This window comes from Thiosulfatihalobacter marinus, assembly GCF_016019955.1.
Taxonomy (GTDB): Bacteria; Pseudomonadota; Alphaproteobacteria; order Rhodobacterales; family Rhodobacteraceae; genus Shimia; species Shimia marinus_A.
In genome coordinates this window covers 398,716-456,386 of sequence record NZ_JAECRZ010000001.1, presented here as the reverse complement: position 1 = coordinate 456,386, position 57,671 = coordinate 398,716, and the positions used below count along the sequence as shown (strand labels likewise).

54 protein-coding genes (1 of these 54 running past the window's edge) are annotated in these 57,671 nt (G+C 63.4%); 26 read left to right on the top strand and 28 right to left on the bottom strand.

The window, feature by feature from the left end; all coding sequences use genetic code 11:
- From I3253_RS02185 to purC, 7 genes are all read right to left on the bottom strand, one after another.
- Positions 1-932: the 5' portion of a ribonuclease E/G gene (locus I3253_RS02185; protein ID WP_197915980.1), read on the bottom strand. 2,017 nt of this gene lie to the left of the window's left edge; 932 of the gene's 2,949 nt are visible here — the first part of the coding sequence; it begins with the start codon at positions 930-932; the stop codon falls past the left edge of the window.
- 599 nt (positions 933-1,531) lie between these two features.
- Positions 1,532-2,866 carry a sigma-54-dependent transcriptional regulator gene (locus I3253_RS02180; RefSeq protein WP_197915979.1) on the bottom strand — a complete coding sequence of 445 codons (1,335 nt, stop codon included), beginning with the start codon at positions 2,864-2,866 and terminating at the stop codon, positions 1,532-1,534.
- Positions 2,867-2,870: 4 nt separating this feature from the next.
- Positions 2,871-4,634, bottom strand: a complete 1,764-nt coding sequence (locus tag I3253_RS02175; protein ID WP_197916163.1) for a sensor histidine kinase — start codon at positions 4,632-4,634, stop codon at positions 2,871-2,873.
- A 37-nt stretch (positions 4,635-4,671) separates the two neighbouring features.
- Positions 4,672-5,340, bottom strand: a complete 669-nt coding sequence (purQ, locus tag I3253_RS02170) for a phosphoribosylformylglycinamidine synthase subunit PurQ (protein WP_197915978.1) — start codon at positions 5,338-5,340, stop codon at positions 4,672-4,674.
- Positions 5,341-5,350: 10 nt separating this feature from the next.
- On the bottom strand, positions 5,351-6,394 hold the full coding sequence (locus I3253_RS02165) for a zinc-dependent alcohol dehydrogenase family protein (RefSeq protein ID WP_197915977.1): 1,044 nt from the start codon (positions 6,392-6,394) through the stop codon (positions 5,351-5,353).
- 9 nt (positions 6,395-6,403) lie between these two features.
- Positions 6,404-6,634, bottom strand: a complete 231-nt coding sequence (gene purS / locus I3253_RS02160; protein ID WP_197915976.1) for a phosphoribosylformylglycinamidine synthase subunit PurS — start codon at positions 6,632-6,634, stop codon at positions 6,404-6,406.
- 74 nt (positions 6,635-6,708) lie between these two features.
- Complete coding sequence (gene purC, locus I3253_RS02155; protein ID WP_197915975.1) at positions 6,709-7,467, bottom strand: phosphoribosylaminoimidazolesuccinocarboxamide synthase; 759 nt, start codon at positions 7,465-7,467, stop codon at positions 6,709-6,711.
- Between the two features lie 154 nt (positions 7,468-7,621).
- Here purC and I3253_RS02150 point away from each other — a divergent pair, with 154 nt between their 5' ends.
- From I3253_RS02150 to bmt, 3 genes are all read left to right on the top strand, one after another.
- Positions 7,622-7,936: a DUF1476 domain-containing protein gene (locus I3253_RS02150; RefSeq protein WP_197915974.1), complete on the top strand. Its 315-nt coding sequence runs from the start codon at positions 7,622-7,624 to the stop codon at positions 7,934-7,936.
- 139 nt (positions 7,937-8,075) lie between these two features.
- Complete coding sequence (locus I3253_RS02145; protein WP_197915973.1) at positions 8,076-9,971, top strand: phosphatidylglycerol lysyltransferase domain-containing protein; 1,896 nt, start codon at positions 8,076-8,078, stop codon at positions 9,969-9,971.
- Between the two features lie 87 nt (positions 9,972-10,058).
- Complete coding sequence (bmt, locus tag I3253_RS02140; RefSeq protein WP_197915972.1) at positions 10,059-11,075, top strand: betaine--homocysteine S-methyltransferase; 1,017 nt, start codon at positions 10,059-10,061, stop codon at positions 11,073-11,075.
- Positions 11,076-11,341: 266 nt separating this feature from the next.
- Here bmt and I3253_RS02135 read toward each other — a convergent pair whose 3' ends face one another.
- A complete protein-coding gene (locus tag I3253_RS02135) occupies positions 11,342-12,436 on the bottom strand; it encodes a PA0069 family radical SAM protein (RefSeq protein WP_197915971.1) in 1,095 nt (364 codons plus the stop codon).
- A 205-nt stretch (positions 12,437-12,641) separates the two neighbouring features.
- Here I3253_RS02135 and I3253_RS02130 point away from each other — a divergent pair, with 205 nt between their 5' ends.
- The gene (locus I3253_RS02130) at positions 12,642-13,343 is read left to right on the top strand and encodes a corrinoid protein (RefSeq protein ID WP_197915970.1); all 702 of its coding nucleotides are present in this window, start codon (positions 12,642-12,644) and stop codon (positions 13,341-13,343) included.
- A 76-nt stretch (positions 13,344-13,419) separates the two neighbouring features.
- A complete protein-coding gene (locus I3253_RS02125) occupies positions 13,420-14,058 on the top strand; it encodes a DUF1638 domain-containing protein (RefSeq protein WP_197915969.1) in 639 nt (212 codons plus the stop codon).
- A gap of 76 nt (positions 14,059-14,134) precedes the next feature.
- Here I3253_RS02125 and I3253_RS02120 read toward each other — a convergent pair whose 3' ends face one another.
- Positions 14,135-14,761: a helix-turn-helix domain-containing protein gene (locus tag I3253_RS02120; protein ID WP_197915968.1), complete on the bottom strand. Its 627-nt coding sequence runs from the start codon at positions 14,759-14,761 to the stop codon at positions 14,135-14,137.
- A 65-nt stretch (positions 14,762-14,826) separates the two neighbouring features.
- Between I3253_RS02120 and I3253_RS02115 the strand changes: the two genes are divergently transcribed.
- The 5 genes from I3253_RS02115 to I3253_RS02095 all read left to right on the top strand — a co-directional run bounded on the left by I3253_RS02115 (position 14,827) and on the right by I3253_RS02095 (position 20,281).
- Positions 14,827-16,347, top strand: coding sequence for a class I adenylate-forming enzyme family protein (locus tag I3253_RS02115; RefSeq protein ID WP_197915967.1), 1,521 nt, complete (start codon positions 14,827-14,829; stop codon positions 16,345-16,347).
- The gene (locus I3253_RS02110; RefSeq protein WP_197915966.1) at positions 16,344-16,985 is read left to right on the top strand and encodes a DsbA family oxidoreductase; all 642 of its coding nucleotides are present in this window, start codon (positions 16,344-16,346) and stop codon (positions 16,983-16,985) included. Before I3253_RS02115 ends, I3253_RS02110 begins: the two co-directional genes overlap by 4 nt.
- Entirely contained in the window at positions 16,982-17,344 is a 363-nt protein-coding gene (locus tag I3253_RS02105) for a potassium channel family protein (RefSeq protein WP_197915965.1), read from the top strand. Before I3253_RS02110 ends, I3253_RS02105 begins: the two co-directional genes overlap by 4 nt.
- Complete coding sequence (locus I3253_RS02100) at positions 17,341-18,552, top strand: multidrug effflux MFS transporter (protein WP_232236851.1); 1,212 nt, start codon at positions 17,341-17,343, stop codon at positions 18,550-18,552. Before I3253_RS02105 ends, I3253_RS02100 begins: the two co-directional genes overlap by 4 nt.
- A gap of 61 nt (positions 18,553-18,613) precedes the next feature.
- The gene (locus I3253_RS02095) at positions 18,614-20,281 is read left to right on the top strand and encodes a hypothetical protein (RefSeq protein WP_197915964.1); all 1,668 of its coding nucleotides are present in this window, start codon (positions 18,614-18,616) and stop codon (positions 20,279-20,281) included.
- A gap of 85 nt (positions 20,282-20,366) precedes the next feature.
- On the opposite strand, the gene mfd is transcribed toward I3253_RS02095, so the two are convergent.
- A complete protein-coding gene (gene mfd / locus I3253_RS02090) occupies positions 20,367-23,864 on the bottom strand; it encodes a transcription-repair coupling factor (protein ID WP_197915963.1) in 3,498 nt (1,165 codons plus the stop codon).
- Between the two features lie 18 nt (positions 23,865-23,882).
- Positions 23,883-24,407, bottom strand: coding sequence for a component of SufBCD complex (locus tag I3253_RS02085; protein WP_197915962.1), 525 nt, complete (start codon positions 24,405-24,407; stop codon positions 23,883-23,885).
- Positions 24,408-24,520: 113 nt separating this feature from the next.
- On the opposite strand from I3253_RS02085, the gene hemB reads away from it, so the two are divergent.
- The 3 genes from hemB (at position 24,521) to I3253_RS02070 (ending at position 27,004) form a co-directional block, all read left to right on the top strand.
- Positions 24,521-25,522: a porphobilinogen synthase gene (gene hemB, locus I3253_RS02080; protein ID WP_197915961.1), complete on the top strand. Its 1,002-nt coding sequence runs from the start codon at positions 24,521-24,523 to the stop codon at positions 25,520-25,522.
- Positions 25,523-25,634: 112 nt separating this feature from the next.
- Positions 25,635-26,195, top strand: a complete 561-nt coding sequence (locus tag I3253_RS02075) for a lipid-binding SYLF domain-containing protein (protein ID WP_197915960.1) — start codon at positions 25,635-25,637, stop codon at positions 26,193-26,195.
- An 8-nt stretch (positions 26,196-26,203) separates the two neighbouring features.
- A complete protein-coding gene (locus tag I3253_RS02070) occupies positions 26,204-27,004 on the top strand; it encodes an alpha/beta hydrolase (RefSeq protein WP_197915959.1) in 801 nt (266 codons plus the stop codon).
- Here I3253_RS02070 and I3253_RS02065 read toward each other — a convergent pair.
- A complete protein-coding gene (locus I3253_RS02065; protein WP_332255668.1) occupies positions 26,979-27,869 on the bottom strand; it encodes an NAD(P)-dependent oxidoreductase in 891 nt (296 codons plus the stop codon). The genes I3253_RS02070 and I3253_RS02065 overlap by 26 nt on opposite strands.
- A 64-nt stretch (positions 27,870-27,933) precedes the next feature.
- Here I3253_RS02065 and I3253_RS02060 point away from each other — a divergent pair, with 64 nt between their 5' ends.
- A complete protein-coding gene (locus I3253_RS02060) occupies positions 27,934-30,405 on the top strand; it encodes a penicillin acylase family protein (RefSeq protein WP_197915957.1) in 2,472 nt (823 codons plus the stop codon).
- 9 nt (positions 30,406-30,414) lie between these two features.
- On the opposite strand, the gene hflX is transcribed toward I3253_RS02060, so the two are convergent.
- The 4 genes from hflX to trkA all read right to left on the bottom strand — a co-directional run bounded on the left by hflX (position 30,415) and on the right by trkA (position 34,955).
- Positions 30,415-31,686 carry a GTPase HflX gene (hflX, locus tag I3253_RS02055; protein ID WP_197915956.1) on the bottom strand — a complete coding sequence of 424 codons (1,272 nt, stop codon included), beginning with the start codon at positions 31,684-31,686 and terminating at the stop codon, positions 30,415-30,417.
- Entirely contained in the window at positions 31,686-31,925 is a 240-nt protein-coding gene (gene hfq / locus I3253_RS02050; protein ID WP_197915955.1) for an RNA chaperone Hfq, read from the bottom strand. The genes hflX and hfq overlap by 1 nt, the downstream gene beginning before the upstream one ends.
- 128 nt (positions 31,926-32,053) lie before the next feature.
- A complete protein-coding gene (locus tag I3253_RS02045; protein ID WP_197915954.1) occupies positions 32,054-33,574 on the bottom strand; it encodes a TrkH family potassium uptake protein in 1,521 nt (506 codons plus the stop codon).
- Between the two features lie 4 nt (positions 33,575-33,578).
- Positions 33,579-34,955: a Trk system potassium transporter TrkA gene (gene trkA, locus I3253_RS02040; protein ID WP_197915953.1), complete on the bottom strand. Its 1,377-nt coding sequence runs from the start codon at positions 34,953-34,955 to the stop codon at positions 33,579-33,581.
- 128 nt (positions 34,956-35,083) lie between these two features.
- Between trkA and I3253_RS02035 the strand changes: the two genes are divergently transcribed.
- Positions 35,084-35,554, top strand: coding sequence for a hypothetical protein (locus I3253_RS02035; RefSeq protein ID WP_197915952.1), 471 nt, complete (start codon positions 35,084-35,086; stop codon positions 35,552-35,554).
- A gap of 13 nt (positions 35,555-35,567) precedes the next feature.
- Positions 35,568-36,005 (top strand): hypothetical protein, encoded by a 438-nt coding sequence (locus tag I3253_RS02030; protein WP_197915951.1) that lies wholly within the window; start codon positions 35,568-35,570, stop codon positions 36,003-36,005.
- 11 nt (positions 36,006-36,016) lie between these two features.
- On the opposite strand, the gene ntrX is transcribed toward I3253_RS02030, so the two are convergent.
- From ntrX to dusB, 5 genes are all read right to left on the bottom strand, one after another.
- Positions 36,017-37,453, bottom strand: a complete 1,437-nt coding sequence (gene ntrX, locus I3253_RS02025) for a nitrogen assimilation response regulator NtrX (protein WP_197915950.1) — start codon at positions 37,451-37,453, stop codon at positions 36,017-36,019.
- 6 nt (positions 37,454-37,459) lie between these two features.
- Entirely contained in the window at positions 37,460-39,700 is a 2,241-nt protein-coding gene (locus I3253_RS02020; protein WP_197915949.1) for a sensor histidine kinase NtrY-like, read from the bottom strand.
- A gap of 101 nt (positions 39,701-39,801) precedes the next feature.
- A complete protein-coding gene (locus I3253_RS02015; RefSeq protein ID WP_197915948.1) occupies positions 39,802-41,166 on the bottom strand; it encodes a response regulator in 1,365 nt (454 codons plus the stop codon).
- Positions 41,166-42,251 carry a two-component system sensor histidine kinase NtrB gene (locus I3253_RS02010; RefSeq protein ID WP_197915947.1) on the bottom strand — a complete coding sequence of 362 codons (1,086 nt, stop codon included), beginning with the start codon at positions 42,249-42,251 and terminating at the stop codon, positions 41,166-41,168. Before I3253_RS02010 ends, I3253_RS02015 begins: the two co-directional genes overlap by 1 nt.
- Positions 42,248-43,249, bottom strand: coding sequence for a tRNA dihydrouridine synthase DusB (dusB, locus tag I3253_RS02005; protein WP_197915946.1), 1,002 nt, complete (start codon positions 43,247-43,249; stop codon positions 42,248-42,250). Before dusB ends, I3253_RS02010 begins: the two co-directional genes overlap by 4 nt.
- A gap of 159 nt (positions 43,250-43,408) precedes the next feature.
- On the opposite strand from dusB, the gene I3253_RS02000 reads away from it, so the two are divergent.
- From I3253_RS02000 to I3253_RS01985, 4 genes are all read left to right on the top strand, one after another.
- Positions 43,409-44,554 (top strand): bifunctional 2-C-methyl-D-erythritol 4-phosphate cytidylyltransferase/2-C-methyl-D-erythritol 2,4-cyclodiphosphate synthase, encoded by a 1,146-nt coding sequence (locus tag I3253_RS02000; protein WP_197915945.1) that lies wholly within the window; start codon positions 43,409-43,411, stop codon positions 44,552-44,554.
- The gene (locus I3253_RS01995) at positions 44,551-45,042 is read left to right on the top strand and encodes a phosphatidylglycerophosphatase A family protein (protein WP_197915944.1); all 492 of its coding nucleotides are present in this window, start codon (positions 44,551-44,553) and stop codon (positions 45,040-45,042) included. Before I3253_RS02000 ends, I3253_RS01995 begins: the two co-directional genes overlap by 4 nt.
- Positions 45,039-45,512 (top strand): CinA family protein, encoded by a 474-nt coding sequence (locus tag I3253_RS01990; protein ID WP_197915943.1) that lies wholly within the window; start codon positions 45,039-45,041, stop codon positions 45,510-45,512. Before I3253_RS01995 ends, I3253_RS01990 begins: the two co-directional genes overlap by 4 nt.
- Before the next feature lie 158 nt (positions 45,513-45,670).
- Entirely contained in the window at positions 45,671-46,852 is a 1,182-nt protein-coding gene (locus I3253_RS01985) for an ammonium transporter (RefSeq protein WP_197915942.1), read from the top strand.
- A 61-nt stretch (positions 46,853-46,913) separates the two neighbouring features.
- On the opposite strand, the gene I3253_RS01980 is transcribed toward I3253_RS01985, so the two are convergent.
- Positions 46,914-48,200 (bottom strand): MmgE/PrpD family protein, encoded by a 1,287-nt coding sequence (locus tag I3253_RS01980; protein ID WP_197915941.1) that lies wholly within the window; start codon positions 48,198-48,200, stop codon positions 46,914-46,916.
- On the bottom strand, positions 48,197-48,640 hold the full coding sequence (locus I3253_RS01975) for a type II toxin-antitoxin system RatA family toxin (RefSeq protein WP_197915940.1): 444 nt from the start codon (positions 48,638-48,640) through the stop codon (positions 48,197-48,199). Before I3253_RS01975 ends, I3253_RS01980 begins: the two co-directional genes overlap by 4 nt.
- 80 nt (positions 48,641-48,720) lie before the next feature.
- On the opposite strand from I3253_RS01975, the gene hpt reads away from it, so the two are divergent.
- On the top strand, positions 48,721-49,260 hold the full coding sequence (gene hpt, locus I3253_RS01970; RefSeq protein ID WP_197915939.1) for a hypoxanthine phosphoribosyltransferase: 540 nt from the start codon (positions 48,721-48,723) through the stop codon (positions 49,258-49,260).
- Positions 49,257-49,439, top strand: coding sequence for a hypothetical protein (locus tag I3253_RS01965; RefSeq protein WP_197916172.1), 183 nt, complete (start codon positions 49,257-49,259; stop codon positions 49,437-49,439). The genes hpt and I3253_RS01965 overlap by 4 nt, the downstream gene beginning before the upstream one ends.
- Here the strand turns inward: I3253_RS01965 and I3253_RS01960 are convergent, their stop codons facing one another.
- On the bottom strand, positions 49,440-50,306 hold the full coding sequence (locus I3253_RS01960) for a LysR family transcriptional regulator (RefSeq protein WP_197915938.1): 867 nt from the start codon (positions 50,304-50,306) through the stop codon (positions 49,440-49,442).
- Between the two features lie 93 nt (positions 50,307-50,399).
- On the opposite strand from I3253_RS01960, the gene I3253_RS01955 reads away from it, so the two are divergent.
- Positions 50,400-50,867: a c-type cytochrome gene (locus I3253_RS01955; protein WP_197915937.1), complete on the top strand. Its 468-nt coding sequence runs from the start codon at positions 50,400-50,402 to the stop codon at positions 50,865-50,867.
- Positions 50,868-50,940: 73 nt separating this feature from the next.
- A complete protein-coding gene (locus I3253_RS01950) occupies positions 50,941-51,828 on the top strand; it encodes a cytochrome c (RefSeq protein ID WP_197915936.1) in 888 nt (295 codons plus the stop codon).
- A gap of 17 nt (positions 51,829-51,845) precedes the next feature.
- Here I3253_RS01950 and lipA read toward each other — a convergent pair whose 3' ends face one another.
- Entirely contained in the window at positions 51,846-52,796 is a 951-nt protein-coding gene (gene lipA / locus I3253_RS01945; protein ID WP_197915935.1) for a lipoyl synthase, read from the bottom strand.
- 219 nt (positions 52,797-53,015) lie between these two features.
- Here lipA and I3253_RS01940 point away from each other — a divergent pair, with 219 nt between their 5' ends.
- Positions 53,016-53,564 carry a peroxiredoxin gene (locus I3253_RS01940; protein WP_197915934.1) on the top strand — a complete coding sequence of 183 codons (549 nt, stop codon included), beginning with the start codon at positions 53,016-53,018 and terminating at the stop codon, positions 53,562-53,564.
- 56 nt (positions 53,565-53,620) lie between these two features.
- Here the strand turns inward: I3253_RS01940 and I3253_RS01935 are convergent, their stop codons facing one another.
- Entirely contained in the window at positions 53,621-54,700 is a 1,080-nt protein-coding gene (locus I3253_RS01935) for a DUF6456 domain-containing protein (RefSeq protein WP_408647770.1), read from the bottom strand.
- Positions 54,701-54,942: 242 nt separating this feature from the next.
- On the opposite strand from I3253_RS01935, the gene I3253_RS01930 reads away from it, so the two are divergent.
- Complete coding sequence (locus I3253_RS01930) at positions 54,943-55,236, top strand: DUF6477 family protein (RefSeq protein ID WP_197915933.1); 294 nt, start codon at positions 54,943-54,945, stop codon at positions 55,234-55,236.
- A gap of 9 nt (positions 55,237-55,245) precedes the next feature.
- Here the strand turns inward: I3253_RS01930 and I3253_RS01925 are convergent, their stop codons facing one another.
- Both I3253_RS01925 and I3253_RS01920 read right to left on the bottom strand, forming a co-directional pair.
- Positions 55,246-56,790 (bottom strand): trimethylamine methyltransferase family protein, encoded by a 1,545-nt coding sequence (locus I3253_RS01925; RefSeq protein WP_197915932.1) that lies wholly within the window; start codon positions 56,788-56,790, stop codon positions 55,246-55,248.
- Positions 56,791-56,918: 128 nt separating this feature from the next.
- Positions 56,919-57,620 carry an MgtC/SapB family protein gene (locus I3253_RS01920; RefSeq protein ID WP_197915931.1) on the bottom strand — a complete coding sequence of 234 codons (702 nt, stop codon included), beginning with the start codon at positions 57,618-57,620 and terminating at the stop codon, positions 56,919-56,921.
- Positions 57,621-57,671: the final 51 nt, after the last annotated feature.

The following is a 57,671-nucleotide window of genomic DNA, read 5'->3' as shown; positions in this document are numbered from 1 at the left end:
GCGCCCCGGGCGTGCACGCGGTCCGTTTCACCGCCGGCCTCTGCGTCGGCGTCGGCGTCTTCCGTCGCGGTTGTCTCTGTCTCTTCGCCGGTATCGGGATCCTTTGTCGCCACCGCGTCATCGGACTCGGTATTGGCCGCGATGGTCTTGCCATCATCTGCGGGCTTTGCGTCCGCGTCCGCTTCTTCGGGCGCGGATGCCTCTTCAGCCGCCTCTTCAGCCTCGGATTCGGCCATCTCACCGGACACCGCCTCTTCCTGGGGCTCCTCTTGGGATGTCTCATCCGAGCGCGGCGTCTCCGCCCCGGCCTCGGGGGTCACTTCGCCTTCCGGCGCGGTGTCTTCCACCGCAAGCGCGTCGGTGTCTGCCGGTTCTTCCACCGGCGTCTCCGCAACCAGTTCCATCGGCGACAGGCCTTCGGTCTCGTCCGGCGCGTCATCGTTCAGATCGATGGTTTCCATACCCGTAATGTCGGCGGCTTTGCCGGAGTCCTGCGCCGCAACGGCGGCGGAACCGGTTTCCCTGGCCGAATCCGTCGGTGTGTCCTCGGTCTTCTTGGACCGCGAACGCGAACGCGAACGCGAACGGGACCGCGAGGATTTCGGTTTTTCGTCGTCCTCGTCGCGCGTCTTCAGCGACTCGGCATAGGCGCGTTCCTCTTCCAGCAGCGCCTCACGATCGGCCACCGGTATCTGATAGTAATCAGGATGGATTTCCGAAAAGGCCAGAAAACCATGCCGGTTTCCGCCATAGTCGACAAACGCCGCCTGAAGCGACGGCTCCACCCGTGTTACTTTCGCTAGATAGATATTGCCTGCAAGCTGGCGCTTGTTTTCGGATTCAAAGTCGAATTCCTCGACCTTGTTTCCGTCCACCACCACGACGCGGGTTTCTTCCGCGTGGGTGGCATCGATGAGCATTTTCTTAGCCATGTTATCCGTATGCACCGCCGCAATCGCGCGCGTCCCGGAAGGCCGGGATGGAGGGATTGCAGGGGGTGTCTTGTCTGAGCGAGGTACGGCGCGAGTCCACGAGGGCCGCTTGCGGCCTCTGCCCGGACAGTCAATTCATTCGCGCGCGTCATCGCGTTTCTTCTCCGACGCAGGGGCCAATTACCTTGGTCTTTACGCCTGTTACTTGCCTTGCGCAGTCGCGCGTCGGCGTCTCAGTGGCCCGGTTTGAGGGCCTAATCGGTCTGGTCATGGCGGCCGGCTTCTGGCCCTTTGCACGTCACGATCCAGCGAAACTCATGCGGCAGGGCGCGATACGCACCTGCCGTCTGACTACATAAGACCAGAGGCAGGGGAATTACAATGGTGAAACGTCTCCGCCCCGGGGCGCGCGGCCCCCTGCGCGCCGCGCATTTGCGCAACCAGGGCGCGGCACCACCCCCGCACCGGGCCAGCCCCCTTTTCCCTGCCGGTTGCCGCTCCGTTTTGTCGCCCCGATTTCCCGACCCGCCGGCACCAGGCCCGCGGCACGCATCTGCGGGGCCGACCGGGACGGCTGCGCCCGGGATCCGGACCTCCATCTACAGGTAGTCCGCCCGCTGCAATCCATATTTCGCCATCTTCTCGTTCAGGGTCCGGCGCGGCAGGCACAGCTCCTCCATCACCGACGCGATCGAGCCGCGATGCCGGCGCATGGTATTGTCGATCAGCATCCTCTCGAACGCCTCGACATACTCCTTCAGCGGTTTGCCCTCGGTGGTCATCACCGGCTGCATCTCGTCATGATCCGACATCAACAGCGACGCAATCGTTCCCCCGCCCCGGCGCGATTGCAGCACCGAGCGTTCGGCCAGGTTGATCAGCTGGCGCACATTGCCCGGCCAGGGCGCTTGCAACAGCTGTGCGGCCTCCTGGGCGCTGACCTTGGGCGCTTCGCAGCCATATTCCTCGGCATACTGCTCGCCCAGGCGGGTGAACAGCGTCAGGATGTCTTCGCCGCGCTGGCGCAGGGGCGGCACGGTAATGCGCAGCGCGGCGAGCCGGTAAAACAGATCCGCGCGCAGCGCGTCCTCGCTGGTACGGTCCTGCTCCTGCATGTTGCAGATCGCGATGATCCGGGTTTCGGCCGGCGTGCCCTGTTCGTTGATCACGTTCAACAGCTTGGCCTGCAACGTGTCGCTCAGGCTCTCGATATCCTCCAGCACCAGCGTGCCACCGCGCGCCTCTTCGATCGCGGGCAAATGGCTGTCCTCGGGCATCACCGGGCCGAACAGCCGCCGCGACAGCGCCTCTTCCGCAAAGGCGCCGCAACTGACCAGAACGAATTTCCGGCCCGCCCGGCTGCCCACCGCGTGCAGCGCGTGGGCCACCAGCGTCTTGCCGGTACCGGTTTCGCCATCGATCAGAACATGCCCATCCGCCTGCCCCAGATCCAGGATATCTTCCTTGAGGCGCTCCATCACCGGGCTGGAACCGATCAGCTTTTTCATGATCTGACTGCCATCGCTCAACTCGCGCCGCAGCGCACGGTTGTCCAGCGTCAGACGGCGCGCGTTGGCGGCCTTCTTGGCCAGTCGGGTCATGTTGTCAGGGTTGAACGGCTTTTCCAGGAAATCAAACGCCCCCACCCGCATCGCCTCGACGGCCATGGGAACATCCCCATGCCCGGTGATCATGATCACCGGCAAGGCACTGTCCGCCCCCATCAGCTTTTTCAGGAACTGCATCCCGTCCATGCCCGGCATCCTGATGTCGGTGATCACGATCCCCGGATATTCCGGCCCCAGCGCGCGCAGCGCCTCTTCGGCGCTGGCAAAGGTTTCCGTGTCATATCCCGACAAGGCCAGCCACTGACTGATGGATTGACGCATGTCCTGTTCGTCATCGACAATGGCGATCTTCATACCCTGTGCCACGCGTTTACTCCGCTGCTTCTATGTCTTCATTCAAGATAGGCAGTTGCACTTCAAATACAGCCCCCCGCACCTGACCGTTGCGCGCCGTCAGCCGTCCGCCCAGATCGTTCACGATCCCCGAGGAAATCGCCAGCCCAAGACCAACCCCGTCGCCCGGCTGTTTCGTGGTGAAGAACGGCTCGAACAGATCGTCGAGATTCTTGATGCCCGATCCGTTGTCGCGCACCGTCAATGTCGCCGTTTCCCCGGCCGCCAGGATAATGTCGATCTCGGGATCATCCGTGCCTTCGGTTGCGTCCAATGCATTGCGCAACAGGTTGATCATCACCTGTTCAATGCGCACCCGGTCCCCCATCACCCGCACCGGGGCATCGGGTATGATCCTGTTGATCTTCACCTTGCGCTGGCGCAGCTGCGGCTCCATCATCGACAGGGCCGACGCCAGCGCCTCGGCCATGTCGACCGGCACGAAATCGTCTCCGCCCTTGCGCGCATAGCTTTTCAGCTGCTTGGTGATCGTCCCCATGCGCTCGATCAGGTCATCGATCCGCTGGAACGACGACAGCGCCTCTTCGGCACGGTTGCGCCGCAACAAAAGCCGCGCGCCCGCCAGATAGGTTTTCATCGCTGCCAGCGGCTGGTTCAATTCGTGGCTCACCGCCGCCGACATTTCGCCCAGCGCCGCCAGTTTCGAACTTTGCGCCAGGGATTGCTCGGCCACCGCCAGACTCTCCTGCATCCGTTCGCGCTCGGCGATCTCGCGCTGCAAACGCAGGTTCAGCGCGCGCAGTTCCGCCGATTCCCTCTGGAACAGAGCCATGCGCAGCGCGCTCTTGCGGCTGAGTACATAAAACGCCAGCGCCAGCAGGATGGCAAAGCCCATGATCTCCAGCGCAAGAACCGCGTTCACCTTTTCGCGCACTCCGGCATAGGAGGTGAATGAAGTCATCCGCCAGCCGCGGAAGGGAATGCGCACATCCTTGCGCATGACCGCTTCGCCCTGCAAATAGGCATCCGCCGACACCTGCGCCCAATCGGCGGTCGCCTGGATGGCCCGCTCGATCGCGCCTTTCGCCGGCTGGCGCGCCATGGCCTCCGGCTCGGTCAAACCGCGCCATCGCGGCTCCGAGGCCAGGATGATCTTGCCATGAGTGTCGGTCACGTAAACGGCATCCGAAATCCCCGCCCAGGCGCGTTCGAATTTTTGCAGGTCCACTTCCACGACAATCACGCCAATTCCCTGGCCCTGACTGTCCAGGCGCCGCGAATAGGTGAACCTGTTCGCCCCGGCAGGATCCTCGGTGACGGAAAACAGCGTGGTGTTGGACCGCAGCGCGTTCACGAAAAACGGATCATTGCGATGATTGGCCCCCAACCGCGTGCGGTCCGTGGCCGCCACCGCGCGGCCGCTCTCATCCAGCAGCAACAGCGACGCCGCCCCGATTTCATCCACAAAGGAAATCAAACGGGCGGTCGATTGCGAAAAATCGTCCGAGTTCAACGCACCGATCAGCGCCGGGTCCTTGGCCAGAAGCTGCGGCACGATGGCATTGCGGCGCAACTCCGACAACAGGTTTCCCGAATACAACGCCAGGCGCAATTCGGCCCGGTTGTGGGTGTTCTGCGTGAAGCGATCGGTCAGCAGACTGTTGGTGATCCAGATCGTGACCCCGGCAATGACAAACAGCACCAGAACGGCCGCGCGCGCGCGCCAACTGGCGGCTTGCGGCCTTGACAGCGGCGGATCAATCGTTGCTGGCGGGCTCATGGAGCCCAGACTACGCGCCACCTGCCCGCGCCTCAAGTCAGGCCGTCGCCAACTGCTCCATCAACGAGCGGAACATTGCCACCCCATCGGTACCGCCGTGGCCTTCGTCCGCGGCACGTTCGGGATGGGGCATCATACCCAAAACCCGGCGGTTCCGGGAAATCACCCCGGCAATATCCGCAACCGACCCGTTGGGATTGTCGGTATAGGTAAATGCGATCCGCCCCTCGTCCCGCAGTTGCGCCAGCTTGTCGTCGGTGACGAAATAATTGCCGTCATGATGCGCGATCGGAACGTCGATCACCTGCCCCTTGTCATAGCCCCCGGTAAAGGCCGTTTCGTTGTTTTCCACGGTCAGCCCCACGCTGCGGCAAATGTATTTCAACCCGGCATTGCGGCGCAGCGCACCGGGCAGAATGCCGGTCTCGGTCAGGATCTGGAACCCGTTGCAGATGCCGATTGCATAGCCGCCGCGTTCCGTGTGGGCGATCAGCGACTTGCAGATCGGCGAATTGGCCGCGATTGCACCACAGCGCAGATAGTCTCCAAAGGAAAACCCGCCCGGGACACCCACGATATCCAGCCCTTCGGGCAATTGGGTATCCTTGTGCCAGACCATTTGCACATCCATGCCCGCGCGTTCGAACGCCACAGCAAGATCACGGTCGCAGTTGGATCCGGGGAAAACGATGACGGCAGCACGCATAGGGGCTCTCCTAGCTCAGAAAATCGGTGATCACGGCCACGCCCGGCGGCGCGGGGCGGTCAAAAGCGGCCAGTTCGTCGCTGGCCTGTGACAGGGAAATCGTGCGGGTGACAAGCGGGCTCAGATCCACATGCCCCCCGGCAATCAGGTTCAACAGCGACGGATAGCGCCAACTGGGCATTCCGCGCGTTCCATGCACGCTCAGCTGCCCGGAATACAGCACATCCATCGGCAAATGCATCCGGGCATGGTCGCCCGCCGGCATTCCGATCTGCACCATGCGCCCCAGCTTGCGCAGGGCCCGCAGCGCCGCAACGGTCGTGGTCTCGATCCCCAGCGCCTCGACAGACACATGCGCCCCGCCGCCGGTTATCTCGCGCACCGCATCAACCGAGCCTTCCTCGGCGGCGTTCACCACCGCGTCAGCCCCCAGCGCGCGCGGATAGTCCAGCTTTTCGGGCACCACATCGACAACGACAACCCGCGCGCCCAGCGCCCGGCCCAGCAACAAGGCGGAAATTCCAACGCCACCGCCGCCAAATACCGCAAGCCATTCGCCCGGCTTCAACCCGGCCCGCCCCACCAGCGCCTGCCAGGCGGTGGTCACACGACATCCCAGCCCGGCGGCCAGTTCCGGCGCCATGCCCTCGGGCAGCGCGGTCAGGTTGGCATCGGCATGGGCCACGGCGATCATCTCGGCAAAGGCGCCGTCACATGTGAAGCCCGGAACGACCTGCGTGGCACAGATGGTCTGGTTCCCGCTGGCGCAATCACCACAGCGCCCGCACGCCAGTATGAAAGGCGCGATCACCCGATCACCCGTCTTCCAGCGGGTCACTTGCGCGCCCACGGCGACCACCTCGCCACAATATTCATGCCCCGGCACCATCGGCAGCGCCACATCCGGGTCCGCGCCGCTCCAGGCGTGCCAGTCCGACCGGCACACCCCACAGGCCAGCACCCGCAAAACCACGCCATCCGCAGGTGGCGCCGGGTCCGGCAGCGTGGTCAGCGCCAATGGCTGGCGATAGGCGATCAGATGCGCGGCCCTCATGCGCTTTTCCTAATTCAGCTCGACGCGGTAGCTCTCGATCACCGTGTTGGCCAGCAGTTTTTCACACATGTCCCTGATCGTGTCCTCGGAGGTGCCGTCGGCCAGATCCAGCTCGATCACCTTGCCCTGGCGAACGCCCTCGACTCCATCAAAGCCCAGGGCCCCCAACGCGTGGCGCACGGCCTCGCCCTGCGGGTCCAGAACGCCGTTTTTCAGCATCACGTACACACGTGCTTTCATCGTCATAGTCTCCGGTCTGACAAAGCGCGGGGCCACCCGGCTTTCCTGTGGATCTTGTTTGCGTGCGGCGCGGTTCAGTTCACCAGCGTCGGTTTTTGCGGGCCGGTCCCCTTGGGCATCACGCCCAGTCGGCGCGCCACTTCGGCATAGGCATCCGTCAGGTTGCCCAGGTCCCGGCGAAACACATCCTTGTCCAGCTTGCGCCCGGTCTCCATGTCCCACAACCGGCAGCTGTCCGGACTGATCTCATCCGCCACGACAAGGCGCTGGAAATCGCCGTCATAAACCCGGCCGATCTCGATCTTGAAATCGACCAGCCGAATGCCGACCCCATACATCACGCCCGACATGAAATCGTTGACCCGCAGCGCAAGGCCCAGAATGTCGTCCATATCCTGCTGGCTGGCCCATCCGAAGGCGGCGATATGCTCTTCCGTCACCAGCGGATCGCCCAGCGAGTCGTCCTTGAAGCAATATTCCACGATCGGGCGCGGCAATTGCGTGCCCTCCTCGATGCCAAGACGCGTGCTCATCGATCCGGCGGCGAAATTGCGCACGATCACTTCGAGCGGGATGATTTCGCAGGCGCGCACCAGCTGTTCGCGCATGTTCATCCGTTTCAGGAAATGCGTCGGCACGCCGATCTGGTTCAGCCCGGTCATGAAATACTCGCTCAGGCGGTTGTTCAACACACCCTTGCCGTCGATCACGTCCTTCTTTTCGGCATTGAACGCGGTCGCATCGTCCTTGAAATACTGTACGATGGTGCCCGGCTCGGGCCCTTCGAACAATATCTTGGCCTTGCCCTCGTAGATCTTCTTGCCGCGCGCCATCGCATGTCACCCTTGCTGATCCGGGATGAGTCCCGGTTTCTGGCGCTCTCATACTGGATGGGCGGCATTGTCGCAAGCGCACCTCTCCCCTTGCAGCCTGTCCGTTCTGAGGGCATATCAGAAGGGAATTCAACGCATTCAGGGAACCGTTCCGATGACCACTTTCGACGATCGCGAAAACGCCTTTGAAAACAAGTTTGCCCATGACGAGGAGATGAAATTCAAGGCCGAGGCGCGCTGCAACAAGATGCTGGGCCTGTGGGCCGCAGAACAGATGGGCAAAACCGGCCAAGAGGCTGAGGATTATGCCAAAACCGTCGTCATCGCCGATTTCGAGGAGGCCGGCCACGAGGACGTGATCCGCAAGGTCGCCGGCGATCTCGACGGCCAGGTCGATGCCGAGACGATCCGCGCCAAACGCGCCGAACTGCTGGCCCTGGCCCAGGAACAGCTTGTCGCCGGGATCTGACCGCCCGCACATCACAGGACTGTGACAATGGCGCGCAGGCTGACGCTTGCGCGTTTTTTTTCGAGTCAATTTTCGCCATTAAGCGCCCTGAAACACCCATGCCCGCAAAATGCGGCGGGATGTATCGGGGAACCATGACATGGCGCTGCACTCTGTTCCGGGCATATTTGCACGCTCCCGCAGGATCATGCGGCACGGGATTCCGGTGGCGGTTGGTCTGGGCTTCACGATCCTTCTGGCGCGCCAGCTGGACTCGCTTGATTTCGCCGCCACATGGGTGCTGGTGGGGGGTGTATCTGCCTGGCAATGGCTGGCCGCGCTGATTTTCACCGGCCTCAGCTTTCTCGCGGTGGCGCGCTATGACGTGATCGCGCTGCGGCATTTCCAGATACAGCGCCCGTCCCGCCAAGCCACCAGAGCCGGCGCCGTGGCGATCGCGCTGGGCCAGACTCTCGGGGCCGGGGTCGTGGTCGGGGCCTTCGTGCGCTGGCGGATGGTCCCGGCACTGACCGTGGGAGACGCCGCGCGCCTGGCAGGATTCGTCGCCATCACCTTTCTTGCGTCACTGGCCGTGATGATCGCCTTTGCGGCCCTGCTATTGCCAAGTTCGCATATCCCGGCCGTCTTGCCGTTCCTGATCCTGCTGGCCGCCTGCGGGCTTGTTCTGCTTGGCTTTTTCTTTCCGGTTCTCGGACGCGGCGGGCGCAGGATATCGATGCCAACCCTGCCCGCCATGGCGGCGGTGTTGCTGTTGTGCGGGCTGGATACCCTGTTTGCCGGGCTGGCTTTCTACGTCCTGATGCCTGATATGCTTTCCATCGGGTTCATTACCCTGTGGCCGGTTTTCCTGATTGCGTTGGGGGCTGCGGTCTTTTCGGGCGCACCGGGCGGGGTCGGCCCGTTCGAACTGACCATGCTCGCCCTGTTGCCGTCGCAACCCGACACTGCGCTCATGGCCGCGATACTTGCCTTTCGTGCTGTCTATTACGCCGTACCGGCGGTACTGGGCGGGCTCGTCTTCCTGTCGGCCCTGCGCAAGGCGCCAACCTCCCCGCCACCGGGCGCGTTCGCCCGCCGGTTTCACGCATTTGATGCGCTGGACATCACGGGTGGCGCGCGGGCCGAGCTTGGCGTCATACGCCAGAATGGCGGGGCCATCCTCTCGTGCGAGGGCGGGCGCTGTGGCATCGTGCGCACCGGACAGACCCTGACGGCGCTGTTCGACCCACTGGAGGGGCATTCCGGCGCGCTGGCCGTACCGCTGCGCCGCGCCGCGCGCGCGCAAAACCGAATCGTGTGCAAATACAAGATCAGTTCCCGCCAGGCCGTCCATGCGCGCCGCGCCGGGTGGACGGTCATCCACATATCGGACGAAGCCATCCTTTGCCCGGCGGATCATGCTATTGCCGGGCCCGCCTTTCGCCAGCTGCGCCGCAAGCTGCGCCATGCCAGCGCCGCGGGCATTTGTGTATCCGACGCCGCGGCGCCGCTGCCGCTGACGGAAATGGCGCATGTGTCGCGGGCCTGGGAACACCGCCACGGTGCGGCGCGCGGTCTGACAATGGGGCGGTTCGACGGTCCCTATGTTGCCGGTCAACGGGTGTTTCTTGCCCATCTCGAAGGACAGCTTGCAGGATTTGTCACCTTCCACGCCTCCCCTCATGAATGGTGTCTCGATCTGATGCGCGTTCTGCCGGACGCGCCGGACGGCACGATGTACGCGCTGGTCGACCACGCCATCCGCGTTGCGGCCTCCCGGGACATAGCCCGCCTGTCGCTTGCGGCCGCCCCCGCGCATCCCGGTGGCGCAACCGCATTGGAACGCAACCTGCGCGCCCGCTTTTTCCGCCATGGCGGCGGTGCCGGGCTGCGCCAGTTCAAATCCTGCTTCGCACCTGACTGGCAGCCGCTATTCATGGCCGCGCCTGGCCGCGCTCAACTGACGCTGGCCGCGCTGGATCTTATCCGCGCGGTCCGCGCCCCGGCGACCCCTGTCATGACCCTGGCGCCGGTATCGGTTGCGCCCCCCTCATAATCATCCTGCAAAGAATGCATTTGCGCCCGCCCCGGCCCCGTGCGACACCGCGCGCGAACGGCCATGTCGACCACCAAGGAGCCTCTTATGACCAATGCCCTCTCCAGACTGTTGGAAGCCCGCGATTGGCTCATGGCCGACGGTGCCACCGGCACCAACCTGTTCAACATGGGCCTGGAATCGGGTGACGCGCCGGAGATGTGGAACGAACAGCACCCCGACCGCATCAAGAAACTTTACAAACTGGCGGTCGACAACGGGTCCGACATCTTCCTGACCAACTCTTTCGGAGGTAATTCCGCCCGCCTGAAACTGCACGATGCCGGCCATCGTGCCCGCGAAATCTCGCGCATCGCCGCCGAACTGGGGCGCGAAGTGGCCGATGCCGCCGGGCGCCCGGTGATCGTTGCCGGATCGGTTGGCCCTACCGGCGAAATCATGCAGCCGGTCGGCGCTCTCAGCCATGCCGATGCGGTCGAGATCTTTCACGAACAGGCCGAGGGGCTGAAACAGGGCGGCGCCGACGTGCTCTGGCTCGAAACCATTTCCGCGCCAGAGGAATACCGCGCGGCGGCCGAGGCCTTTGCCCTGGCCGACATGCCCTGGTGCGGCACGATGAGCTTTGACACCGCCGGTCGCACCATGATGGGCGTCACATCGGCCGATATGGTGCAGCTGGTGCAGGGCCTGCCAACCCCGCCCCTGGCCTTTGGGGCCAATTGCGGCACCGGCGCGGCCGATCTGCTGCGCACGGTGCTGGGTTTCTCCGCGCAGGGCACCGAAGTGCCGATCATCGCCAAGGGCAATGCCGGCATCCCGAAATATGTCGATGGACATATCCACTATGACGGCACGCCGGAACTGATGGCCGATTATGCCGTCATGGCCCGCGATTGCGGCGCCACTATCATCGGCGGCTGCTGCGGTACCATGCCCGAACACCTGTCCGCCATGCGCGACGCTCTTGAAAACCGCCCGCGCGGTCCGCGCCCCACGCTGGATCAGATCACCGACGCACTTGGCGCCTTCTCCTCGGCCGGGGATGGCACCGGCGACGATACCGCGCCCACGCGCGAACGCCGTGGCCGCCGCCGCCGCTCCTGAGCCTAGGGTCAGGACCCAATAATCCTGCACCACTGGCGCCAAATCCACGAAATATCGGGGGTTTGGCGCGCGCCGGACATAGTGGCTCTATTTCCAAGCGTGCCAAGCCGCTGAGATGAAGTGGATTTGGCGTCCTACGGATTTGACGGATTTGCCGCCTGACGTCCTTTCAATGCCTTGAAATAGAACCACTATTCCTGCGGCATTGTACGTAGTCAGACAGCAAATCTGTTAAACCAGTGGCGCAGGATTAATGGGTCCTGACCCTAGAACAATGCCATCTGATCGCCTTCGGCCAGAGGCACCTCGAAGAGATCACATCGCAAATCCGGCAGGTCGCGCGCCAGCCCATAGCGCCGCATTGCCGCGTCCACCCGCCGGGCGATCATCGCCGCATAAGGCCCCTCGCCGCGCATCCGCCGGCCCCAGCGCGCGTCATAATCCTGACCGCCATGCATCTCGCGCACACGCGCCATCACCCGTGCCGCCCGGTCCGGATAATGCGCCGCCAGCCATTCCCGGAACAATTCCGCCACCTCCAGGGGCAGGCGCAACATGATCCAGCTCGCCGCCGTGGCCCCGGCCTCCGCCGCCGCCTTCAGGATGGCTTCCACCTCGTGGTCGCTTAATCCCGGCACCACCGGCGCCAGCATCACGCGCACCGGAATGCCCGCCTCATGCAACCGTCGAATCGTCTGCAATCGCCGCTCTGGCGCAGGCACGCGCGGCTCCATCCGCCGCGACAGCGTCGGGTCCAGCGTTGTCACCGATACACCCACATGGACCAACCCCCGTGCCGCCATGTCCGCCAGAATATCGATATCCCGCTCAATCAGCGCGCCCTTGGTGACAATCGCCACGGGATGACGGAACTCCCCAAGCACCCCCAACACCCCGCGCATGATGTCATACTGCCGCTCAAGCGGTTGATACGGATCGGTATTTGTCCCGATCGCCAAAGGCGCCACCTGATAACCCCGTCGGCGCAACTGGCGCGCCAGCACCTTGGGCGCATCAGGCCGCGCCACCAGCCGCGTTTCAAAATCCAGTCCCGGCGAATAGCCCAGATAGGCATGGCTCGGGCGGGCGAAACAATAGATACAGCCATGTTCACACCCCCGATAGGGATTCAACGACCGGTCAAACGGCACATCGGGCGAGTTGTTCCGCGTCACCACGCTGCGCGGTGTTTCCTCCCGGACACTGGTTGGAAACAACGGTCGTGTCTCCTCGATCTCCCAGCCATCTTCATCTTCTTCGCGCGCCAACTCATAGCGCGACGCGCGGTTGCTCAGCGCCCCCCGGCCCGGCCGCCGCGCCCCCTCAATTCCCGCTCTGGGTCCGTTTTCACGCCACGTCATCGCAAAAAACTAGAACAAAACACGAACCCTTGCAACAAACCCCATGTTTGACATGAGAATCTTTCAAGCGGCCCATGCTTTTTCCGCCTTACAAGTCGGAACCGGCGTCGGCTATGTCGTTAATCAGACAGTCTGGCAGTCGCTTTCGGACAAAGTGGGGTCAGCAAGGAAACGGGCGCATGCGCCGGCAAATCGGGATATGACCATGTCGGAAGAAGAAGACGATATCATCCTCAGCGAACTGGATGACGAGGAGCTTGTCCAACAGATGTTCGACGACCTCTATGACGGTCTGCGCGAAGAGATCGAAGAAGGGGTCAACATCCTGCTCGAACGCGGCTGGGCGCCTTACAAGGTGCTGACCGAGGCGCTTGTGGGCGGCATGACGATCGTGGGCAACGATTTCCGCGACGGCATCCTGTTCGTCCCCGAGGTGCTGCTTGCCGCCAACGCGATGAAGGGCGGCATGGCCATCCTCAAGCCGCTTCTGGCAGAAACCGGCGCGCCGCGCGTCGGCAAGATGGTGATCGGCACGGTCAAGGGCGACATCCACGACATCGGCAAGAACCTCGTATCGATGATGATGGAAGGCGCCGGGTTCGAAGTGGTCGATCTGGGGATCAACAACCCGGTGGAAAGCTATCTGGAAGCGCTCGAAACCGAACAGCCCGATATTCTGGGCATGTCCGCCCTGCTGACCACCACCATGCCGTATATGAAGGTGGTGATCGACACGCTGATCGAACAGGGCCTGCGTGATGACTATATCGTGCTGGTGGGCGGCGCCCCCCTGAACGAGGAATTCGGCAAGGCGATCGGCGCCGATGCCTATTGCCGCGACGCGGCCGTGGCCGTGGAAACCGCCAAGGATTTCGTATCGCGCAAACACAACCGGATGAGCGCCTGACAAGGCGTTCGCCTGCACCCGGACCGGCCCGCCCTTCATCTTGCGGCGGGCCGGTTGCCGAAGACGGAGCCGCGCGATGGATCTGCCCGACGACACCGCTTTGACACAGGACGGGCTTGCCCCATCCGCCGGTTCCGGGCGCATCCTGTTGCTGGCCTGCGGCGCGCTGGCCCGCGAAATCCTTGACCTGAAACGCACCAATGGCTGGGACCACCTGGATCTCACCTGCCTCCCGGCGATCCTGCATATCCATCCACAAAGGATCCCCGCCGCGGTGCGGGACGCGGTTGAAAAACACCGCGCCAGCTATGACAGTATCTTCGTGGTTTATGCCGATTGCGGCACCGGCGGCCTCTTACAGCAAACCTGCGCCGATCTTGGCGTCCAGATGATCGAGGGGCCGCATTGCTATGCGTTCTTCGAAGGCAACGAGCGCTTCGCGGACCTGGCGCAAACCGAGATCACCGCCTTCTATCTCACCGATTTCCTGGTGCGTCAGTTCGAATCCTTCGTCTGGAAACCCATGGGGTTCGATCGCCACCCGGAACTGATCCCGATCATGTTCGGCAACTATACGAAACTGGTCTATCAGGCCCAGACCGACGATCGCGCGCTCACCGAAAAGGCCCGCGCCTGCGCCGACAGGCTCGGCCTCGCCTTCGAACGACGCCTTACCGGTTATGGCGACCTCGCAACAACCCTCGCCAAACTCTGATCCTCGCTTCGTAGGGACCGGGTGCCAAAACCCAACAAAACCTGCGTGCGCGCACGCGCACACAATTTGCTTACGCTCAAACCAAGGACGTGACCCACAGGATCATCGCGTCATCCTCGCTCACCGACACCACGTTATGCCCCATCGCGCCGTCGTAATAGGCGCTGTCGCCCCGGCGCATCTCGACCGGCTCGTAATACTCGGTATACAGCCGCACCACCCCGGTCAGCACATACAGAAATTCCTCACCGTCATGGCGCACCCAGCCGTCGAACTCCTCCATCGACCGCGCCCGCACCCGCGCCCGATAAGGCAGCATCGCCTTCTTGCGCAGCCCCTCGGCCAGCAGTTCATGCTCATAGGTTACGGTTGCCTGATGCACACCTTCACCCGATTTCACTACCGCCATCCGGCCCGTCACCTGGTCCTTCTTGGGTGGGGTGAAAAGCTGGGGCACTGAAATCTCCAGCCCTTCGGCCAGTTTCCTGAGCGCATCATAGGTGGGCGACATCTGCCCGTTCTCGATCTTGGACAGGGTCGAGCGCGCCAGCCCGGCCTGCCGGGCCGCCTGTTCCAGCGTCCAGCCATGCGCCTTGCGCAGCTCGCGCACCCGCGTTCCCAGGTTCAACGGCTCCACATGGTCTTGCCCGCCATTTTCGCGGGCAATCCGGATAAGCGATTTCGGGTCTTTGGAAACACTCATGGCCGGTGTCTTACGCAGCGGCGCAAAGACTTGCAACACTGCGCAGGGCGGCATAGCTACGCCCCATGACCTCCCTTTTTGACCAAGGCCCGCCCCCGCCCTGCCCGTCCCCGTTCAACATGGCCGCCCATGTGCTGGCCATGGCCGACACACAGCCCGACAAGATCGCCCTGTCGGTCCTGTCCCTGTCCGGCTCCGAACGCTTTAGCTTCGCACGCATGAAGGCCGCGGTGCTCGGCACCGGCACGGGCCTGTTGCAGGCCGGGCTGAAACCGGGCGACAGGGTGCTCATGCGGCTTGGCAACACCGTCGAGTTTCCCATCGCCTATCTGGGTGCCATCGCCGTTGGCCTGATCCCGGTCCCCACCTCCTCGCAGCTGACATCGGGCGAAACCGAAAGGATGATCGCCGACATCGCCCCCCGCGCCATTCTGCGCGACCCGGCCATTGCCTGTCCCGATACGCCCGGCATTCCCCAGATCCTGCCCCGCGAACTCGAAGCCATGCGCGATCTGCCGCCCGCCAAATACGATATGGGCGATCCGGACCGCATGGCCTATATCATCTACACATCCGGCACCTCGGGCGTGCCGCGCGCGGTGTGCCATGCGCATCGGGCGATCTGGGCGCGCCGGATGATGCATGACGGCTGGTACGGCCTGACCTCTGCCGACCGCCTGCTGCACGCCGGCGCCTTCAACTGGACCTATACGCTTGGCACCGGCCTGATGGATCCGTGGTCCGTGGGCGCCACCGCGCTGATCCCGGCACAGGGTGTCGGGATTTCCGCCCTGCCGCTATTGCTCAAGCGTCATCAGGCCACGATTTTTGCCGCCGCGCCCGGCGTCTACCGCAAGATGTTGTCGGACCATCCAGACATTCACCTGCCGGATCTGCGCCACGGGCTGACAGCGGGCGAAAAACTCTCGGAAACCATCCGCGAAGACTGGTTCGAGGCCACAGGCACCGCGCTATACGAGGCCTACGGCATGTCGGAATGCTCTACCTTCATCTCCGCCAGCCCCTTCAGCCCGGCCCGGCCCGGCACGCTGGGCCGGCCGCAAACCGGGCGCCGCGTCGCCATTGTCGATGAAACCGGCCCCGTTCCGCTGGGCACCGAAGGCACCATTGCCGTGCATCGCAGTGACCCCGGCCTGATGCTTGGCTACCTGAACGCGCCCGACGAAACCGCCGCGCGGTTTCAGGGCGACTGGTTCCTGACCGGCGATCAGGGCCGGATGGATGCGCAATCCTGCATCACCTATGCGGGGCGCGCCGACGACATGATGAATGCCGGCGGCTACCGCGTTTCCCCACTTGAAGTCGAATCCGCGCTGGCACGCTGCCCCGGCATCGTCGCGGTGGGTGTGACCGACGTGGAAATCAAGCAGGACGCCCGCATTATTGCCGCCTTCTACACCTCGGCTTCCGATCTGGACGAAGCGGCCCTGAAAGCGTATGCCGAACAGAACCTGGCCCGCTACAAGCAGCCCAAACTCTTTCACCGGCTCGACGCCCTGCCCACCAATCCCAACGGCAAGCTCAGCCGCCGCGCCCTGCGCGCCCAATTTAAGGCGAAGACATGATCAAGCTTGATATCCTTTCCGATCCCATCTGCCCGTGGTGCTATATCGGCAAGGCCCGGCTGGAAAAGGCGCTGGGGGCCGAGCCCGACCACCCCTTCGCCATCGAATGGCACCCGTTCCAGCTCAACCCCGACATGCCCTCCCAGGGCATGGACCGGCGCGAATATCTCGAAACCAAATTCGGCGGCAGGGAAAACGCCCTGCGCGTTTATGGCGAGATCGACAAACACGCGCGCGAAGAAGGGCTGGACATTGACTTTGCCGCCATTCAGCGCACACCCAACACGATCAATGCCCACCGCCTGATCCACTGGGCCGGGATCGAGGGCAAGCAAAACGCCATCGTCGATGCCCTGTTCAAGGCGTATTTCAGGGAAGGCCGCGATATCGGCAATACCGAAGTGCTCTGCGATCTGGCGGACAGCGCCGGGCTGGACGCGGCGGTGATCGGCAAGCTGCTTGCCTCGGATGCCGATATCGACAACATCCGCCAGCGTGACACCCATAGCCGCGAAATGGGGGTCAATTCCGTGCCCACCTTCATCATTGCCAACCAGCATGCCGTACCGGGCGCCCAGCCCGCAGACCTGTGGCGCAAGGTGATCGGCGAATTGCGGGATCAACAGGCCGCCGAATGACCAGGTTCGAGCGGCTGATAACCCTGCTCTTCCTGCTGGCCCCGGTTATTCTGGGCGGCACCGCCTTCTTTCACTATGTCGAAGGCTGGAGCTGGGTCGACAGCTATTTCTTTTCCGTGGTCACGCTGTCAACGGTCGGATACGGCTCGATTGTACCCGTTACCACGCTGGGCAAGATCGGAACGACCATCTACATTTTCCTGGGCTTGGGCATCTTTGCTTTCGTGATCCAACAGATCGGCCATATCGCGGCCGAGAAGCGTGCAGCACATACCGAATGGCTCATCGCGCGGCTTGGACATCACAAAGCCGGGCAAGAACCCCAGGCCGATAACAGGGACGACCGGCCCAGCCCATGACCAGCGCCTCCAACCCCATGAGCCGGGTCGAATTCATCGCCATGTGCGCGATGCTTTTTGCAACCGTGGCCTTTTCCATCGATGCCATGCTGCCTGCCCTGCCCGATATCGGGCGGCAACTCAGCCCCGACAATATCAACCGGGCACAGCTGATCCTGACATCCTATGTGCTGGGCATGGGGCTTGGCACCTTCTTCACCGGCCCGCTCTCGGATCGGTTCGGGCGCAAGCCGGTGCTGATCGGCGGTGCGGTCGTCTATTCGATCTGTGCCTTCGTGGCCTATATCGGCCAGACGCTGGAAGTCATCCTGATTGCCCGCGTCGTTCAGGGCATCGGCACCGCCGGGCCGCGCATCGTAACCCTGGCCATCGTGCGCGATCTCTATTCGGGGCGCGAAATGGCGCGCATTGTGTCCTTTGCCATGATGATCTTCACCCTGGTTCCCGCCATCGCCCCCGCCCTTGGCGCCGTGATCATCGATTTCTCCGGCTGGCGCGGTATCTTCATCGCCTTCATGCTGTTTTCCCTGATCACCGTGCTTTGGGTCAGCATCCGCCTGCCCGAGCCTCTGACGGTCGAAAACCGCCGCCCCTTCTCGTTTGCAAAGATCACCTCGGGCATGGGCGAAATGTGGCGTATCCCCGCCGTGCGCATCTCGATTCTGGTGCAATCTCTGATCTTTGGCTCGCTGTTCGGGATGATCAGCTCGGTTCAGCAGGTCTATGACCTGACCTATGATCGCGGCGACCAGTTCCCGCTGTGGTTTGCCGGGGTTGCGCTGATATCGGGCAGCGCCAGCCTGCTCAATGCCAGGCTCGTCATGCGCCTGGGAATGCGCTACCTGATCACGGCAGCCACCGGCGCGCAGATCGTTCTGGCCGCCAGCATGGCGCTGGCCGTCACCCTGCTGCCGGTGAGCGACATTCAGTTCTATGTATTCGCCCTGTGGCAAACCGCCGTGTTCTTTTCGGTCGGCATGACGCTTGGCAACCTGAACGCCCTCGCGATGGAGCCGCTGGGCCATATGGCCGGCACCGGGGCCAGCATCATGGGCGCCATCGCCACCATTCTGGGGGCCGCCATCGCCGCCCCAATCGGGCTGGCCTTTGACGGCACCGCCCTGCCGTTGGCGCTGGCGCTGCTCGTGCTGTCCACGCTCAGCTTCCTGCTGATGCTGCGGATGCGCGCCGTCGAGACCTTCGACTGAGCATTTCACCCTCCTTTTCCGAATGTGCTACGATGCCTGCGCACAACAGGGAGTGTCCGCTATGGCTGATTATGGCTACGACCTTGGAGAGCACAGCTTTCCCGTCACCACCTCCAGCCCCGAGGCCCAGCTCTGGTTCGATCGCGGCCTGAACTGGACCTACAATTACAACCACGAAGAGGCCGTTGTCTGTTTTCGCAACGCCGCGCTGGCCGATCCCGATTGCGCCATGGCCCATTGGGGCATCGCCTATGCCGCCGGGCCGAACTACAACATGTGGTGGGAACTGTTCGACGAGGCCGGCCGCGCCGTGGCGCTTGCCACGGCCCATTCCGCCACACAGGCCGCCATGGAACGCCTTGCCAGTGCAACCAGTGTTGAAATCGCCCTTATCCGCGCCCTGCCCCTGCGTTACCCACAGGCCACGATCACCGATATCGACACTATGGAAACATGGAACAACGCCTTTGCCGATGCCATGCGCAGCGCCCACGCCGCGCACCCGGACAATCTCGAAGTCACCACCATCTTTGCCGAATCCCTGCTCAACCTCTTTCCCTGGAACATGTGGAACCTGCCCGCGGCCGCCCCGACCAGGGGCGCCGATACCCTGGAATGTCAGGCCCTGCTTGAGAACGCGATGCGCGACGATCCGGCGGCCATGCGCCACCCCGGCCTGCTGCATCTCTACGTGCACCTCATGGAGATGTCGCCCGTCCCCGAAAGGGCGCTCAAGGCCGCCGATGCGCTGCGCACGCTGATGCCCGATGGCGGCCACCTGATCCATATGCCCACCCATATCGACGCGCTGTGCGGCCATTACGAAAACGTCGTGCGCTGGAACCGGGCCGCCAGCGTCGCCGACATGAAATTCTACGAACGCGAAGGCGCCTACAACATCTACACCGGCTATCGCATCCACAATTATCACTTCGTCATCTACGGCGCGCTGTTCCTTGGCCAGATGCAGCCCGCGCTTGAGGCCAACCAGGGCATTCTGGATACCTGCCCCGAAGACATGCTGCGCGTGCAATCCCCACCCATGGCCGACTATTTCGAATCCTACTGCGCCATGTACCCCCATATCCTGATCCGTTTCGGCAAATGGCAGGAACTGACCCAACTGGCCCCGCCCGACGATCCCGAACTTTACTGCACCCTGAACGCCTATACCTGTTATGCGCGCGGCGTCGCCCATGCGGCACTTGGCAATATTCCCGAAGCCGAAACCGCCGCCCGGGCCTTTGCCAAAGCCCGCGCCGCCGTCCCGGAAACGCGCCTGTTGCACACCAATACCGTGACAGATCTGCTCGCCGTTGCGCATCACATGCTGCATGGCGAACTGGAATACCGAAAGGCGAATTACGACATCGCCTTTGACCACCTGCGCACCGCGGTACATCTGGAAGACAACCTGAACTATGACGAGCCATGGGGCTGGATTCAGCCCGTGCGCCACGCGCTGGGGGCGCTGCTCTTTGAACAGGGCCACGTCGCCGAGGCGGAAACCGTCTACCGCGAGGATCTCGGGCTGGGCGGACAGCTGTCCCGCGCCACGGTGCATCCCGACAATATCTGGTCACTGCGCGGCCTGCACGATTGCCTCGCGGCGCGCGGCGACACCGCCGAACTGCCCCATGTCCGCCAACGTCTGGATCTGGCCGAAGCCCGCGCCGACGTTTCCGTCAAAGCCTCCTGCGCCTGCGCCCGCGCGGCCATGTCCGCCTGACAGCCTGCCCCGCGCGAGGAAGGCTCGCAGAGCCTGAAGAGCGCACCGACACCGCCGTGATACCGACGCAATACCGACGCCGTTTTCAGCCCTTCGTCCCGGCCCTTTTCCGTTCGTCCCGGACCTTCACAGCCAGGTCGCGGGCGATGGCAAACGCGCCCTTGATCTTGTCACTTTCCTTCTTCCAGTCCCGCCGCACCACGATCTTGTTGTCCCTGACCTTGGCCAGCCCCTTCTGGTTCTGGATGAACTCCACAAGCCCCTGCGGCGAGGCGAACTTGTCGTTGTGGAACTGGATCGTTGCCCCTTTCGGCCCGCCGTCCAGCTTGGAAATCCCGGCCTTCTTGCACATCTCCTTGATCCGCACCACCAGCAGCAAGGTATTGACTTCCCTTGGCAATTTCCCAAACCGGTCGATCAGTTCAGCGGCAAATCCCTCCAGCTCCACCTTGCCCTGCAACCCGCTCAGACGGCGATACAGCCCCAGACGCACATCCAGATCCGGCACATAGTTTTCCGGGATCAGCACCGGCACTCCCAGGTTGATCTGCGGCGCCCACTGGTCATCCGCTTCGCTCAACCCTTCCATTTCGCCGGCCCGGATCTTGGCAATCGCCTCCTCCAGCATCGACTGGTAGAGCTCATAGCCCACATCGCGCATCTGCCCCGACTGTTCCTCGCCCAGCAGGTTTCCCGCGCCGCGAATATCAAGGTCTTGAGATGCAAGGGTAAATCCGGCGCCCAGCGTGTCGAGAGAGCCCAGCACCCGCAGCCGTTTTTCCGCCGTTGGCGTCAGCTGCGCACGCGGCCGGGTCGTCAGATAGGCATAGGCCCGCGTCTTGGACCGGCCCACGCGCCCCCTGATCTGATAGAGCTGCGCCAGCCCGAACATATCGGCCCGATGCACCACCATCGTATTGGCCGTGGGAATATCCAGCCCGCTTTCCACGATCGTCGTGGCCAGCAAAACGTCATATTTTCCGTCGTAAAACGCGTTCATCCGGTCATCCAGTTCACCTGCCGCCATCTGGCCATGGGCAACGACAACCGTGACTTCCGGCACCTGCTCGCGCAAGAACGCTTCGATTTCAGGCAGATCGCTGATGCGCGGCACCACGTAAAAGCTTTGCCCGCCCCGGTAATGCTCTCTTAACAAAGCCTCGCGTATGGTGACGGCATCAAATTCGCTGACATATGTGCGGATCGCCAGACGGTCGACGGGCGGCGTGCCGATGATCGACAGGTCGCGCACCCCCGACAGGCTCAGTTGCAGCGTACGCGGAATCGGTGTCGCCGTCAGGGTCAGCACATGCACATCGCTGCGCATCTGCTTGAGCCGCTCCTTGTGGGCAACGCCGAAATGCTGTTCCTCGTCGATCACCAACAGGCCGAGATTCTTGAACCGCACGCTTTTGGCCAAAAGCGCATGGGTACCGATCACGATATCCACCGTGCCGCGCGCCATTCCGTCGCGCGTCTTGTCCGCTTCTCCTGCTGAGATGAAACGTGACAAGCTCCTGACATTTATGGGGAATCCCCGAAAACGTTCGGCAAAGCTCTTGTAATGCTGACGCGCCAAAAGCGTGGTTGGCGCGATCACCGCCACCTGCATGCCTGACATCGCCGCCACAAAGGCGGCGCGCATCGCCACCTCGGTCTTGCCAAATCCCACATCGCCGCAGATCAGCCGGTCCATCGGCTGGCCCGATGAAAGATCGCCCATCACGTCGCCAATCGCGCTCAGCTGGTCGTCGGTCTCTTCATAGGGGAAGCGCGCGCTGAACTCTTCCCAAGCATGATGCTGCGCCTCCATCACCGGCGCGCTCCGCAACGCCCGCTCTGCCGCCACCCGGATCAGCCGGTCCGCCATTTCGCGGATACGCTCCTTCAGCCGGGCTTTCTTGGCCTGCCACGCCCCCCCGCCCAGCCGATCCAGCAAGCCTTCCTCATGGCCGTATCTGGACAGCAGTTCGATATTCTCAACAGGCAGGTAAAGCTTTGCGTTCTCAGCATATTCCAGCGCGATACACTCATGCGCGGCCCCGGCTGCCGTGATCACCTCAAGCCCCAGATAACGCCCGATGCCGTGATCCACATGCACCACCAGATCGCCGGGAGAAAGCGATTGCGCCTCGGTCAGGAAATTCTCCGCCCGCCGTTTGCGGCGCGGCGCCCGGATCAGCCGGTCGCCCAGCACATCCTGTTCGGAAATCACCGTCAGCGTGCCTTGCGCACCCGCCGCGTCGCGACCTGTGCCAAGCGGGCCTTCGAACCCGTGTTCCAGCGCCCAGACAGCCAGGTACAGCCCGGCCTTGCCGATCCGCGAGGCATCAGTGACATGTACGGTTTCGACCAGCCCCTCATCCTCGATCAGCCCGCTCAGACGTTCGCGCGCGCCTTCGGAATAACTCGCCACCACCACCGGCCCGTCAGACAGTTTCTTGCGGATATGGTCGGCCAGCGCGGCGAAAAGGCTGATATGTTCCTGCTGCCGTTCTGGCGAAAAATTTCGCCCGATCCGCCCCCCGGCATCAATCACCCCCGGCCCGCCGGCACGTGGCAGGGGCGAGAATTTCAGCACCCGTCGCCCGTCCACACAGGCATCCCACGCCGCTTCGTCCAGATATAACAACCCTGCGGGAACCGGCTTGTAAACCGTATCGATCCGGGTCTTCTGCTGCATGGCGATGCGGCGCGTCTGGTATTGATCCTCGACCGTTTCCCAACGTGCAAGCCGCGCGGCATCTATTTGATCATCAATGGAAATCACCGCGTCCGGCAGGTAGTCGAACAGGGTCTCCAGCCGGTCATGGAAGAACGGCAGCCAATGTTCCACACCCTGATGCTTGCGCCCGGCGCTGATCGCTTCATAAAGCGGATCGTCTGTCCCGGCCGCCCCGAATTCGATCCGGTAATTCTGACGAAACCGGGTGATCGCGGCCTCGTCCAGAATGACCTCGCTCACCGGCGCCAGTTCGATCCGATCCAGCTTTTGCGTGGTGCGCTGTGTGGCCGGGTCAAACCGGCGCGCGCCGTCCAGCACGTCGCCAAACAGGTCCAGCCGCACCGGCCCGCTGTCTCCGGGTGGGTAGATATCGATGATACCGCCGCGAATGGCATAATCACCCGGCTCCATCACCGTGGGCGCCTGCGTGAACCCCATGCGCACCAGAAAGGCCCGCAAGGCTGCCTCGTCAATGCGATAGCCCACCTCGGCCTTGAACGCCGCATCGCGCAGCACCTCGCGCGCCGGCACACGCTGGCTTGCCGCGTTCAGCGTGGTCAGCAGCACAAAGTGTCGCGGCATTCCGTGCACCAGCCCGGCCAGCGTCGCCATGCGCGTGGCGGATATGTCGGCATTGGGCGACACCCGGTCATAAGGCAGGCAATCCCACCCCGGAAAGGTGACAACCGGCATGTCGGGCTGAAAGAAAGCCAACGCGGCGCGCATCGCCGCCAGCCGCTTGTCATCGCGCGCAACATGCAGCACCGGCCCGTCGCTGCGTGCCACTTCGCGCAGCACCAGCCGCGCGTCAAAGCCCTCGGGCGCCCCGCCCACCTGGATGTGTTGCGCGTCTTGCATCGGTCATCTCCGCTCCGGTCAGCCCAGCGGCGAAACCTGAAAATTCTGATACATGCCCCAAAGCGAGGTCACGAATATGGAAATCATGCCCACGAACTGCACCCAGAACCGGTGCCGCCCCAGACGTTTGCGCAAGGCGTCGCCCCGCGCCGCCTCGTCCTGGATGCGCCGGGAGGTATTGATGCTCATGACCCCGACCATCGACATCGGGAACATCAGCAGGAACACGGCCTGCGCGAATTCCACACCATACATGAACCCAAGTACCGCCAGCCCGGTCAGCAGGAAACAGGCCAGCGCCAAAAGCCACAGCCCCGAAACCCGCGCGATGAACAGGATGCGATTGGTGTTCACCCGAACGATATCGTGCAGATCGGTCTCTGACTGCCCGCCCGCACGCTTGGAGCGCAGCACCATGTCCCAGGGCACACCCAGCACCCAATGGCTGGCCGAAGACCAGAATACGGCCAACGCGATCCAGAACCAGAGGTTCGAGAAGCTGCGCATGTCGATAAGCTCGAAAACGGTCTGGTACCAGTTCAATTCCGCGGCCCTTTTGGATTTCTCACCCACATAGCCCGGCTCTGCGGTAATTCCTAGCCTTGAGCTGGCGGAAATTACGTGGCACCCCTGTGTCGCCAGGAACCGAGGATATCATGACCCAGACGCCCCCCGCCTTTCCCGCCTCCCGTCCCCGCCGTATTCGCCAGTCGGCGGCCATTCGCGGCCTGGTGCGCGAGAACACGCTTACCGTGGACGATCTGATATGGCCCGTCTTCGTGCGCGACGGCGACGGGGTCGAGGAACCGGTGCACTCGATGCCCGGCGTTGTGCGCCGGTCGGTCGACAAGGTGGTCGAGGCGGCACGCGAGGCGCGCGATCTGGGCATCCCGGTGATCTGCCTGTTTCCCTATACCGATCCCTCCCTGAAAACCGAGGATTGCGCCGAGGCGTGGAACCCCGACAACCTGTCCAACCGCGCCACCCGCGCCATCAAGGCGGCGGTGCCCGATATTGCCGTGATGACAGATGTGGCGCTGGATCCCTACAACATCAACGGGCATGACGGCTTTGTCGTGGGCGGTGAAATCCTGAATGACGAAACCGTCGCCGCGCTTGTCAAACAGGCGCTGTCGCAGGCCGAAGCCGGGGCCGACATCATCGGCCCAAGCGACATGATGGACGGGCGCATCGGCGCCCTGCGCAGCGCGCTTGAAAGCCACGGCCACCAGAATGTCATGCTGCTCAGCTATGCCGCCAAATATGCCAGCGCGTTCTATGGCCCGTTTCGCGATGCGGTGGGCGCCTCCGGTGCGCTCAAGGGCGACAAGACCACCTATCAGATGGACCCGGCCAACAGCGACGAAGCGTTGCGCATGGTCGCGCGGGACATTCAGGAAGGCGCGGATATGGTCATGGTCAAGCCCGGCATGCCCTATCTTGATGTCTGCCGGCGCGTAAAGGAAGCATTCGGTGTCCCGACCTATGCCTACCAGGTGTCGGGCGAATACGCGATGATCCAGGGCGCGGCACAAAACGGCTGGATCGATGGCGACAAGGCGATGATGGAAAGCCTGATGTGCTTCAAACGCGCCGGATGCGACGGCATTCTGACCTATTTCGCGCCCGCCGTGGCGCGCAAGCTGGCCGGGCAATAACCCGCCACAAGCCCTGCCTGTCCTAGTGACAGGCGCGGCGGCGCGGCGTATACTGCGCCCCACAATGCCGGACCAACCGGCACAGGTATAACAACAATACAGGCGGACCATCATGGACAGGATGACAAGACGCGGCTTTACGCTGACCGGGCTTGCGGCGGCGGGCTTGACCGCGGCCTGCGGTAATGGCGTGGGCAGCAACGGCGCAAACGAAATCGACGCGCGCGTCGACACGACCCTGAATTACCTTTACACGAACTACCCCAACACCACGGATCTGCGCGACAAGGCGTCTGGCATGCTTGTCATGCCCGTCATCACCGAGGCAGGATTTGGTTTTGGCGGCGGGTATGGGCGCGGCGCGCTTCGGGTGAACGACGTGACGGTTGATTATTATTCTGCCGCCAAGGGCAGCGTTGGCCTCCAGATCGGTGCAAACCAATATGCCCACGTCCTATTCTTCATGACCGATGGCGCCCTGACCGAGTTCCGCCGCTCCAGCGGCTGGGCCGCGGGGGCCGGCGTGGAATATGTTGTGGTCAACGAGGGCGGCGATATCAGCGCGGAAACCACCAACCTCCTGGCGCCGGTCATCGCGGTGATCTTCGGCCAGGCAGGTCTGAAGATCGGCGCCACGCTCGAAGGCATCAAATACACCCGCATAATCCCCTGATCCGCGCCATGCGCGTTGTTCAGGACGTTGCCTATGCCGAGCGTCAGGGCCAGCCCCTGGCGCTCGATCTTTTTCTGCCGACAGGACCGGCCCATGCCACCGTTCTGCTGGCCCATGGTGGCGGGTTTTTCCGAGGCAACCGTCACGCGCCCCGCGTTGGCGAGCTGGCCGAACGGTTTTGCACCGAAGGGCTGGCTGTCGCCTCGGTCAGCTATCGGCTGGCCACCCCCGCGGATGCCCTGCCGCCGCAGGTCCGAAAGGCGGTCAAGGCAAATCGGCACCGCGCGCTTGACGGCGGGCTGACGCTGGCGCGGCGCCTGCTTGGTCCCGCATTCGAGGCGGCCCGGCAGGATATCGGCGCGGCGACCGGTTTCCTGCGCGCCACGTCCGGCGAACACGGCGTCGCCAGCGACAAGATTGCCATCCTTGGCATTTCCGCCGGTGGTATCGCCGGGCTGGCGCTGGGGCATCCGCCTGCCGCCCTGCTCGGCCTGCCCCGGCCCGACGCGGTTCTGGCGCTTGGCGCGGCCTGTGCCCATCCCTGGGCGCTGCACGCCGCCGGACCGCCCTGCCTGATGCTGCACAGCGTACAGGATCGCATCATCGCCCCGTCAAATGCCCAACAGGCGCAACGGGCGGCCATGCGCGCCAATGCCCCGCTTGTTTTGCTGACGTGCCGGCGCAAAGGCCATAACGCGCCGGTCCTTGCCCTGTTACAGGACAGGGACAAGGACGGCGTGTACTATTGGGACCACATGCGCGCGCTGTTCCGGCGCGCGGGGATCACCCCATCGCGCGCAGGCGCCTGATCAGGCTGGACGTATCCCATCGCCCGCCACCCATCTTCTGGATGTCCTTGTAGAACTGATCCACCAGCGCCGTCATCGGCAGGCTGGCACCGTTTTCGTTGGCCGTGTCCAGACAGATGCCCAGATCCTTGCGCATCCAATCCACGGCGAAACCGTAATCGAAATGATCATCCGCCATGGTTTCGTGCCGGTTGGCCATCTGCCAGCTGCCCGCCGCGCCGCCCTGGATCACCGACACAACCTCGCGGATATCCAGCCCGGCCTTCTCGGCAAAATGCAGCCCCTCGCTCAGCCCCTGAACCAGACCGGCGATACAGATCTGGTTGACCATCTTGGTCAATTGCCCCGCACCGCTTTCACCCAACCGCCGGATCGTGCGCCCATAGGCCTGCATGACCGGTTCCGCCGCCTCATAGGCCGCGCCGTCCCCACCACACATGATCGACAGGATGCCATTCTCGGCCCCCGCCTGCCCGCCGGAAATCGGCGCATCGACAAAGCTGATGCCTTTGTCAGCACCCGCCGCATAAAGCTCGCGCGTTACCGCCGCCGACACCGTTGTGTGATCCACGAACACCGTGTCCGCGCCCATTCCGGCAAAAGCCCCGTCATCGCCCAGACAGACACCGCGCAGATCGTCGTCATTGCCCACACAACTCATCACAAAGGCGGCGCCCTGCGAGGCCGCGCGCGGCGTGGCCGCGAACCTGCCGCCATGCGCCTGTGCCCAGGCCTCGGCCCGCGCCGTGGTGCGGTTGTAAACCGTCACGTCATGTCCCACACTGGCCAGATGCCCGGCCATCGGATAGCCCATCACGCCCAGGCCCAGAAACGTCACTTTTGCCATCTGCTTTCCCCTCGCAATCTTTCGTCGTAATACTTGTCCTGCTTGCGCAGCAAGAACGCAAGCGACAATGCGGAGCAGGGATTTGGGCGCGATTATTCAATGGCTTCTGCGTATTGCCGGTGCTTTGGTGATTCTGGCGGTACTGGCCGTGGCCCTGATCTATTACCTGGCGTCCCGCTCGCTTCCGACCTATGACAAAACCCTTATCACACCGGCGGCAACAGCCCCTGTCGAGATCGTGCGCGACAATGCCAACGTGCCCCATATCTTTGGCGAGACGGATCAGGACGTGTTCTTTGCGCTGGGCTATGCCCATGCCCAGGATCGGCTCTGGCAGATGATCACGCTGCGGCGCACCGCTCAGGGACGGCTGTCCGAAGTGTTTGGCCCGCGCACGCTGGAAATCGACAAGCTGCTGCGCCGGCTCGATCTTTACGGGCTGGCCCAACAATCGGTCGCGGCACAGGACGAGCAGACAACCGTCGCACTGCGCGCCTATGCCAACGGCGTGAACACCCGCATCGACGAAATCAATGCCAGCGCGCTGGGACGCGGTGCGCCCGAGCTGTTTCTGTTTCCCCAGGCGATCGCGCCCTGGCAGCCCGCGGATTCCCTGGCCGTGCAAAAGCTCATGGCGCTGCAGCTTTCCGGCCAGCTCCAGGAAGAGGTGCTGCGCGCCCGCACCTCGCTGACGCTGCGCGATCCGGCGCGCCTGTCCGATATCCTGCCGGACGCACCCGGCAAGGGCGTGGCCGCGCTGCCTGAATACGCATCCCTGTTTCCCGAAGCGCCGCGTTTCGCCGCCGCGCGGCCAATGCCCGACGACCCCCTGTCGCCCTTCCCGCGCCGCGGGTTCGCGGGCGCCTCCAACGCCTGGGCCGCCGCCCCCAATCGCAGCGCCTCTGGCGGAACGCTTCTGGCCAATGACCCGCATCTTGGCCTGTCGGCGCCCGGCATCTGGTACCTTGCCCGCCTGGAACTGAGATCCGGCGGCGTCATCGGCGGAACCATCCCGGGCATCCCATCGGTGCTGGTCGGCCGCTCGGATGCGCTTGGCTGGGGGCTGACCTCGTCCTATCTCGACGATCAGGATGTCTTTATCGAACAGCTCAACCCCGACAATCCCGAAGAATACCGTACCCCGGACGGGTTCAGGAAATTCGACACCCGCAAGTCGATCATCCAGATCAAGGGAGAGGCCCCGGTCACGATCACCCTGCGCTGGACGGATAACGGCCCGGTTCTGCCCGGCACGCATTTCAACCTTGCCGCCATTACCCCGCCCGGCCATGTCACGTCCCTGTCCTGGACCGCCCTCAGCCCGGCCGACACATCGATGAGCGCCGCCATCGCCCTGATGGGCGCGCAATCCGTGGACCAGGGCCTGAAGGCCGCCGAACGGTATATCTCGCCCTCCCAGAACCTGACTCTGGCCGACCGCGAAACCATCGCGCTCAAGCTGATCGGCGCCATGCCCCGCCGCGATGCCCGCCACCAAAGCCAGGGCCGCCTGCCCTCGGCCGGCTGGCGCCCCGAAAACCGCTGGCAGGGCACCTTCCCCTATGCTTCCAATCCGGTGTTCCTGTCGCCGGTCGGTGGCATTGTCGGCAATACCAACAACAAGATGGTCGAGCGCCCGTTCCCGCTGCACGTGTCCTTTGACTGGGGCGACAGCCAGCGCATCCAGCGCTGGCAGCGGCTGATGCAGGGGCGCCAGGTGCATACCCGCGACAGTTTCGTCGAGGCCCAGCTTGACACAGTCAGCTTCTCGGCACGGGCGCTGTTGCCGCTGATCGGCGCCGATCTGTGGTATACCGGCGAGGCCGCCCCCGACGGCACCCGCGAGCGGCAGCGCCAGCGGGCGCTGGCGCTGTTGTCCGAATGGAACGGGGATATGAACGAACATCTGCCCGAGCCGCTGATCTATGCCGCCTGGGTGCGCGCATTGCAGGAACGGTTGATCCGCGACGATCTGGGGCCGCTGGCCGATGCCTTCACCAATGTCGAACCGCTGTTCATCGAACGGGTCTATCGCGATGTCGGCGGCGCGGCGGCCTGGTGCGACGTGGCCCAGAGCGCGCCGGTTGAAACCTGTACGGACATGGCCCGCCTTGCGCTGGACGACGCCCTGATCTGGATCGAGGAGCGCTACGGCACCCAGTTGGAATCCCTGCGCTGGGGCGATGCCCATCAGGCGGTCCAGGATCACCCGGTCCTGGGCAATGTGCCGGTGCTCAAACATTTCGTGAATATCCGCCAGTCCACATCCGGGGGCGACAACACGCTGCAACGGGGGCGTACCGACGGGCGCGATCCAAACCCGTTCCAGAACGTCCATGCCGCAGGCTATCGGGGTGTCTATGATTTTGCCGATCCCGACAGCTCGGTTTTCGTGAATTCCACCGGCCAGTCCGGGCACTTCCTGTCACGATACTACGATGACATGGCCCAGCTGTGGCGGCGCGGCGAATACATCCCGATGTCGCTTGACGAAGGCCTGGCGCGCGCGGCTAGCGTGGGCGTGACCCGGCTTGTGCCGCCGGGCCGCCAATAACCCGCCCGGTCAAAGACTGTCGAACCGTGCGGCCTGACGGGCGGTCCAATGCACCGAAATCGCAAAGCCGTCGTCGGTCTGTTCTTCGTGCTCGACAACGCCTTCCTTGAACAACCAGGCCCGCTCGCGCCCCTGATCGAAGCGCAGGCTCACCACGTCATGGCGCCTGTCTTCCTCCAATATGCGCGCAATCGCCTGGTAGAGTGGCGCCAGCCCCTCTCCCGTCACCGCCGAAACCGCAAAAACCGTCTCGTCGCGCGCGGCCCTCGCCTGCATCGCGCTGCGCTGGTCGGGTTCCAGAAGATCGATCTTGTTCCACACCTCGATCTGGCGCGTATCCTCGCCGATGCCCAGCGTTTCCAGAATGGTGCGCACATCTTCGGCCTGATGTTCCGTTTCCGGATGCGAGACATCCCGCACATGGCATACCAGATCGGCCGCCAGCACTTCTTCGAGTGTGGCGCGGAACGCCGCCACCAACTCGGTCGGCAGATCGCTGATGAAACCCACCGTGTCCGACAGGATCACTTCCGGTCCGTCCGGCAACTGCACCGCGCGCATCGTCGGGTCCAGCGTGGCAAACAGCATATCCCTGGCCATCACATCCGCGCCCGTCACCCGGTTGAACAGGGTCGATTTGCCCGCGTTGGTATATCCCACCAGCGCCACAATCGGATAGGGCACCTTGGCGCGCGCCTTGCGGTGCAATTCACGGGTCTTGACCACCTTGGCCAACTGGCGGCGCAGCCGTACCAGCTGTTCATCGATCGCGCGCCGGTCCGCCTCGATCTGGGTTTCCCCCGGCCCGCCCACAAAGCCCAGCCCGCCGCGCTGGCGCTCCAGGTGGGTCCAGGCCCGTACCAGCCGCGTGCGCTGATAGCTCAGCGCCGCCATTTCCACCTGCAACACCCCTTCACGGGTGCGCGCGCGGTCGCTGAAAATCTCCAGGATAAGCCCGGTCCGGTCAAGCAGCTTGACCTTCCAGGCCTTTTCAAGATTGCGCTGCTGCACCGGTGTCACCGGTCCGTCGATCAGAACCAGTTCCACCTCGTTCGCCTTGAAAATCGACCCCAGCTCTTCGATCTTGCCCGACCCGAACAACATTCCCGGATGCGCCCGGGGCAGTTTCACGATGCCTGACCCGACCACCTCCAGCCCGGCCAGCGCATCAGCCAGCGCAACAGCCTCCTCCAACGCCAGCGAGGCCTGGCGGCGTCGGTCGGCACCGTAAATGTCAGGATGCAGAACCCAGGCACGGGTAATCTGCGCGTCATGCTCCATCAAGAGGCGTCTTCACCCTCATAAAGGCTGATGGGCTGGGCCGGCATGATCGTGGAAATCGCGTGCTTGTAAACCAACTGGCTTTGCCCGTCCCGGCGCAGCAACACGCAGAAATTGTCAAACCAGGTGATCACGCCCTGCAACTTTACGCCATTGATCAGGAAAATCGTTACCGGAACCTTGGTTTTCCGGACGTGATTCAAAAATACATCTTGAAGATTCTGTCGATCCGAAGCCATCGCGCTTGCCTTTGTTCTTTTTGGGTGCATCGGGTGCAATCAAGTATTCCATGGCGAGTATGGAGCGCGCCTTGAAGAGTTTCCACCCCAAAAAGCAATCATGTTGCGACGGGCAGCGCGCCGCCGCATCATTTGCGCCACAAATCCGGCGACAACAGCGCGATGATCGCCAGGGTTTCCAACCGTCCCAGCACCATGGCCGCGCCCAACACCAGCTTTTCCCAGCCGCCAAGAACCAACAGGTCGATCGGCGCTTCCCCGGCAATCTGTGTCAACGGACCGGTTGTTGTCAGTGCCGCAATCGACAGGATCAGCGCTTCCTCGAAATCGCTGCCCAACGCGGCCAGCACGGCGGTAATTGCGGCCAGCGAGATTGCGAACAGCATGAAGAACACCCAGGCAATCACCGCGCCACGCCGCCGTATGCGCCGCGCGCCGCCACCACGGCTGCCCACCACCACATTGGGATGCACCAGCCGTTCCATCTCGCCCAGCCCCTGCAAGTACAACGCATAGACCCGCAACAGCTTGACCCCACCCGCGGTTGTCGCCACGCCACCGCCAACTACCGCCAGGCCCAGCAGGATCAGCCCCGAGGAACTGAGCCCGGACCAGTCACGCGCCACCCCCCATTCGCCACTTTCAAACCCGGTCGTGGTCAGGAAGCTGAGAACAGTGAAAAGACCGCCCCACGCGGATTTGAGCGCGGCGGACGTGTTGCTCACGTCGTCCACCTCATAGGCCCCGACCCAGTGTCGCAGGAACAAAAGTGTTGGCACGGCCACCACAATCATCATGCCCATGCGAAACTCGGGGTCGAGCAAAAGGCTCTCGCGCCGAACCGCGCCGGTATCGGCGGAAAAAGTGGTCCGCGACAGGGCGAAAAGCAGAAACAGAAAGATCACTGCCTCGCCCGCCAGCCCGGACTGGCCGTATTGCACCCCGCCAACGGGCGAAATGCCGCTGGTGGCCATGGTTGACATGGCGTGCATCAGCGAAACAAGCGGTGTGTCGCCCAGCACCATCAGCATCACCCAGATCGCCAGCGTCAGCCCGGCATAGACCGGCACCAGCGCCCGCGCGCCGCGCACCCAGCGTTTCATCGGGGCCGCGCGCTGCATCTGGCCGCCGCCCGACACGGCCTGCCCGGGTTCGCCGCGGGCCGTCACCTCGAAGCCGCCCAAAGACAGCGGCGCAAACACGGCGGACGCGGCAATCCACATCATCAAACCACCCATCCAGCCCACCATGCCGCGCCAAAGATGCAGCGCAGGCGCAAGCCGTTCAGGTTGGGAGAACACCGTCGCCCCGGTTGTGGTCAGGCTGGAGACCATTTCAAAATAGGCGTTCAGAAAGGTCGTCGTTTCCAACGCCTCGTAGAACGGCAACGCCAGAATGACGGGCAATACGGTAAACCCGCTCAATAACGCCAGCAAGTGATCGATCGTGCGCGGCGCTGGGCGCGTGCCCGATATGGCCATCGCGATCAGCGTGCTGACAAACACGACAAAAACGGCGCTGTAAAAGAACATGCGCGCCACAAAGTCGTCATTCTGCATCGACGCCACGATCGCAGGCACGAACATCAACAGGCCTGAAATCGCGACCATGTGCAGGAAAAGCGGCAATCTGGACAGGTGCGACAGCATCGGTTCAGAAAAAGTCGATCGAGACCTGCAACAGGCGCTCGACCTCCGGCACATCGGCCGCCATGCTGAACAGGACGATCACGTCACCTTCTTCGACACGGGTGCCCCCCTTGGGTTTGATCACCTTGTCCTCCTTGAGGATCGCACCGATCAGCACGCCTTCGGGAAAGTCGATGTCGCGCACCTTCTGCCCGGCGATCGGCGATGTGGACAACACTTCGGCCTCGATGATTTCGGCTTCGGCATCGCCGATGGAATAGACCTCGCGCACCCGTCCGTGCCGGATATGGCGCAAAATCGAACTGACCGTCGTGGCCCGCGGATTGATGAAGGCGTCGATCCCCAGCGGCGCCATCAGCGGCGCCAGCGTGGGGTCGTTGATCAGCGCGATCGTCAGCGGACAGCCACTGGCCTTGGCCCGTACCGAGGCCAGCATGTTCGTCTTGTCGTCATCCGTCACGGCCAGAACCGCATCGGCGCGTTCCACCCCGGCTTCGGCCAGAATCGCCCGGTCCAGCCCGTCGCCGTTCAACACGATGGTCCGTTCCAGCGCTTCGGCCGCCTTCTCTGCCGTCTTGCGGCTGCGTTCGATGACCTTTGTGCGCAATCTCTCGGCGCTGTTTTCCAGGCGCTGGGCCACCATAAGCCCCACATTGCCCCCGCCAATGATGATCACACGCTCCTGCTTTTTTTGTGTCTTGCCGAACACTTCCATGGTTCGGCTGACATCCTCGACAAAGGTGATGACATATATTTCATCATCCACAAAAAGCTGGTCGTTCGGCTCGGGGGCGAACAGCGTGCCCTTGCGGCGCACCCCCACGACCACCGCGCGCAATGTTGAAAACAGGTCGGTCAACTGCCGCAGCGGCGTGTTGAGCACGGGACAATCCTCGTCCAGCGCCAGCCCCAGCATCAGCACCTTGCCATCAAGGAAGGTTTCGGTGTCAAACGCGCGCGGGGCCCGCAACCGCTTCAGCGCGGCTTCGGCCACTTCCAGTTCCGGCGAGATCACCACATCGATCGGCATGTGATCGCGGCGGTAGAGATCCGAATACACCACGTCCAGATAGGACTGGCTGCGCAACCGCGCGATTTTGCGCGGCACCGCAAACACGGAATGCGCCACCTGACAGGTGACCATGTTCACCTCGTCGGAATGGGTCGCGGCGATGATCATGTCGGCGTCCCGCGCCCCTGCCCGGTCCAGCACATCCGGATAGCTGGCAAATCCCGCGATCCCCTGCACGTCCAGCGTATCGGTGGCCCGGCGCACAAGATCGGGATTGTTGTCGACAACGGTCACATCATTGTTTTCGCCGGACAAATGGCGCGCGATCTGCCATCCGACCTGACCGGCCCCACAGATGATCACCTTCATGACTTGCCTCTCCAGCCTTTCCGGATTGGAGCAACCCATGACAGAATGGCCCGCCAAGGTCAAATGCAACCATTGACCTCACCCCGCGGCTTGGGTTTTGATTGAACCCGTCTGGTTCGGGGGCGGTCATGAGCGCAAAAATTCGCAATTTCAGCATCCTCGCGCTTGCCGGACTGTTGCTCGCCTCCTGCGCCGCAACCAGCTTTCCGACTTTTGTAAAGCCCGGAACAACCGCCGACCGTGTCAGCCGCGACAGCGCCGCCTGCGACATCGAAGCCAACAAGTTGTTTCCGGCCGCCAATTTCCCGGTTGTGTTCCCCTATGCGACGGTCGGCTATTATCCGGGCGCCTGGGGCTGGGGCGGCGGCGCCACGATCACCACCACGGATGTGAATGCCAACATGCGTATCCAGCACCGCAATCAATGTATGCGCGTGAAGGGCTACACGCCCTATACTTTCCCGATCTGCACAACCGCGCAGATGAACGGGCAAAGCTTTGCGCCGCTCACCCGTTCTCCCACACCGTCCCCAAATATCTGCGCCGTCCGGCTTGATGGCGGGGGGGGCGCGCTGATCGACCTGACAAACCCGCTTTGACTCGGAGATGCCGATGAAACCAGCCCTTGCCCTGCTCGCCGCCCCAGTGCTGCTCTCGGGCTGTCTTCAATACACGCCGATGTACAAGGTTGGCGCGACCGTCCAGGAAAGCAACGTGGCGCGCGCCCAGTGCAATTCCTATGCCGCGCAAACCGTACCGCCGATGATCATCCAGGACTGGTGGCCCGTCACCGATGGGCAGGGCCGCGTTATCGGGCACCGCTACGAGGTATTTGACGCAAACGAGGGACGGCGCAATGCCACCGTGCGCACCTGTCTCGAACAACAGGGCTTTGCCCGCGTCACGATTCCAATGTGCAAGGCCGAACAGATCGAAGGGCGCAACTATCGCCCCCTCACCGTGTCGCCCCCGATTACACCCGATATCTGCGCCGTGCGACAATCCGATGGCAGTCGTGTCCTGATAGACCTGTCCAAACCCGGCGCATGAAAGACGGGTGTTCAGCCCGCCTCGCGCGCCTCGTGCGGGGGGGCTTCGTCTCCATCCTCGGGCACATGCGCCACCCGCGCACCCGCCTTGTTCGATGTCACGACACCCAGCGATTTCAGCTTGCGATGCAGCGCGCTGCGCTCCATACCCACGAAATTGGCGGTACGGCTGATATTGCCGCCAAAGCGGTTGATCTGGGTCAGCAGGTATTCGCGCTCGAACGCCTCGCGCGCCTCGCGCAATGGCAGGGTGGCCAGCGCGCCTGACAGCACGACGCGATCACCCGCATCGCCTCCGTCACTTTCGCCGGGCAATTCGCGCGCCTCGATCTCGCCCGCTCCATCGCCCAGAATCAATACCCGCTCGATCAGGTTCTTCAACTGACGCACATTGCCCGGCCAGACCATGGTCTGCATCAAGGCCTCGGCTTCTTCACTCATCGCGCGTCGCGGCAGCCCCTGTGACTCGTGGAATTCATTGATGAAATATCCGGCCAAAAGCGGAATATCCTCGCGACGCTCTTCCAGCGACGGCACCCGCACCGGCACCACGTTCAACCGGTGAAACAGCTCTTCCCGGAACCGGCCCGCGTCGATCTCCGATTTCAGGTCCCGGTTGGTCGAACTGATCACCCGCAGGTCCACCCGCACTTTGACCGAACCGCCGACGCGCTGGAATTGTTGATCCACCAGCACCCGCAGGATTTTCGATTGGGTCGCCAACGGCATGTCGGCCACCTCGTCAAAATAGATTACCCCGCCATGCGCCTGTTCCAGCAGACCGGTCTCGATACCCCGGTCGCCGCCTTCCCGGCCAAACAGAACCTCTTCCACCCGGTCCGGTTCCATCCCCGCACAGTTCACCGTCACGAACGGTCCGCCGACCCGGTTGGAATTGGCATGAATATACCGCGCCGCCACATCCTTGCCCGCGCCCGCCGGGCCGGTCAGCATCACACGGCCATTGGATTTCGTCACCTTGTCCAACTGCCCCACCAACGTTCGGAAGGCCGCGCTTTCACCCATCATCTCGGCGGGCTTCACATCCTGTCGCTTCAATTCGGTGTTTTCCCGGCGCAGGCGCGAGGTTTCCATGGCCCGCCGGATCACCACAAGCAGCTGGTCGATGTTGAACGGCTTTTCGATAAAGTCATAGGCGCCCTGCTTGATCGCCGCCACGGCGATCTCGATATTGCCATGCCCCGAGATAATCACCACCGGCACTTCCGGGTAATCCCGCTTGGCAGCCTTCAGAATGTCGATACCGTCCATGTTGCTGTCTTTCAGCCAGATATCGAGGATAAGCAACGAAGGCTGTTCGCGCGCGATCTCTGCCATCGCATCATCCGAATTGCCCGCCAGCCGCGTGGTATAGCCCTCATCCTCCAGGATGTCCGAGATCAGTTCGCGAATATCGCGTTCGTCATCCACAATCAGAATGTCACTCATGAGACCTCACTTGTCATGTCCATGGCCATCCGTCGACAGCGGCAGCCTGATCTGCGCCATCGCCCCCTTGTGGCCGTTACTGTCAAATTCCGGCGCGTCGACAAGATCGAGCGTGCCGCCATGCTCTTCGATAATCTTCTTGACGATCGGCAAACCCAGCCCGGTGCCCTTGTCCCGTGTCGTCACATAGGGTTCGAACAGGCGCGCACGATCTTCGGGCAGTCCGACTCCATTGTCGGCGATGCGGATCACCGCGTCGGACCGATCCACCTCGCAACTCACCCTTATCTCAGGCCGAAACCCTTCCGGCGCGCCTTTTTCCATCAATGTTTCAATCGCTTCCCCGGCATTCTTGATCAGGTTGGTCAACGCCTGCGAAATCATTGTCCCATCCAGATCGGCCTGGATCGGGCCGGCACAGATTTCGCGGACAAAGCAGACTTGCGGCTGCCCGGTTTCCTGCAACAGCACTGCCGCGTTCAGCAATTCGATCAGGTCGATCGTCTTGCGTTCCGGTTCCGGCATCCGGGCAAACTTGGAAAACTCGTCCACGATCCGGCGCAAGTCGTTGGTCTGGCGCACGATCACATCGGTCATCTGATCCAGGGTTTCGCTGTCCTCGCCCAGCCGGCTGGAGAACTTGCGCCGGATGCGTTCGGCGGACAACTGGATCGGGGTCAGCGGGTTCTTGATCTCATGCGCAATCCTGCGCGCCACGTCACCCCAGGCGGCCATGCGCTGGGCCGTCACCAAATTGGTCACATCATCGAAGGCCACCACATACCCTTCCAGCGACCCATCTTCCCGGCGCCGGGTCGACATGCGCACCAGAAGATTCTCCAGCCGCCCGGCCCGTGTCACCTTGATTTCCTCCTGGGAAACTTCATTGCCACGCTGTTTCAGGGCATCGAACATGGCGCCGAATTCCGGGACAGCCACCGACAGCGCCATGGCCTGACGATCGTCCGACCAGTCCAGAAGGCGCTCGGCAGAGCGGTTCACAAAGGACACCCGCCCGTCCGCGTCCAGGCCAACAACACCCGACGTTACCGAATAAAGCACTGAATCGAACATGCGGCGTCGGCGTTCGATCTGGCGTGTATTGTCCAGCAGGGTTTCGCGCTGCGCCTTGAGTTGCCGGGTCATCTGGTTGAAATAGCGCCCCAACATGGCGATTTCGTCATCGCCATCCTCCTCGGGCACCTGCACGTCCAGGTCGCCCGCGCCGACACGTTGCGCGGCCCCCGTCAGCCGCCCCACGGGGCGCGACAGACGTTCGGCAAACCACATCCCCATCCAGATCGCCGCAAGGATCAGGATCACGGCGAAACCGACATATATCAGGCCAAACTCGAACAGCACCCGCCCGCGTTCGCTTTCCAGTTGACGGTACAGCTGTGCGCTTTCCCGGGTCTCGTCCAGCAGCGTGAAGATGTCGCCATCCACATCGCGGCTGACATACAGGAACCTGTCCACGAACGCGTCCAAACGCACCAGCGCGCGCAGCTCGCTGTTTTCCAGATCACGGATGACGGCAAAGCCTTCGCTGCGTGCCTTTTGCAGGTCGCCTTGTGCCGGAGGTTCGAAATAGAACAGATAGGAACGTTCGCCGCGCGCGCGAATTGCCCCTGTTCCGTCAATCACATACGCCCGCTTCAGCCCGCGCTGGATCTGGCTCTGGCCGCTGGCCAGCACAACCCGGATATCGCCCTCATTCATAAAGAACGTCGCGCGGCGATTGGCATCCAGAAATTCGGCCAGCGCGCGCGCGTCAATCTCCAGGCCCTCGATATGTTCCGCCTCATAAGCCTGGGCCGCCGACAGGGAATTGCCCACCACCTGCCGCACGCGATCGCTGAACCAGCCCTCCATGCCGATATTCACGGTCAGCCCGGCAAATACCGCCACCGTGACCGCCGGCACCAGCGCAAGGGCCGCGAACGCTCCGGTCAATCGCAGATGCAGCCGCGAGCCGGCCGATTGCGCCCGACGCGACGCCACCATGCGCGCCACCCGATGCAGGACCAGGGCCGCAATGGCCAGCACGTAGACAAGATCGGTCATCAGGATGACCCGCAAACCGTTCGAGCTTGCGCCCTGTCCGAACGGCCCGAGAATCAGGTAGGTGCTCAGCGCCAGCACCGGTCCCAGCCCGACAAGCCCCCAGGTTGCGGCATTCTGGACACGCCTTTGGCGGCGCAAACGCCGGAACTTGTCCCAATGACTGGTATCTGCCCGGCTTGTCACCCGACACCCTCAACTGATCTTGTACCGCTCACACGGTCAACCGCCATATGTCGCGACGCTTCCAAGCCCTGCGGCCTTTGCGCCACTGTTATGTGGCAGTTTTACATCAACTTGCGGCGTCGTGTCACCTGAATATCCAGATCCGTGATCTTTTTGCGGAGTGTATTGCGGTTGATCCCAAGCAAATCGGCGCATTTGGCCTGATTGCCGCCGGTTGCATCCAGCGCGATTTCGATCAGGGGCAATTCGATTTCCCGCAAAATCCGTGTGTAAAGACCGGCCGGGGGCAACATGTTGCCATGCAGATCGAAATAGCGGCGCAAATGGCGTGCCACCGCTGCCGACAGCTTTTCGGTATCTTCGCCCCCCAGCAATGGCCCCACCTGCGGCTGTGCGCCCAGAACGGCCTCGGCCTCGGTCCGGATGATCTCGTCCGCCCGCGCCGTTAGCACAAGCCGGCGCACGGCGTTCTCCAGCTGGCGCACATTTCCCGGCCAGCTATAGGCGCGCAACATCTCCATCGAGTCCTTGGAAAACACCCGGGTCGGCGCGCCCTCACGTTCGGCCTTGGCCAGAAAATGCTCGACCAGAAGGGGGATGTCATCCACCCTTTCGCGCAGGCTGGGCACATGCAACGTGGCCCCGTTCAGGCGATAATACAGATCCTGCCGCACCGTTCCCTTTTCCATCGCATCGTTCAGATTGCTTTGCGTCGTGGCCATGAATCGCGGGCTTTGGTCGCCCGGATTGTCGATCATACGCACGATCCGGGCCTGAATCTCGTCGCCGATATCCCCGATCTCATCAAACAGGATCGTTCCGCCCTTGGCCTTGGCCAGCACCCGCACGGGCCCTTCCAGATCGCTCAGATCTGCGGCGTTCACCACCAGGAATGGCAAGGTGCGCCGATCGGAAAAATCGTGAATCTCACGCGCAATCAAAGACTTGCCCGTTCCGCTTTCCCCCGAAATCAACACCGGAAGGTCGGTATTCATCACCCGTGCAACCAGCCGGTACAACGCCTGCATCGCCGGAGTGCGCCCGACCAGCGGCAATTCGTCCGGCCGTTCGCCATCTGTCGGCGCCAAGGCCGGCGCGCGGCGCTTCTGTTCCAGCGCCTTGCCGGTGCGCTTCATCAGGTCTGGCAGGTCAAACGGCTTGGGAAGGTAGTCATAGGCCTCGGCCTCCGCGGCCTGGATCGCCGTCATGATCGTGTTTTGCGCACTGATCACGATCACCGGCAGGCCGGGACGGTCCTCGCTGATCTTGGGCAACATCTCAAGCCCGTTCCCGTCCGGCATCATCACATCCGTGATCACCACATCGCCCTTGCCTTCCCCGACCCAGCGCATCAGCGTCGTCAGCGAACTGGTCGCATGTACCTTGCAGCCCGCGCGCGTCAGCGCCTGCGTCAGAACGGTGCGGATCGTGCGGTCGTCGTCAGCAACAAGAACGGTGCCGTCCATCAGAGGGTCTCCTCATATCGTTTCAATGTTTCTTTTCCCGCGCGCGGCAGCGACAGGCGGAACACGGTGCGTCCCGGAGCGCTGTCCACGGTGATCAAACCGTCATGGTCCGAGATAATCTTGCTCACCAGCGCCAACCCAAGCCCGGTGCCGTTCTCGCGCCCCGACACAAACGGATCGAACACGTCGCCCTGGATGTCCTGAGGCAGGCCAGGTCCATTGTCGATCACCTCGATCTGCAAGGGCAAGGGCTGACCGGTTCCATCCGCCCGACGCAACCGAAAGGAATGCTCGTAATATGTTCTGAGACGAATTATTCCATTTTTATCAACAGCTTCCGAGGCGTTCTTCAATAGGTTCAACACCACTTGCAACAGCTGATCCGCATCGCCCTCCGCCGGTGGCAAAGATGGATCATATTCCTCAATGATCTGCATATGCGCGCCGAACCCCAACAAGGCCGACCGCCGCGCGCGGTCCAGAATATCGTGGATATTGACCGGCTTGCGTTGCGGCGGGGACAGGTTGCCGAATTGCTCGACCTGCTCCAGAAGTTTCACGATCCGGCGGCTTTCCTCGACAATCAGATCCGTCAGTTCCAGGTCTTCGCTGCCCAGGTTCATCGACAAAAGCTGCGCTGCGCCGGTGATTCCGGCCAGCGGGTTCTTGATCTCGTGCGCCAGCATTTCGGCCATGCCGATGGCCGATTTGGCCGAGGATTTTACTCCCTGGCTCCGGGTCATGCGCCCGGCCAGTTCGCGCGACGAGACCAGGAAAATCATCTCTCCCGGCGCATCCGCCACCGGTGCGATCTGCAAGGTGCACTGCACCGGCGGCCCCTCGCCCGTGCCGACATCCACATCGTTCACGAACAGCGGCGTGCCATTGTCACGCGCGCGCCGAAACGCCTCTTCCAGCGGCGCGTCGATCATGATCTTGTCCCAGATCGGCTGACCGCGCATTGCCTTGGACGAAGCATTCAAGAATCCCTCGGCAGCCGGGTTCAGGTCCTGGATCGTATCCTGAGCATCGATCAGCACTGCCGGCATCGGCAACGAGTTCCAGATCGCGCTGTCCATGCTCATGCCGCCGCCCCGTGTTGTGCTGTGTCCGCAAGTGCCTCGGGCAGCGCGCGCAGCACCTCGCCCGGATCGCGCGCCGTCAGGATCCGGCGGCGCAGGATCGGGCCGGTGCCGGCCGTATCCATGTACCAGCCCAGATGCTTGCGCGCGACGCGCAGTCCCAGGTCGCGGCCGTAAAACCCCAGCATCGCTTCGTAATGCGCCGCCACCAGCCCGGCCAGCGCGCCCCCGCGCGGCACTTCCGGGGCCGGGCAACCAAACACCTCCGCCGCGATCTGCGCCAGCACCCAGGGTCGCCCCTGCGCTCCACGACCCACCATCACGCCATCGGCGCCGGACCGCTCCAGAGCAGCCCGCGCCGTTGCCGTCGAGGTGATGTCGCCATTCGCGATCACCGGCACAGTCACCGCCTCTTTCACCTCGGCAATCGCCGCCCAATCCGCGTGCCCCTTGTAGAACTGACAGCGCGTGCGCCCGTGAATCGTGATCATCCGCACCCCTGCCGCCTCGGCACGGCGCGCCAGTTCGGGCGCGTTGCGCATCGCGTCGTCCCATCCCAGCCGGGTCTTCAACGTGACCGGAATATCCACGGCCCCGACCACCGCCTCGATCAGGCTCAGCGCATGATCGAGATCCTTCATCAGCGCCGACCCACTGGCCCCGGCGCCGCTGCTGCTGGTGACTTTTTTGGCCGGACAGCCCATATTGATGTCGATCAGCGCCGCGCCATTGTCGGCAACCTGCCGCGCGGCCTCGGCCATCCAATGCGCCTCGCGCCCGGCCAGCTGCACCGCCGTATTGGCACGGCCAAAGCCCAGCTCGGCCCGCTCGCGCACACCGGGCTTGGCCTGTACCATTTCCTGGCTGGCCACCATTTCGCTGACAACCAGCCCCGCGCCAAAGCCCAAGACCAGGTCACGAAACGGGCGGTCGGTTATCCCGGCCAGCGGGGCCAGAAACACGGGCGGCGCCAATGTCAGGTGCGATAATTGAACGGTCAAATGCCTAATCCTTGTGCATTTACCCCGTGCTACCCGACTCACCGGGCAAGCTCAACAATACCGCAAGGAGATTTGAGGCGATTTTATGCACTTGCCTAAATTTTGAGCATTTGCATGGGGTCAATTGCCACTCAGACTTGCAGGTTCTAGACAGACGGCATGACACAGACGCACTTCAAAACCGCCGCCGTGATCGTGGCCGCCGGGCGCGGCAGGCGCGCGGGCGGGGACGTGCCAAAGCAATGGCGCCCGCTGGCCGGGCGCCGCGTGGCCGACTGGACGGTCGCCGCCTTTTTGGCACATCCGGGCATTGATCACATCGTCCTGGTAATTCACCCCGACGATGCGGCGCGGGTCGCGGGCCTGCCTGCCGCAGTCATCCACGGTGGCGCCACCCGTGATGCCTCTGTGCGGGCAGGGCTGGAATCCATTGCCGATCAGGGATTTACCCATGTCCTGATCCACGATGTCGCGCGCGCCGGTGTCACGCCTGCCATCATTTCGGCGGTGCTGGCGGCACTGCGGGGCGGGGCTGCGGGCGCGGCCCCGGCCCTGCCGGTCACGGATGCGCTCTGGCGGGGCAAGGCGGGTCATGTCGCCGGTACACAGGACCGCGACGGGCTGTTTCGCGCCCAGACCCCGCAGGGCTTTGCCCTGCCCGACATCCTTGCCGCCCACCGCGCCCATCCCGGCGGCGCCGCCGATGATGTCGAAGTTGCCCGCGCCGCCGGGCTTGACGTGGCCATCGTGGCGGGCGACGAAGCCAACCTGAAGATCACCACGCCGGACGATTTCGCCCGGCTGGAAACGCAACTGAGAGGCAGAATGGACATTAGATTGGGCAACGGCTTTGACGTACACGCCTTCGAACCGGGCGATCATGTCACCCTTTGCGGCATCCGCATCCCGCACGATCGGGCCTTGCGGGGCCATAGCGATGCCGATGTCGGAATGCACGCCGTCACCGATGCCCTTTACGGCGCGCTGGCACAGGGCGATATCGGGCGCCACTTTCCGCCCGGCGAGTCCAGGTGGAAAAATGCCGACAGCGCGATCTTTCTGCGCCATGCCGTTGATCTTGCTTCCGAAATGGGATTTGCCATCGCCAATATCGACTGTACCCTGATCTGCGAACACCCCAGGATCGGCCCGCACGCCGCCGCGATGAGCGCTCGTATGGCCGAAATCACCGGGATTGCCCCGGACCGCATTTCGGTCAAGGCCACCACTTCGGAAAAGCTGGGCTTCACGGGACGCGCCGAAGGCATCGCCGCGATTGCCACCGCCGCGCTGGTGGCATCATGAGTCGCCTGATCGCCACGGTCTTTGGCGTCGGCCATATCCGCCCCGCGCCGGGCACATGGGGATCGGCCGTCGGTGTTCTCGGCGCGCTCGGGCTGCATTATCTGGGTGGCTTCCCGCTGCTGCTGGTTGCCACGGTGGCCGTGTTCCTTATCGGCTGGTGGGCCACCTATCGGGCCACGCTGGGATCACAGGATCATGACCCTTCCGAGATCGTCATCGACGAGGTCGCGGGCCAATGGATTGCGCTTCTTGTGGTCAGCTATGGCGCCTGGAATGCCGGCCTGGATCCGCTGCGCCTCTATCCCGGCTGGATCGCCGGTTTCCTGCTGTTCCGGCTCTTTGACATCACCAAGCCCTGGCTGGTCGGCTGGGCCGACCGGCGCGGCGATGCGCTGGGGGTCATGCTGGATGACGTGATCGCGGGCATCTTTGCCGCCATTGCCACGGGCGCGCTTGCCTTTCTCACCCATGCGGTGCTGCGCCTGTGACCCTGGCCTCGGATATCCTTGCGGCCTGTATCGAAAAGGGGCTGCGCATCGCCACCGCCGAAAGCTGTACCGGCGGCATGGTCGCCGCCGCGCTGACGGACATCCCCGGCTCTTCGGCGGTGTTCGAACGGGGCTTTGTCACCTACACCAACACCGCCAAGTCCGAGATGCTGGGCGTGCGCGAGGCCACGCTCGCCGCCCATGGCGCGGTCTCTGAACAGGTGGCACGGGAAATGGCCCTGGGCGCGCTGGTCAACAGCGACGCGGAAATCGCCGTCGCCGTCACCGGAATCGCCGGCCCCGGCGGATCAGAGTTCAAACCCGAAGGGCGGGTCTGCTTTGGACTGGCCACGGATCGCGGCTGCATCACCGAAACCGTGGAATTCGGCGCGCCGGGGCGCGATGCCGTGCGCCGCTTGGCACGGAATCACGCGCTGTCCCTGATCCTGACGGCCGCATCCCACTTCTGATGCATTTACGGGCGCCGCCGGGCAATTTTCGCTCATAATTTAATCGAATTGCAAAATGCCCATGTTTAGGGCACCCGATCCTGCCTTTGCCTCTTTGTTTTGCGCCGCCTATCCGGTCTTTGGCCGCAAACCCAACGAATAATCGGAAAGGAAGGGAAATGAACGGAGCGGATACCGCGTGGATCATAGTGGCGACTGCCCTGGTCCTGTTCATGACATTGCCGGGTCTGGCGCTGTTCTATGGTGGGCTGGTACGGGCGCGCAACGTGCTGAGCGCCTTTACACAAACCTACGCCGTCGCCTGCCTGATGAGCGTGCTTTGGCTGGTCGTCGGCTATTCCATTGCCTTTGGCGATGGTGACAGCGGGCTCTGGGGCGGTCTGGGCAAGATGTTTCTCAGCGGCGTCACCAGCGAAAGCCTGTCCGGCACCCTGCCCGAAGTGCTGTTCTTTGCCTTCCAGATGACCTTTGCCATCATCACCCCGGCCCTGATCGTGGGCGCCTATGTCGAGCGGATCGGCTTTGGCTTCGTGCTGCTCTTCTCGGGGCTGTGGATGCTTCTGGTCTACGCACCCGTAGTGCACTGGATCTGGGGCGGCGGCATGTTGTCCGATGGCGGTATTCTGGGAGAGGTCGGCGTGCGCGATTTCGCCGGCGGTGTCGTCGTGCATGAAACCGCCGGTCTGGCGGCGCTGGTGATCGCGGTCCTGCTTGGCCCGCGCCTGAACCGCACCACTCCGCCACACGCGCCCTGGATGGTGATGATCGGCGCGGCGATGCTGTGGGTCGGCTGGTTCGGGTTCAACGGCGGCTCGCAGCTGGCCGCCGATGGCGGCGCGGCCATGGCGCTGACGGTTACGCATATTTCCGCCGCCACCGCCTCGCTTACCTGGGCGCTGTGGGAACGCATCAAATATGGCAAGGCTTCGATGGTCGGCCTTGTCACCGGAACCATCGCCGGGCTGGCCTCGATCACCCCGGCCAGCGGCTTTGTCGGCCCGGTCGAGGCCATGTTCATCGGCGCCGTCGCCGGTATCCTGTGCCAGGAAGCGGTGAACTTTGTGCGCAACAAGGTCAAGATCGATGACACGCTGGACGTGTTCGCGGTGCATGGCGTCGGCGGCATCTTCGGCACGCTCATGATCGCCGTGTTTGGCCAGGCCGCCTGGGTTGCCCAACTTGGCGGGCTGGCCATCGTCGGGGTTTTCACGGTTGTCATGACATTTGCGCTGGTCAAAATCTGCGCCCTGATCACGCCGCTGCGCGTGGATGCCGAAACCGAAGTCAACGGGCTCGACCTCGCCGCCCATGGCGAACGGGCCTACGACATCGCATCCTGACATCGATTCCAGACTGCCGGCAAAGGCGGCCCCCCAAGGTCGCCTTTGTCATTTTGCCCGGCTATGTCAACGCAGCGCCCAGCTCATCCGGCGCCGCCTCTGCCACAACCATATCCCACAACGCCTCTGACCGCGCCTGTCCGACCAGCGCCGCCGCCTTGGATTTCAGCCGCGCCTCGCGCCGCTCGGGCGCCATCGGCGCGTCAAGATCGTGAAACGCCTCGTGCAGCGTTCCGTCCTTTTGCACGATCCGCACCCGGGCCTGTGTCTCGCTCAGTTCGCCATCCTGCGCAACCGCCACGCGCGCGCGCAAAGCCCGCAGTTGCGGATCGGCGCACAGCGCGTCCGAATAGCTCTCCAGCGCCGCCGTATCATGGCCCAGCAAGGCCATCGCGGCGACCATGCGATAGGAAAACTTCGCGCCCAGCCCGGTCTCCGGGTCGCTCTGGTTGCATACGCTCATCCAGCGTGGATGGGTCGCGATGCGGATCTCGGCCACCTCCTCCGCCGCGGGCCGGTTCATGCCCGCCAGCGCCTCCAGCGTGGCGTGCAGCCCGTGACAACAGGCGTGGAACTTGTGGCTGATGCCGTCAAACAGCCAGTTTCGCCCCACCCCGTTCAGCGCCGCCGGGTCCGCCTGTCCGGCATGGGTCGCGCCAAAGCCCTGCGCCGCCTCCAGCCCCTGCGGATCGGGCACAAAGCCGCGCGCCACAAGCGTCGCCGCTTCCACCCCGTTGGCCGCCGCGATCCCGGCGTTATAGGGTTTGCCCATGGTTCCGAACTGCGATTTCAACCCCGAGGCGCGCGTCGCCACAAGCCCCAGCGCCGCCGCAATCCCGGCCGCGTCCAGCCCCATCAACCGCGCCGCCGCCGCCGCCGCGCCAAAGGCACCTGCCGTGCCGGTCTGGTGAAACCCGGTCTGATAATGATCCCGCCCCAGCCAAATTCCCACACGGATACTTGTCTCGATCCCCAGCAATGCCGCCAGTTGCAGCTCCGCCCCGCCGGCCCCCTCGCGCTCTGCCACGGCCAGCGCCGCCGGAATCACCGCGACGCTGGGATGCCCGATATGGGCGAAATGCGTGTCGTCATAATCCAGCGCATGGCTTGTCGCCCCGTTGACCAGCGCCGCCGCCCGCGCCGGAGCCCGCCCGCCGCCAAACAGATGCGCCTGCGCCGCGCCGGCCTCGTCCAGCGCCATCGCGCGGGTGATCCGCGCCACCGGCTCCCGGCACCCGGCCAGGCCCACCGCGGCCCAGTCCAGCAATGACAACCGCACCATGTGCCGCGTGGCGTCGGGCGCCGATTGCGTTTGGGCGACAAATTGCGCCAGGCTCTGCGTGATCATCCGTGCAATTCCCTTGCCCGCGCCTCGAAGGCGGCGACGATCCGGTGCATCGCCTCGTTGAATACCAGCCCGATCGCCTTTTGCAGGATCAGGTTGCGAAACTCGAAATCCACAAAGAACTCCACCTCGCAGCCGCCCGCCACATCCCTGAAATCCCACGTCGATTTCATGTATTTGAACGGCCCGTCCAGATATTCCGTGTCAATGTGGCGGGTCTCGGGATACAACACCACGCGGCTGCCGAACCGTTCGCGAAACACCTTGAAGCTGATCACCAGATCCGCCAGCATCACCTCGGCCGCGCCCTCTGGCGTAGACGAGCGAATGCGGGCCGCCGCGCACCACGGCAGGAAGTCCGGATAAGACGCGACATCGGCAACCAGCGCATACATCTGGTCGGCGGAATAGGGCAGCGTGCGGGTTTCGGCGTGGGTCGGCATGTCGCCCCTTCTTGTTGCGCTTTTCAGGTGACACTGGGCGCCCATTTCGTATGCTGCGCTCGGAAAATCAAGAGGGTCTCATGTCAGAGCGTCCATATGTCATCGACCAGATGATCTCGGCCAAGTCCATCGCCGCCCGGATCGAAGAGCTTTGCGGCGAGATTCGCACCGAGTATTCCGACACCGACAAACTTGTCGTCGTCGGCCTCCTGCGCGGCTCTTTCGTGTTCATCGCCGATCTGGTGCGCGAACTGGACCTGCCGGTCGAGGTCGATTTCCTCGAAGCGTCCTCTTACGGCAATTCCATGGAAAGTTCACGCGAAGTGCGCATTCTCAAGGATATCCGCGGCGAGATCGAAGGCCGCGATGTTCTGGTGGTCGAGGATATCGTCGATACAGGGTACACGCTGAACCACGTCATGCACCTGCTCGAAGCCCGCCACCCCCGCAAGATCAAGACCATCGCCCTGCTTGACAAACCCTCGCGCCGCGAGGCCGACATCACCGCCGACTGGATCGGGTTTTCGATCCCGGATGAATTCGTGGTCGGCTATGGCATCGACTATGCCCAACGCAACCGCAACCTGCCCTATATCGGCAAGGTGCGGTTTACCGGGTGAATATCCGTCATTACCTGCGCATGGCCCGCTGGGCCCGCAACCCGCCTTCGCGACAGCGGATCAAACTGGTGGTTGCGGTGATCGGCATCTGCTTCGTGCTGGTTCTTCTGGAACGTATCTTTGGCTGGCCGGACTGGCTGACCCCCAACTACACGCCGCGCGGCCGCATCCTGCGCTGATCACCGCGCGCGATGCCCGGCCAGCGCCTCGGCCCGCGCCTCCAGCCCGGTCACAAGGAACCGGCGCACTGCCGCCACGCGCGACACCCCGGCCATGTCCACGTGACAGGCCACCCAGATCGGCACCGACGGCAACTCTCCCGGCCGGTCCAGCCGTATAAGCCCGGACGTGGCCTCGCCCACCGGGCAGGGCAACACCACCCGCCCCAACCCCTGCCGCGCCATCTGCGCCAGCACCATGAAACTGTCCGCCGCGCCCACGATCCGGTCAGCAGATACATTCTCGGCCATCCACCCGGCGGCAGCGGCGCGGGTCAGTTGCCCGGTCATTCCCAGCCACATGTCCGGCGCCTCGGGGCGCGCATAGATCCCGAATCCCAGCCGCGCCGCCATGTCTCCGACCATGTCGTCACTCAACGACTGCGCCGGGCGCAGCGCGATATCGGCATGGCTGCGCGAGAAATCGCTATAGGCATTGGTCGAAATCAGCGCGATCTTCACCCCGCTCACGTCATTGTGAAACGCCTCCACAAGGCGCGGCAGCACCACCTGGCAGAACGTATCTGTCGACGAAACCCGCACCGTCCCCACCAGCGGCGCCTGTGTACCGCTCAGCAAATGCGCCACCGATTGCACCGCGCTGCCCACGTCCCGCGCCGCGTCCATCATCCGGGCATATTCGGGGCGCACCAGATAACCCTTTGATGTCCTTTCAAAAACCTCAACCCCATGGCGGTCTTCAAATGCCGCCACCCGGCGCAGAACCGTGGCATGGTTCACCCCCAGCCGCCGCGCCGCGCCGCTGACCGTGCCGGTTTCGGCCACCGCCAGTACAAATCGCATGTCGTCCCAGTTCTCATTGTGCATGAATGACAGACTACCCTGCAAAAATTTGGGATGGTATTCGATTTTTTCACAGATAGGCTTTGGTCATAAAACCAACTTATTCGGAGCTTCTCCATGACCCGCTTTGCGAAATTCTCTGCCGCCGCGCTTGGCATCACCCTGCTGGCCGGTACCGCCTTTGCCGACGGACATGTCAACGCCGCCGTCAAGGCGCGCCAGTCCCAGATGACACTTTATGCCTTCAACATCGGTCAGCTTGGCGCCATGGCCAAGGGCGCCGTCGACTACGACGCCGACAAGGCCAGCGCCGCCGCCGCCAACCTCGCCGCGCTGACCGCGCTCGATCAATCCGCGCTCTGGCCGCAAGGCTCGGACAGCGACTCGTTCATGGACTCCAACGCCAAGCCGGAAATGTGGCAGAATTTCCCGGACGTGATGACCAAAGGCAAGGCGCTGGCTGATGCCGCCATGGTCATGCAGACCGCCGCCGGGGGCGGGCTGGACAGCCTGCGCGGCGCCATCGGGCCGCTGGGCGGCGCGTGCAGCGCCTGTCACAAGGCCTATCGCGTCCCGCAAAACTGATCGCTGCCTGCCGAAACGCCCCAGCCGGTGGCCTTGACGGGCCACCGGTTGCCCCTGTTGCCGGAGCCGTAGAATGCGCCGCGTCCTGTCTGCCCTGATCCTGCTGGCCGTGTTTGGCCTCGCCACCTTCTGGTTTCTGACGCGTCCTGACTTCTTGCCGGACGACGCGCTGGCCGGGCTAAGCGCGGATACGACGCGCGGAGAACAGGTTTTCAACGCCGCCGGCTGCGCCTCGTGCCACACGGCCCCCAATGCCGAACCGGGCGATGCGCCCGTGCTTTCGGGCGGACAGGAATTCCCCTCGCCTTTCGGCACTTTTCTCGCGCCCAACATCACGCCCGATCCGGTTCAGGGCATCGGCGGGTGGAGCGCGCTGGACCTGGCCAATGCCATGACCCGCGGTATCTCGCCCCAGGGCGCGCATTACTATCCGGCCTTCCCCTATACGTCCTATGCGCGGGCCAGTTTGCAGGATGTGGTCGATCTGCGCGCCTTCCTGGCCACGCTGCCCGCCGATGCCACCCCCAGCCAGCCGCACAAGATCGGCTTTCCCTTCAATATCCGGCGGTCGCTGGGGGGCTGGAAACTGCTGTTCGCCAATGACGACTGGATCATGCCCGCCACCGATGCCACGCTTGAACGCGGGCGCTACCTCGTCGAGGCGCTGGGCCATTGCGCGGAATGCCACACCGCGCGCGGGCCGTTGGGCAATCTCGACCTTGATAAATGGATGGCCGGTGCGCCCAACCCAAAGGGCAAGGGCAATATTCCGGGCATCACCCCGGCCCAGCTGGACTGGTCCGCCCAGGACATCGCCTATTACTTTGAAACCGGCTTCACACCGGACTTTGACAGCGCCGGTGGCCAAATGGCGCGGGTTGTCGAAAACCTGTCAAAACTGCCTGCCAGCGACCGCAGCGCGATCACCGCCTATCTCAAGGCGCTGCCCGCAGGTCAATAGGCCCTGCGCGTCCCGCTTCAGCCCTTGACCAACTGCGCCTCGCGCGCCGCGCGCAGCCGCGCGAAATCGTCGCCCGCGTGATAGGACGACCGCGTCAGCGGCGTTGCCGACACCATCAGGAAGCCTTTGCCATAGGCCGCCTTTTCGTAGCCCGCGAATTCCTCGGGGGTCACGAACCGGTCCACGCCATGGTGTTTCGGTGTCGGTTGCAGATATTGCCCGATGGTCAGGAAATCTATCTCCGCCGCGCGCATGTCGTCCATCACCTGATGCACCGCCTGCTTGTCCTCGCCCAGCCCGACCATGATGCCGGACTTGGTAAAGATGGACGGATCCATCTCCTTGACCCGCTGCAACAGCCGCAAGCTGTGGAAATAGCGCGCGCCGGGGCGCACCTGCGGGTACAGGCCGGGGACCGTTTCCAAGTTGTGGTTGAACACGTCCGGTCGGGCCGCGACGACGATATCAAGCACGTCTGGCGCGCATTTCAGGAAATCGGGCGTCAGAATCTCGATCGTGGTCTTGGGCGAGCGATGCCGCACCGCGCGAATGGTCTGCGCAAAATGCTCGGCGCCACCATCTTCCAGGTCATCCCGGTCCACACTGGTGATCACCACATGGTTCAGGCCCAGTTTCTGCACCGCATCCGCCACGCGGCCCGGCTCGAACGCGTCCAGCGCATCTGGCTTGCCGGTGGCGATGTTGCAGAATGTGCAGCCCCGCGTACAGATCTCGCCCATGATCATCATGGTGGCGTGGCCCGCGCTCCAGCATTCGCCCGCATTGGGGCAACCCGCCTCTTCGCAGACCGTCACCAACTTGTTGTCGCGCATGATTTTCCGGGTGGCGTTATAGCCCTCGCCGGTCGGGGCCTTGACGCGGATCCATTTCGGCTTGCGCGGCTGGGCATTGTCCGGGCGGTGTGCCTTTTCCGGGTGGCGCTGTTGGGGCAGTTTCAGATCACGCAACGGTTCATCCTCGGGCAGAATAGATTTCAGCGTGCATAGCATACCGCAGCCAACCCGCTAGTGCCAGAAACGCAGAGCTGCCATGCCCGCGGCACATTCCCTGCCGCCCGGTCAGGCGATTGCCGCAGCAGCATCATCGACCATGCAATTGCAGCATTGCCCCCGAATTTAGAATCGATGTAAACCCCGCCGCAATCACAATCAATCAAGGTATTCGCGATGCAAACAGGTGCAAAACTCCCCCAAGTCGTCTTCAAGACCCGCGTGCGCGACGAGGCCGTCGGCGGCCCCAATCCGTTCCGCTGGCAGGACATGACCAGCGACGATTATTTCAAGGGCAAGCGCGTGATCCTGTTCTCGCTGCCCGGCGCCTTCACCCCCACCTGCTCGACCTACCAACTGCCCGGGTTCGAGGAAAACTTCGATAAATTCCAGTCGCTTGGTGTTGACGAGATTTACTGCATGTCGGTCAATGACAGCTTTGTCATGAACAAATGGGCCGAGGCCCAGGGCATCACCAATGTCAAGGTGATCCCGGACGGGTCGGGCGAGTTCACCCGCAAGGTCGGGATGCTCGTGCGCAAGGACAATCTTGGCTTTGGCCTGCGGTCCTGGCGCTATGCCGCCATCATCGACAACGGCGTGGTCGAGGCCTGGTTCCAGGAACCGGGGCTGGAAGACAACCACGGCGCAGACCCCTATGGCGAAAGCGCGCCCGAGACCCTGATGAAATATCTCGAAGCCGCCAGCGTGGAAACTGCCGCATAACGCCCCCACCGGGCCATTTTGTCACGGCCCGCCCCTCGGGCGGGCCGTTTCGCGTTTCAGCCGATGTAATCGCCCGCCCCGCCGGCCCGGCCCCGGTAATGCTCGCGTAGCCGGGTCAGCGCGATGCGCAGCACGATCTTGCCCGACCGCGCCGACCAGCCCAGCCGCTTTTCCGCCGCTTCCAGCCCTTCCAGGTAACAACAGCAGCGCAGCACCACATCCGACAGCCCCTCGCCCAGATCACCCAGCGCATCCGCCACCCGCTGGCGCGCCGCGCCCGGCCCCTCGCCGATCCCGCTATCCGCACGATAGCCGCCATGGCTTGGCCCGGTCAGGAACCGGTCCCAGTTCTGGCTGACATTCGGGCCCATCTGCGCCAGTTCGAAATCTTCGCGCAGCCGTTCTCCGGCCGCCACCTGATCCTCGCTCAGAAACGGCTGCCCATCCTTGTCCTTGCGCCGCGACAGCGCCGCCAGCGGGCTTTCGGTCATGTTGAAACGCACCCGCCGCGTGCGCCCCTTCTCACGCAATACCTTGTCCCCGATCATACCACGCTGCCCGGCAAAAGGTGTCTGCGCGTCGGCAAACCCCTGCGCGGCGTTTTCCTGTTCCGCCAGCATCCGGTTCAGCGCCAAACGCCCCGCGGCGGTGATCGTGTACTGCGCCACCCGGCCCGTGGCGCTGCACCGGATCCAGTCCTTCAGCACCATCGCCTGTGCGAATTCGCGCGCGATCACCGCTGTCTTGGCCGATCCGCCATCGCCCCGGTCACGCACCACGACCGCTTTGTCCATCCCCGGCGCCACCGCCAGCACCGCGCCGCTTTCACATAGCCGCCGCAGCACCCGCAATCCTTCGCGGCGCAGCGTTTCGCTGTCCGGCACCTTGGGTGTCACTCCCTTGGCCCCTGCCGGCACCGCGCCATTCCTGCGAAACCGTTCCAGCGCGGCATCGATCAGCGGATCGTCCCGCTTTGCCTCCAGCTTGCGGATCTGGCGCAGCACGGTCGAGGCATGGCACCCCTCGCGCCGGGCCAGTTCGCGGATCGAAACACCATCTTCGGTATGCGCCACATAGCGTGAAACGCTTTCAGGTACCCATTCGGGCAGGTCGTTCATCGGGCTTTCCATACGCATGCCACCTGTCTCCTATTGTTCCGTACGGGTCAGGAAAGTTGCCATGCTTACACACAGGTTTTCCCTAAAATTTTCCACAACTTAGAATTGAATTGTTACCTAGCTGTTAATATTCGACCCGTTTGACCATGATTGTTTCCAAATCCTAAACAGTCTGAAATCCCGCGTACGCTGATCTCGCCAACAGGCAACACCCGCTTAAGTTGTGCAAACTGAGGCGGAACAACAACAGGACTGATTCCATGCACGATCTTCTTGGCATCCTCGCCAATCTCCGCCGCCCACGTCTGTTGATCCGCGCCGCGCGCGCCGGCGCGCCGGATTACCGGCGCGACCAGCACCTCAAGCGCCATATGGGCTATGGCCGGCTTCCGCGCAGCGGCCCGGCCCTGATGCATCTGATGGAAATGGAAACCCAGCTCGACAGCCAGCGGCGCAGCGGCGACGCGGCCTATTCACTGGTCAGGCATGTCGATATTCTGATCGCCATGATGGGCGAAGCGCGCCTCCTGCGCGCTTCGCAAACCGAACTCTGAACTCAAAACTCAGACAAAGGCGTCCGGCATCGAGGCCTTCTTTTCCGCCACATAGGCGCGCAGCGCCTCTTCCACAGCCGGGTCCATGGCCGGTTTCTGATAGCCGGCCAACAGGCGTTCCACCCGCGCCCCCGCAAGCGCCTGCGTGTCGCGCGCGCCCTCGTCCGCCCAGGTTTCGAACGGCTTGTAATCCAGCATCTCGGTGCGCCAGAACGCGCCCTTGAAATTCGCCTGCGTATGCGCGCATCCCAGATAGTGCCCGCCCGGCCCCACCTCGCGGATCGCGTCCATCGCCTGGGCGTTCTCGTCCACCGCAATACCGCGCGCCAGGTGGTGCAACACACCCAACTGGTCGGCATCCATCACGAATTTCTCGAAACTGGACACCAGCCCGCCTTCCAGCCAGCCACAGCTGTGCAGCATAAAGTTCACGCCCCCCAGCAAGGCCGCGTTATGCGTATGCGCGGTTTCATAGGCCGCCTGGGCATCCGGCAGTTTCGATCCGCACAACCCCCCGCCCGACCGGAACGGCAGCCCCATGCGCCGCGCCAGCTGACCGGCGCCATAAAGGATATGGCTCGCTTCGGGGGTGCCGAAAGTGGGCGCGCCCGAGTTCATGTCGATCGAGGTCACGAAGGCCCCGAAAATCACCGGCGCGCCGGGCCGGACCAGTTGGGAATAGGCGATACCGGCCAGAACTTCGGCCAGAACCTGTGTCAACGTGCCCGCCACGCTCACCGGCGCCATGGCGCCTCCCACGATAAAGGGCGACACGATGCAGGCCTGGTTGTTGGCCGCATACACTTCCAGCGCGCCCATCATCACATCGTCAAACGTCAGCGGAGAGTTGATGTTGATCAGCGATGTCATCACCGTGTTGTTCTGCACGAAATCCTTGCCGAACAGGATCTCGCACATGTCCACGCTGTCCTGGGCGCGGCTGGGTTCCGTGACGGACCCCATGAACGGCTTGTCGCTCAGCGTCATATGCGCCAGCAACATGTCCAGGTGGCGCTTGTTCACCGCCACATCCGTGGGTTCACAAACCGTGCCGCCCGAATGGTGCAGCCATTTGGACATATAGCCCAGCTTCACGAAGGTCTCGAAATCCGCCATCGTGGCATAGCGCCGTCCGCCGGCGGTGTCCCGCACAAAGGGCGGTCCGTAGACCGGCGCGCAAACCAACGTGTTGCCGCCGATCTCGACGTTGCGTTCGGGATTGCGCGCATGCTGCGTGATCCGCGACGGTGCTGTCTTGCACAGCTGCCGCGCCAGGCCGCGCGGGATGCGCACCCGCTCGCCTTCCACATCCGCGCCAGCCTTGCGCCAGCGTTCCAGCGCGGCCGGGTTGTTGACGAAATTCACGCCAACCTCTTCCAGCACCGTATCGGCATTGGCCTCGATGATCTCCAGCGCCTCGTCGTTGAGCACCTCGAAGACCGGGATGTTGCGTTCGATGAATTTCGCGGTCTCGATCTTCAGACCGGTCCGTTCCGCCCGGCGCGCCGCGCCGCCCCCGGACCGTCCGCGCCGACGTGTCGCTGCTTCTGCCATGACTCTTACTCCGCCAATGGATGTTCGCGTTCCGCAACTGTTTAGCGCGCGCGCTCAGGGGCTCTGTGGAAGATAACGGCCATTGGCGTAGAAAAGCGACATTCCGTCCGGGTTTCTTCGCGTTGCCGTCAGCTTTCCGAAACGATGTCCCAGTTCACCTTGTCCACCCGGCTGTCGATCATCAGCGGCGAAATCACATTTTCAAGCGTGTCGGCCATGTCGCTGATCGAGATCTGGATGTCCAGATCCACCTGCCCGTCATTCCGCGCAAGATCGAATCCCAGCACCTGCACTCCGCGTTGCGACAGCGCCTGCATGGCCTGCGCGCGCACTTTCGTGGCATCCTTTTCGACACAGCGCAGCTGAATGCGGTATTCCTGCGTCATCGGAATCCCCGCACGGGTCTTGCGTTTCAGCCATTTGACCAGCGGCCGCAATCCCAGGTTCACAAAGATCACCGCAGACGTTGCCGCGACCGCGAACAACGGCGCGCCGGCCCCCGCGATCACACCCACCGCCGCCGAACACCACAACGTCGCCGCCGTGTTCAGCCCGTGCACGTTGAAACCTTCGCGAAAGATGATCCCGGCGCCCAGGAACCCGATCCCGGAAACCACCTGCGCCCCAACCCGGGTTGGGCTCAGCTCAGTAGGGTAAAGCGATGAAAACACAAGAAAACTCGCAGCCCCGACCGCCACCAGGGCATTGGTCCTCAGCCCCGCCATCCGCTGCCGTACCTGCCGCTCGGACCCGATCAAGGCGCCGCAAAACAGCGCCAAGGTCAGGTTCAGCGCCGCCTCATCCAGTTGAATCGCCGTCAGTTCCGCCATCGCTCCGCCCTTTTCACGCCGGTCATCCCGAACAGTCCTTGCCGATTCATG

Coding starts and splice junctions, on each gene's coding strand:
- I3253_RS02120 (WP_197915968.1), bottom strand. CDS start 14,761: ATGAGTGTTTCCAAAGACCCGAAATCGCTTATCCGGATTGCCCGCGAA.
- I3253_RS02030 (WP_197915951.1), top strand. CDS start 35,568: ATGAAACCAGCCCTTGCCCTGCTCGCCGCCCCAGTGCTGCTCTCGGGC.
- trkA (WP_197915953.1), bottom strand. CDS start 34,955: ATGAAGGTGATCATCTGTGGGGCCGGTCAGGTCGGATGGCAGATCGCG.
- I3253_RS01955 (WP_197915937.1), top strand. CDS start 50,400: ATGACCCGCTTTGCGAAATTCTCTGCCGCCGCGCTTGGCATCACCCTG.
- I3253_RS02145 (WP_197915973.1), top strand. CDS start 8,076: ATGGCGCTGCACTCTGTTCCGGGCATATTTGCACGCTCCCGCAGGATC.
- I3253_RS02100 (WP_232236851.1), top strand. CDS start 17,341: ATGACCAGCGCCTCCAACCCCATGAGCCGGGTCGAATTCATCGCCATG.
- I3253_RS01930 (WP_197915933.1), top strand. CDS start 54,943: ATGCACGATCTTCTTGGCATCCTCGCCAATCTCCGCCGCCCACGTCTG.
- I3253_RS02130 (WP_197915970.1), top strand. CDS start 12,642: ATGTCGGAAGAAGAAGACGATATCATCCTCAGCGAACTGGATGACGAG.
- hemB (WP_197915961.1), top strand. CDS start 24,521: ATGACCCAGACGCCCCCCGCCTTTCCCGCCTCCCGTCCCCGCCGTATT.
- I3253_RS02010 (WP_197915947.1), bottom strand. CDS start 42,251: ATGAGCATGGACAGCGCGATCTGGAACTCGTTGCCGATGCCGGCAGTG.
- bmt (WP_197915972.1), top strand. CDS start 10,059: ATGACCAATGCCCTCTCCAGACTGTTGGAAGCCCGCGATTGGCTCATG.
- I3253_RS01980 (WP_197915941.1), bottom strand. CDS start 48,200: ATGATCACGCAGAGCCTGGCGCAATTTGTCGCCCAAACGCAATCGGCG.
- I3253_RS02135 (WP_197915971.1), bottom strand. CDS start 12,436: ATGACGTGGCGTGAAAACGGACCCAGAGCGGGAATTGAGGGGGCGCGG.
- I3253_RS02015 (WP_197915948.1), bottom strand. CDS start 41,166: ATGGACGGCACCGTTCTTGTTGCTGACGACGACCGCACGATCCGCACC.
- I3253_RS01985 (WP_197915942.1), top strand. CDS start 45,671: ATGAACGGAGCGGATACCGCGTGGATCATAGTGGCGACTGCCCTGGTC.
- I3253_RS02175 (WP_197916163.1), bottom strand. CDS start 4,634: ATGAGCCCGCCAGCAACGATTGATCCGCCGCTGTCAAGGCCGCAAGCC.
- I3253_RS02125 (WP_197915969.1), top strand. CDS start 13,420: ATGGATCTGCCCGACGACACCGCTTTGACACAGGACGGGCTTGCCCCA.
- I3253_RS02165 (WP_197915977.1), bottom strand. CDS start 6,394: ATGAGGGCCGCGCATCTGATCGCCTATCGCCAGCCATTGGCGCTGACC.
- hpt (WP_197915939.1), top strand. CDS start 48,721: ATGTCAGAGCGTCCATATGTCATCGACCAGATGATCTCGGCCAAGTCC.
- I3253_RS01995 (WP_197915944.1), top strand. CDS start 44,551: ATGAGTCGCCTGATCGCCACGGTCTTTGGCGTCGGCCATATCCGCCCC.
- I3253_RS01975 (WP_197915940.1), bottom strand. CDS start 48,640: ATGCCGACCCACGCCGAAACCCGCACGCTGCCCTATTCCGCCGACCAG.
- mfd (WP_197915963.1), bottom strand. CDS start 23,864: ATGCAAGACGCGCAACACATCCAGGTGGGCGGGGCGCCCGAGGGCTTT.
- purC (WP_197915975.1), bottom strand. CDS start 7,467: ATGGCGCGCGGCAAGAAGATCTACGAGGGCAAGGCCAAGATATTGTTC.
- hfq (WP_197915955.1), bottom strand. CDS start 31,925: ATGGCTTCGGATCGACAGAATCTTCAAGATGTATTTTTGAATCACGTC.
- I3253_RS02115 (WP_197915967.1), top strand. CDS start 14,827: ATGACCTCCCTTTTTGACCAAGGCCCGCCCCCGCCCTGCCCGTCCCCG.
- I3253_RS02105 (WP_197915965.1), top strand. CDS start 16,982: ATGACCAGGTTCGAGCGGCTGATAACCCTGCTCTTCCTGCTGGCCCCG.
- I3253_RS02110 (WP_197915966.1), top strand. CDS start 16,344: ATGATCAAGCTTGATATCCTTTCCGATCCCATCTGCCCGTGGTGCTAT.
- I3253_RS02070 (WP_197915959.1), top strand. CDS start 26,204: ATGCGCGTTGTTCAGGACGTTGCCTATGCCGAGCGTCAGGGCCAGCCC.
- I3253_RS02095 (WP_197915964.1), top strand. CDS start 18,614: ATGGCTGATTATGGCTACGACCTTGGAGAGCACAGCTTTCCCGTCACC.
- I3253_RS02045 (WP_197915954.1), bottom strand. CDS start 33,574: ATGCTGTCGCACCTGTCCAGATTGCCGCTTTTCCTGCACATGGTCGCG.
- hflX (WP_197915956.1), bottom strand. CDS start 31,686: ATGGAGCATGACGCGCAGATTACCCGTGCCTGGGTTCTGCATCCTGAC.
- I3253_RS02035 (WP_197915952.1), top strand. CDS start 35,084: ATGAGCGCAAAAATTCGCAATTTCAGCATCCTCGCGCTTGCCGGACTG.
- I3253_RS01960 (WP_197915938.1), bottom strand. CDS start 50,306: ATGCACAATGAGAACTGGGACGACATGCGATTTGTACTGGCGGTGGCC.
- purQ (WP_197915978.1), bottom strand. CDS start 5,340: ATGCGTGCTGCCGTCATCGTTTTCCCCGGATCCAACTGCGACCGTGAT.
- I3253_RS01935 (WP_408647770.1), bottom strand. CDS start 54,700: ATGCGTATGGAAAGCCCGATGAACGACCTGCCCGAATGGGTACCTGAA.
- I3253_RS01940 (WP_197915934.1), top strand. CDS start 53,016: ATGCAAACAGGTGCAAAACTCCCCCAAGTCGTCTTCAAGACCCGCGTG.
- I3253_RS01920 (WP_197915931.1), bottom strand. CDS start 57,620: ATGGCGGAACTGACGGCGATTCAACTGGATGAGGCGGCGCTGAACCTG.
- I3253_RS01925 (WP_197915932.1), bottom strand. CDS start 56,790: ATGGCAGAAGCAGCGACACGTCGGCGCGGACGGTCCGGGGGCGGCGCG.
- I3253_RS02075 (WP_197915960.1), top strand. CDS start 25,635: ATGGACAGGATGACAAGACGCGGCTTTACGCTGACCGGGCTTGCGGCG.
- ntrX (WP_197915950.1), bottom strand. CDS start 37,453: ATGAGTGACATTCTGATTGTGGATGACGAACGCGATATTCGCGAACTG.
- I3253_RS02150 (WP_197915974.1), top strand. CDS start 7,622: ATGACCACTTTCGACGATCGCGAAAACGCCTTTGAAAACAAGTTTGCC.
- purS (WP_197915976.1), bottom strand. CDS start 6,634: ATGAAAGCACGTGTGTACGTGATGCTGAAAAACGGCGTTCTGGACCCG.
- I3253_RS02000 (WP_197915945.1), top strand. CDS start 43,409: ATGACACAGACGCACTTCAAAACCGCCGCCGTGATCGTGGCCGCCGGG.
- I3253_RS01950 (WP_197915936.1), top strand. CDS start 50,941: ATGCGCCGCGTCCTGTCTGCCCTGATCCTGCTGGCCGTGTTTGGCCTC.